Source organism: Enterobacter sp. Taxon_2, from assembly GCF_058355295.1.
In genome coordinates, this window is the sequence record NZ_CM178024.1 from 3434041 (window position 1) to 3491711 (window position 57671).

Below are 57671 nucleotides of genomic sequence, written 5' to 3' on the forward strand. Positions count from 1 at the left end.
CCGTTGGTTTAGTCACGATGTTCAGGCCAGCAGCCTGCTCGTCCATCTCTTCGATATTGATGCTTGGGGCGATAAAGCCGTTTTCCAGCATCAGCAGCGAGTAGATCGCTTCCTGAACGCCAGCCGCACCCAGAGAGTGACCGGTCATGGCTTTAGTCGCGGAGATCGCCGGGCTGTTATCGCCGAAGACTTCACGGATCGCACCCAGCTCTTTTACGTCGCCTACCGGAGTAGAAGTACCGTGGGAGTTCAGGTAGTCGATTGGGGTGTCAACGCCGTGCATCGCCATCTTCATGCAGCGCACCGCGCCTTCGCCGGATGGCGCAACCATGTCGGCGCCGTCAGACGTTGCACCGTAGCCCACGATTTCAGCGTAGATGTGCGCGCCACGCGCCAGTGCGTGCTCCAGCTCTTCAACCACAACCATACCGCCGCCGCCCGCGATAACGAAACCGTCACGGTGCGCATCATAGGTACGGGAGGCTTTGTCCGGGGTCTCATTGTACTTGGTGGACAGTGCGCCCATCGCGTCGAATTCACAGGCCATTTCCCAGCCCAGCTCTTCGCCGCCGCCAGCAAATACGATGTCCTGTTTACCCAGCTGGATCTGCTCAACAGCGTTACCGATGCAGTGCGCGGAAGTCGCACACGCGGAGCTGATGGAGTAGTTCACACCGTGGATTTTGAATGGGGTCGCCAGGCACGCGGAAACCGCAGAACCCATGGCTTTGGTGACCACGTACGGACCTACCGCTTTCAGACCACGCGGGCTACGCATTGCGTCAGCACCGAATACCTGCGCTTTAGATGAACCGCCGGAACCGGCGATCAGACCCACGCGCGGGTTGTTCTGATAAACCTCTTCGCTCAGGCCAGAATCTTTGATCGCTTCCTGCATGGAGAGATAAGCATAAATAGAGGCATCGTTCATGAAACGAACCACTTTGCGGTCAATCAAACCGGTGGTGTCCAGTTTGACGTTACCCCATACGTGGCTACGCATACCTGAATCTTTAAACTCTTCAGAGAAAGTGATCCCGGAGCGTCCTTCACGCAGAGATGCCAGGACTTCCTGCTGGTTATTACCGATGCTGGAAACAATGCCCAGGCCAGTAATCACTGCACGTTTCATTCAATACCTCTGTAAGTCGCACTATAGTAAGTTTCGAGTCGCACAATAGCGTACACTTGTACGCCGAACAAGTCCGATCAGACATTTTCTGCGGAAATTTGCACCGATGGACTCACATCGTTAAGATCGTGCCACTGCCTGTCAGACGAGTAACTTACGTGAAACAAAACGCTATACAACCCGCCAACCTCGAATTCAACGCTGAGGGTACACCTGTTTCCCGAGATTTTGATGACGTCTATTTTTCTAATGATAACGGGCTCGAAGAAACTCGCTATGTTTTCCTCGATGGAAACCAGCTCAGCACCCGCTTCCAGGAGCATCCGCGGAGCCTGTTTGTGGTCGCGGAAAGTGGGTTCGGCACCGGGCTGAATTTTTTAACCCTCTGGCAGGCGTTTAACCAGTTTCACGCTGCACACCCTGAGGCTACGCTACAAAGATTACATTTCATCAGTTTCGAAAAATTCCCGCTCACCGCGCACGATCTGCGGCTCGCTCATCAGCGCTGGCCAGAGCTTGCCACCTGGGCGGAACAGCTTCAGGCACAGTGGCCGCCTCACATCGGCGGCTGTCACCGTCTGATTCTGGACGGCGGACGCGTGACGCTGGATTTATGGCTTGGCGACATCAATGACCTGACCGATACGCTCGATGATTCGATGAATCAGACGGTGGACGCGTGGTTCCTGGACGGCTTTGCCCCCGCCAAAAACCCGGACATGTGGAGCCAGCACCTGTTTAGCGCGATGGCGCGGCTGGCGCGCCCTGGCGCAACGCTTGCCACCTTCACCTCGGCAGGCTTTGTCCGCCGCGGGCTGCAGGAGGCGGGCTTTACCATGCAGAAGACCAAAGGCTTTGGCCGCAAGCGCGACATGCTGGTCGGAAGGATGGAGCAGACGCTGGACGTTCCCGCGCAGGCGCCCTGGTTTGCACGCCGCGCCAGTACATCACGTGAGGTGGCGATAGTCGGCGGGGGGATCGCCAGCGCCCTGCTGTCTCTCGCGCTTCTCCACCGTGGCTGGCAGGTCACGCTCTACTGTGCTGACGACGCGCCCGCCAGCGGCGCGTCCGGCAACCGCCAGGGGGCGCTCTATCCGCTTTTAAGCGCGCACGACCCGGCCCTGTTCCGGTTTTTCCCGGCGGCGTTTACCTTTGCTCGTCGCCTCTACGACGCCCTGCCGGTGGCGTTCGATCATGACTGGTGCGGCGTGACGCAGCTCGGCTGGGATGAAAAGAGCCAGCAAAAAATCACGCAGATGCTGTCGCTGGGCCTGCCTGACGAGATTGCTCGCGCGGTAAGCGCGCAGGAGGTGGCAGCCACCGCTGGCGTGGAAACCGGCTGTGGGGGCATTCAGTATCCGCTCGGCGGCTGGCTGTGCCCGGCTGAACTGACCGCGGCGGTCATTTCCCTGGCGCAGTCGCGCGGGCTGACGGCGCATTATGCTCACACCGTTGAATCGCTGAGCCGAAGCGAGCGCTGGAATCTGCGTTTTGCGGATGGCAAAGCGGTAAGCCATGCCAGCGTTGTGCTGGCAAACGGGCATAACATCAATCAGTTTATCCAGACAGAAACGTTGCCGGTTTATCCGGTCGGCGGCCAGGTGAGCCATATTCCTTCCGCACCTGAACTGAGCAAACTGCGTCAGGTGCTGTGCTATGACGGCTACCTGACGCCACAAAATCCGTCTAATGGCCATCACTGCATCGGGGCCAGCTATCATCGTGGCGAAACGGATATGCGCTACAGCGATGCGGATCAGGCGCAAAACCGCCAGCGCCTGATTGACTGTTTCCCGGATGCGGCATGGGCGCAAGAGGTTGACGTCAGCGAGGGAGAAGCGCGCTGCGGCGTTCGCTGTGCCACCCGCGATCATCTGCCGATGGCGGGAAATGTGCCGGACTACGACGCGACGCTTGAGGCCTATCAGGATCTTGCAGATAACCGGGATAAAGCGGTAAGCGCGCCGGTTTATCCGGAGCTGTATATGCTGGGTGGATTAGGATCTCGCGGGTTGTGCTCTGCCCCGTTGCTGGCTGAAGTGTTAGCCGCGCAAATGAGCGACGAGCCGATTCCGCTGGACAGAGTTACGCTTGCGGGGCTGAATCCGAATCGCTTGTGGGTACGGAAACTGCTGAAGGGGAAAAAGGTTAAATAGGGTGCGGTCAGGTGCCCTCACCCGTCCCTCTCCCACTGGGAGAGGGTGGTGAAACATTTACTTCGCTTTCGCCTGCCGGAACAAATTGTCCCACATGCCCAGCACCAGTGACTGGTCGCGCGGAGAGAGCTCCCCGGCCAGAATGGCTTTTTCCAGGCTGCGGGTGACTTCAGCGTGAACGGCGTCGGCAGAGTGATCGTCACCCGCTTCCAGCTCGGCTACCGCGAGCGTCAGGTGACCACGCAGATAACCGCTGGCGAACAGCTCATCATCACTGGCGTGTTCCACCATGTCATCAATTAACGCCAGAATGCGTGATTCAAATTCTGCGATCATCTTCTTTCCTCTGTTAAAGATCTTCCGGCCAAGGGAAGCATTCCGCCGCGATCGCCGGCGTGTGGTAATAATTCTGTAAGGCCTCGATCAGGCGCGCCGGACGTTCCGGGATGCCTTTCTCAAGATATTCCATCACCTGCGCATGAACGCGGCGCTGGAAGACGATACGGTCTGGCTCGAAGTCGCCTTCAAGGTTGTCACAGCTCACGTTGAACGGGAAACCCGCCGCGACGCAGAATAGCCATTCCAGCGCCTGCGGCTTCACTTCCACATCCTCAAACTGCCCCTGGGTGGCGGCATCACGTCCGTCCGGGCAGTACCAGTAACCAAAGTCCACCAGCTCGCGCCGCGCTTTCCCCGCAATGCACCAGTGTGAAATCTCGTGCAAGCCGCTGGCGTAAAAGCCGTGGGCAAAGACGATTCGGTTATACGGAACCTCTGCATCAGCAGGAAGATAGATCGGTTCGTCGTCGCCTTTAATCAGACGGGTATTAAAATCGTCAGCAAAACAGCCGTCGAAAATCTCAATCAGCTGTTCGTAGTGATGCGTACTGTTCATTAATTCATCCCCAACCAGGTGAGGATCTCCTGTCCATGGCTGTCATAAAGAAGTTTGGCGCTCATTACGGCCGAGACGATGACAATCATCGGGCGAATCAGTTTTTGTCCTTTGCTTAAGACCAGACGCGAACCCGCGCGTGCGCCCAGGAACTGCCCTGCCATCATGACGAATCCGGTTGCCCAGATGACCTTGCCGCCAATGATAAACAGCAGCAGACCGCCGAGGTTCGAGGTCGCGTTGAGCACTTTGGCATGAGCGGTCGATTTGGCGAGGTTAAACCCGGCCAGCGTCACGAACGCCAGCGCATAAAACGAGCCTGCCCCCGGGCCGAAGAATCCGTCGTAAAAGCCGACGCAGCCCCCGGCAATCAGGGCAAACGGCAGGCCGTGCAGACGACGCTGGCGGTCTTCCTCGCCGAGCTTTGGCATCAGCAGGAAGTAGAGACCGATGCAGATGACCAGAACCGGCAGGATCTGGCGCAAAATATCCGACTGCACGTGCTGAACCAGCAGCGCGCCCGACGTGGAACCGATAAAGGTCATCAGGATATTGAGCTTCTGGTCGGCCAGGCTCACCACCTTGCGGCGGATAAAATAGAGAGACGCCGAGAGCGAGCCGCCGCAGGCCTGCAGCTTGTTCGTGGCAAGCGCCTGCGCCGGGCTCATGCCCGCCGCCAGCAGCGCGGGTACGGTTAATAACCCGCCACCGCCCGCAAGGGCATCAATAAAACCGGCCAGCATGGCCACGAAGAACAGCACCACCAGCAGCAGCGGTGACACCATAAACAGATCGACGAAATTATCCATTAAAGTACATGCTCATCCAGTAGCGCCTGGCAGGAAGGCGGCAACGGAGGCGGTGTCTTCTTCTCAGGCTTAGAGGTTCCAGGTTTTGCCGGTTCAAACCAGCTTTGCAGTTCCGCACCGCAGCCATCGCCTGGCGGCGGTAGCGGCTGATCTTCACATTCCAGGCTATTCGCCGGGCAGCGCAGACGTACGTGCATGTGCGCACGATGCTGGAACCACGGGCGCACTTTGCGCAGCCAGTCGCGATCGGTTCCGGCATCCAGGCAGAGCTGCTGCTTGATGGCCGGGTTGACGAAAATCCGCGTGACGTCGTTATCTTCCGCGGCCAGCTTGATCATGCTGGATACGTCCCGCGTCCACAGGGACGGCACAACGCGCTTGCCGTCGCTCGCCACCAGATCCAGCGCCTGCGGCTTCAGCAGTTGGGCGGAGGTCCAGCGGGTTTTCGGCAGCTGCAGGAAGATATCGACATCCAGTCCGGTCTGGTGACTGGCGTGTCCACCGTTAAAGCGACCCCCGGCAGGCATCCCCATATCGCCAATCAGCATCGTGCCCAGCCCCAGGTTATGCACCTGATTTCCCAGACGCTGGATGAACAGCACCAGATCCGGGTGGCCGAAATAACGCCGCTGATCGGTGCGCATCACCTGATAGGTATCCGATTGCAGCGGAAGTTCCTGCGCGCCCACGATACAGCCGTTGGAAAAGGCGCCAATGGACTGCGCGCTCCCCGCCACCGGATGGGTGATTTTTTGCCATGGCGTTGCGGCCAGACTGGCTCCACTGGCCAGCAGCGCTAGCAGAGCAATTGCGGTTTTTTTCATGTTTACCAGCGTGGAATGGTGGTCGTCACGTCCGCATTCTGCGCGCGCTGGCGCAGGAAGTGATCCATCAGCACGATCGCCAGCATCGCTTCTGCGATCGGCACCGCGCGGATCCCCACGCACGGATCGTGACGTCCTTTGGTGATCATCTCAACTTCTTCGCCATCGCGGTTAATCGTGTGGCCCGGCACGGTAATGCTGGAGGTTGGCTTCAGCGCGATGTTGGCAATAATCTGCTGCCCGCTGCTGATACCGCCCAGAATGCCGCCCGCGTGGTTGCTCTGGAAGCCCGCCTTCGTGATCTCGTCACGGTTCTGGCTGCCGCGCAGGGATACCACGTCAAAACCGTCGCCAATCTCAACGCCCTTCACCGCGTTGATGCTCATCAGCGCGTGCGCAATGTCGGCATCGAGACGGTCAAATACCGGCTCGCCCCAGCCTGGCGGGACGCCATCGGCCACGACGGTCACTTTCGCCCCAATGGAGTCGCCCTCTTTTTTCAGGCCGCGCATCAGTTCGTCCAGCGCGTCCAGCTTGTCGGCATCGGCACAGAAGAACGGGTTTTGCTCGACCAGATCCCAGTCTTTGATCGCCAGCGGAATGTCGCCCATCTGGGTCAGACAGCCGCGGATAACGATACCAAATTTCTGCTGCAGGTATTTTTTGGCAATGGCGCCAGCCGCCACGCGCATCGCGGTTTCACGCGCGGAAGAGCGCCCGCCGCCGCGATAGTCGCGGAAACCGTACTTTTGTTCGTAGGTATAGTCGGCATGGCCCGGACGGAACACGTCTTTGATGGCGCCGTAGTCCTGGGAGCGCTGATCGGTGTTTTCAATCAGCAGACCAATGCTGGTGCCTGTAGTGCGGCCTTCAAAGACGCCAGAGAGAATTTTGACCTGGTCCGGCTCGCGACGCTGCGTGGTGTAGCGAGAGGTGCCCGGACGACGACGGTCGAGGTCGTGCTGCAAATCGGCTTCGGTCAGTTCGATGCCTGGCGGTACGCCATCAACGATACAGCCCAGCGCCAGCCCGTGCGACTCGCCAAAGGTGGTCACGCGGAATAACTGTCCAATACTGTTTCCTGCCATCACGGCTCCGATGTTGTTGTTTGTGTTTGAGCGTTGTGAAACGGGCCGAAGCCCGCTGGATTAATCTTTATAGATGCTGAAGTGTTCGCGCGCGTCGAGCAGCTGCGCTTTGGTCAGCATAAAGACACCGTCACCGCCGTTGTCGAACTCAAGCCAGGTGAACGGCACATCCGGGTACTGCTCTATCAGATGTACCATGCTGTTGCCCACTTCACAAATCAGAACGCCGTCGTCGGTCAGATAATCCGGCGCGCAGGCCAGAATGCGGCGGGTCAGCTTCAGGCCGTCAGATCCTGACGCCAGACCCAGCTCCGGCTCGTGACGGTATTCGCTCGGCAGATCGGACATGTCTTCCGCATCGACGTACGGCGGGTTAGTGACGATCAGATCGTACTGCAACGTCGGCAGATCGCGGAACAGATCGGAGCGAATTGGCGTGACGTGATGGATCAGACCGTGCTCTTCAATGTTGTGCTCGGTCACGGCCAGCGCGTCGGTGGAGATATCGACGGCGTCCACTTCCGCTTCCGGGAAGGCGTACGCGCAGGCGATGGCGATACAGCCGCTGCCGGTACACATATCCAGAATGTGCTGCGGCTGATGGCCGATCAGACCTTCAAAGTGGTTGTTGATCAGCTCACCAATCGGCGAGCGCGGCACCAGCACGCGTTCATCGACATAGAACTCGTGGCCGCAGAACCAGGCTTTGTTGGTCAGATAGGCGACCGGAATACGTTCGTTCACGCGGCGGATCACGCGCTCAACGATGCGGTGTTTTTCGCTGGAGGTCAGGCGCGCGGTGCGCATGTCTTCCGGGATATCCAGCGGCAGGTAGAGGGACGGCAACACCAGCTGCACGGCTTCATCCCACGGGTTGTCGGTACCGTGTCCGTACCAGATATTGGCGGCGCTGAAGCGGCTAACCGACCAGCGCAACATGTCCTGTATGGTATGCAGCTCGTTTACTGCTTCATCGACAAAAATTTTATCCACTCTTTCCTCCAGGGCATGCTCGCATAATTTTCGGCGGCTAGTTTGCCATGAAGACGGCGATAAATCAGCAATGACGCGTCGCGCTTGAGGTTAAAAAATGCGTTTAGTCGGGTACACTGTCGGAAATACGAGATGAGAATGACGAATGAAAAAGAAAACATCGCTCAGCGAGGAGGAGCAGGCGCTCTTCCGGCAGCTAATGACCGGGACGCGTAAAATCACGCAGGACACGATTGTCCATTGCCCGCAGCGTAAAAAAATCAGCGAAGTACCGGTCAAACGTCTGCTGCAGGAGCAGGCGGATAACAGCCACTATTTTTCAGATGAATTTCAGCCACTGCTCAATACTCAGGGTGCGGTGAAATACGTACGCGAAGACGTCAGCCATTTTGAGCTGAAAAAGTTACGTCGCGGAGATTATTCGCCGGAGCTGTTTCTTGATCTGCACGGTTTAACGCAGATGCAGGCGAAACAGGAGCTGGGGGCATTGATTGCAGCCTGTCGTCGTGAACATGTTTTCTGCGCCTGCGTGATGCATGGCCACGGTAAACATATCCTCAAGCAACAGACGCCGCTGTGGCTGGCTCAGCATCCACACGTGATGGCGTTTCATCAGGCACCAAAAGAGTACGGCGGAGATGCCGCGTTGCTGGTGTTGATTGAAGTGGAAGAGTGGCAGCCGCCAGAGTTGCCCTGACAGAATGGCGGGAAGCACATTGCACCCCGCCATATCGCACGTCACGTCAGATGGCTTTTGCCATCTTCAGATTGCACGGACTCATTTGCCAGTTGAAGACACCTTTGCCCGTTTCGTCGAGAGAAACATTGGCAATGGCGGATGTCGTGAACATCGGCGGGGTCTCGCCCGGGCACAGCTCAGATACCAGATAGCCAACCAGTGGCAGGTGGGAAATGACCAGCGCGGAAGAGACACCTTCATTGCACAGCGCCTGAAGATAGGCGCTGACAAGGCCGACATCACCACACGGGGTGAGTTCAGGGAGAACATCCACACTGGATGGCAGGTTCATACACTCCCCTACCACGTCCAGCGTCTGTTCTGCACGCAGGAACGGACTCACCAGAACGCGTTCGATGTCCACTTTTTGACCGTTAAGCCAGTTCGCCATCAGACGAGATTCGTCGCAGCCACAGACGGTCAAAGGACGTACTGAGTCACTGGCGGCATCGAGTGCCGCGTCGCCGTGACGCATGATAAAAACTTGCATATTGCACCGCTTTTGTTAACCAGAATCACCGGCGTTAACTACCCGCGATAAATGCTGCGAGGTAGAAAACCCGATGGTCGGGCATTGTGCCTGATCCATTCGGTGAATGAAACGCTGTTTTTTACCTCAATGCCGTAAGTATAGTCAATCTCTGTTTACAAAATCGCCAGAACAGGTTCATTCACTTCAGGATTTACCCTTCTTTGACCTCAGCTTACGAGGACAGTTTCCCTTGCAGGCCAAAATGTCTGGCCCCGTTCCGCCATCTGCAATAATTCGTCACACGGTGTAAACCGTGGACCATATTGCGAAGCCAGACGTTGCAGGATAGCAACCACTTCACCCGCGCCGAGCATATCCATGTAACGGAACGGGCCGCCAAGGAACGGCGGGAAACCAATGCCAAATACCGCGCCGATGTCGCCATCGCGCGCGCTCTTGATCACCTGTTCACCAAAGCAGCGCGCCGCTTCATTGAGCATCATCATCACGCAGCGTTCAGCGCACTGAACGGCGGACAGTTTTCCCTGACCGGTGGTCGAAATAAGCCCATAAACCGAAGGGTCGACCTGTTTCTTGCTTTTACGCCCTTTCGCGCCGTAAAGATAGAAACCGCGTTCATTTTTTCTGCCTTTGCGATCGTCCTTCAAAATTGCAGAAACAATGTTTGCAGGCGGGCTAAAACGATCGCCATAAGCCGCCTCCAGTACAGGTATAATTTTAGTGCCGGTGTCTATTCCCACCTCATCCAAAAGTTGGATTGGGCCAACGGGGAAACCAAACTTTACCAGCGCCTCGTCGACATGTTCGATCTTCTCGCCTTCCGTCAGCAGCCGCATGGCTTCATTAATGTAGGGCGCCAGAATGCGGTTGACGTAGAAGCCGGCTTTATCTGCAACCACGATCGGCGTTTTACCCTGCTTCTTCGCCAGCTTGACTACCGTGGCGATAGTTTGCGGACTGGTGGTTGCGTGTGGAATAACTTCCACCAGCGGCATTTTTTCCACCGGACTAAAGAAGTGCAGCCCGATCACCTGCTCCGGACGCGTGGCTTTCGCCGCGATATCGCCAATCGGTAATGACGACGTATTGGAGGCAAAAATGGTATGCGCGGCGCAATGCTGTTCAACGTCTGCCACCATCTGCTGCTTAAGCGCAAGATCCTCAAACACGGCTTCAATCACCAGATCGCGGTGCGCAAAACCGCTGTAATCCGTTGTGCCGGAGATCATCGCCAGGGTTTTATCACGCTCGCTTGCCTTGATATGGCGGCGCTTGACCTTTTGATCAAGGTTCTGCCAGCTGTACTGCAGCGCGTGGTTGATCCCCTTAGGATTGATGTCTTTGATGCGTACAGGCAATTTGCCCTTGCTGGCGGTAACAAAAGCGATACCGCCGCCCATGAGTCCTCCACCCAGTACGCCAATGGCACGCAGCGGCGCAGGCGATGCCTCGCTGCCCGGGTCTTTTTTCACGTCCGTGCTGGCGAAGAAGATGCTGCGCAGCGCCTGTGACTGCGGCGTCATCGCCAGTTCGCCAAAGGCTTTGGCCTCCGCGGCATAGCCGCTACTGCTGCCCTGCGACAGCCCGGTTTCGATCACGTCGAGGATCCGCTTTGCCGCCGGATAATTGCCTTTGGTCTTTTGTTCGGTCTTTTTGCCCACCATGTTGAACAGGAGCGTTCTGCCCAGCGGGCCGGCCAGCACGCGCTCGCGTACCGGCAGAGGACGTCTTGCCTGACGCCCTTTCAGCGCCAGCTCAACGGCGGCCTCCAGCAAAATGGACTGCGGCACGACGTCATCGACCAGACCGGCCTTCAGCGCCTGACGGGCGCGCAGCTGTTTACCGGTTAAGATCATCTCCAGAGCCGTGCTGACGCCCACCAGGCGCGGCAGTCGTTGCGTTCCGCCGGAGCCTGGCAGCAAGCCCAGCTGCACTTCCGGCAGACCCAGAATGGTTTTCGGATCGTCGGTACATATACGGCTGTGGCACGCCAGCGCAAGCTCCAGCCCACCGCCCAGACAGGCACCGTGGATCGCGGCGATAACCGGGATCGGCAGGCCGTTTATCTCCGCCATGACCTGCTGGCCCTGACGCGCCAGCTCTTCGGCTTCCAGCGCGCTTTGCGCCCGGGCGATCATGTTGATATCGGCCCCGGCGATAAAGTTATCCGGCTTGGCAGAGATAAACACCAGGCCGCGAATGGCTTTGTTCTCGCGGATCTGCTTTAGCATCGCGCGCACCTGAACACCAAATTCGGCCTTCAGGGTATTCATCTTTTCATCCGGCACATCAATAGTGATAACGGCCACGTTATCGAGGCGAACCGTCAGATTAAATGCAGATGGCATATCCATTATTCAGCCTCCAGAACCATTGCTGCGCCAAGGCCGCCCGCCGCACAGGCGGTAACAAGGCCAAACCCGCCGCCACGGCGACGGAGTTCATGTAATGTTTGCGTGATCATTCGCGCGCCGGTGGCAGCAAACGGATGACCATAAGCGATAGAGCCGCCCAGCACGTTGAATTTGCTCTGATCCACTTCACCTGTAGCATGGGCGCGGCCCAGCACATCGCGTGCGAAACGCTCGCTTGCCAGCAGCTGGACGTTGGCCAGGGTTTGCGCGGCAAATGCTTCGTGCATATCAATCAGGGTTAAATCAGCCAGCGTTAGCCCCGCACGCTCCAGCGCCAGCGGCGTGGACCACGCCGGACCTAACAACATGTCCTGCCAGACATCAATGGCGGTGAAGGCATAGCTGCGTAAATAGCCGAGGGGAGTAATGCCCAGCTCCTTCGCACGGGATTCGGTCATCAGGATCACGGCGGCGGCCCCGTCCGTCAGCGGCGTACTGTTCGCCGCCGTCACCGTGCCGTGCTTGCGGTCAAACGCCGGGCGCAGTTTGGCGTAATCCGCCAGCGTCGAGGTGCCGCGAATATTGTTATCTTCCGCGAGCGGTTCCCGGTAGGGGGGAATATAGGCAGTCATGACCTCGTCGGTCAGCTTGCCTTCCGACCAGGCTTTTGCCGCAAGCTGATGCGAGCGATGCGCCAGCGCATCCTGCTGTTCACGGGTAATGCCGTAGGTTTTCGCCATCTGCTCGGCGGTATCGCCCATGCGCAGACCGGTGGAATATTCCGCTACGGCAGGTGGCACGGGCATCAGATCGCGCAGACGTAAACGCGAGAAGAGTTTGAGTTTCTGACCCGTCGTACGGGCTTTGTTAGCATCGACCAGGATACGCGCCAGCTTTTTACTGACCCCAATCGGCAGTACCGAAGAGGAGTCCGCCCCGCCCGCGATACCCGCGCGGATAGTCCCCGCCATCAGGCTTTCGGCGACGTTCGCCACGGCCTGGAAACTGGTCGCGCAGGCGCGGCTGACGCTGTAGGCATCGGTATGCACATTCATTCCCGTGCCGAGAACAATTTCACGTGCAATATTGGGGGCTTCAGGCATCTGCACGACCTGTCCGAAGACCAGCTGTTCGATGACCTCAGGCGGGATTTCGCTGCGAGCCAGCATCTCGCCTACGACCATTTTTCCCAGATCGACGGCCGGTATACCATGAAACGCCGTTGCCTGACGCGCAAATGGCGTGCGCAATCCACTGACTATGGCAATGCGATCGCCCTGACGGGTAATAAGCGGTAATGCCTGACTCATAACACTCCCCTGTAAAAAATTTTTGCAAACTCAAAGTGGTCTGACCTGATAATAGTCTTAACCATTTTTTTACATTCAGCCAATCGGGGAAACGAAAAAGTGCGAGCTAAAACACAGAGAAGAAAAAGAAAATGCCCCTGCATGGCAGGGGCATTTGTGCGGTATGTTGCCGGGTGCGCAAGGTAAAAGCAAAACGGTAACCCGTAGGTTACCGTTTTTAATGTTTGCGCCCTCTCCCGTGGGAGAGGGTCGGGGTGAGGGCATCAGGCCGCAGAAATTAACGCAGACCCAGCTGGAAAATCAGCGTTTCTGCTTCGCAGGCGAAGACAAAGTCGATGTCCAGCTTCACGCCACCTTCCACTTCGGTAAAGGTAGACTTGATTTCACAAGGATCGGATTCAACGTCACGCGCACGCTTGCTCAGCGCAGTCAGGGTCTCTTCCGCTTCGGCACGGTTGGTGAATACGCGGCTGTAAGAGGCGGTGCAATCGGTGTTGTCCATGATGGTCCCAACATCCATACAGCAGCAAACCGGGGTTTCATCAGCACTGCATTTACTCATAGCTCAATTTCCTCTGTATTCGCGCAGCGCGCGAGATAAACACGATGCTGCTATTTTACGCCCCGGCGCGGGCTCTCTCCAGCCGTTAATGGCGCAAAATCGGATAAGTGACCAATATCACACTAAAAAATGATCTAAAACAAAAACCACCCTTTTGGGTGAGTCTCGATGGTCACAATTTTGCCAACCAGATCTCGTTTCACGAAACATGTTTGAAAATATTAATAAACAAACTTGCAACATTCCGGCTGGTCAGACCTATACTCTGGCCACTGGTCTGATTTGTCTGTCATACCTCAGACCCTACACTTCGCGCTCCTGTTACGGTATGTAACAATTATTGAATAAAAATAACTCAATGAGGTTATGGTCATGAGCCAGAAAACCCTGTTCAACAAGACTGCGCTGGCAGTCGCAGTGGCACTCGTCTCCACTTCCGCATGGTCAGCGGGCTTTCAGTTAAACGAATTTTCTTCCTCTGGCCTTGGCCGTGCATATTCCGGGGAAGGCGCTATTGCTGATGATGCAGGTAACGCGAGTCGTAACCCTGCATTGATCATGATGTTTGATCGTCCGACCTTCTCTGCCGGTGCGGTTTATATCGATCCTGATGTAAACATTTCCGGTAAGTCACCTTATACGGGTGCGAGTCTTAAAGCGGACAATATTGCCCCAACAGCATGGATCCCTAACCTGCACTTCGTTGCGCCTATCAATGAACAGTTTGGCTGGGGTGCATCCGTAACGTCTAACTACGGCCTTGCTACCGAGTTCAATAACAACTACCCGGCAGGTGAATACGGCGGTAAAACAGACCTTACCACGCTGAACCTCAACCTGAGCGGTGCGTATCGCCTGAACGATAACTGGAGTTTTGGCCTGGGCTTTGATGCCGTCTACGCCGATGCCAAAATCGAACGTTATTCCGGGGAACAGACTGCTCGCCTGCCAAAAAACAGCAATAAAATTGCCAGCCTTGAAGGTGATGAGTGGGGCTATGGCTGGAACGCCGGTATCCTGTACGAACTGGATAAAAACAACCGCTGGGGTCTGACCTATCGTTCCGAAGTGAAAATTGACTTCGACGGCGATTACAAGAGCGGCATCCTGAAGCCTGTGAACAACCTGGTTCCAGGTGCAGGTACCACCATTCCTTGGGGAACGTCAAACCAGACCGTTCCAGGTTCACTGTCGCTGCATTTGCCAGAAATGTGGGAAGTGTCCGGTTACAACCGCGTTGCACCACAATGGGCTATTCACTATAGCCTGGCCTATACCAGCTGGAGCCAGTTCCAGGAGCTTAAAGCGACCGGAACCAATGGTCAAACGCTGTTCTATAAGGACGAAAGCTTCCACGACGCCTATCGTATTGCGCTGGGTACCACCTACTACTACGATAAAAACTGGACTTTCCGCTCCGGTATCGCATTTGACGACAGCCCGGTTCCGGCAGACAAGCGTTCCATTTCGATTCCGGATCAGGACCGCTTCTGGTTAAGTGCAGGCGCGACATATGCGTTCAACGAGAATGCATCCATCGATGCGGGCGTTTCTTATATGCACGGTCAGAAAGTGACGTTCCAGGAAGGCCCTTACGAGTTTACCTCTGAAGGTAAAGCCTGGCTGTTCGGTACGAACTTCAACTACGCGTTCTAATCGTACTGGAATCAAAAAAGGTGAGCATTGCTCACCTTTTTTATTTACTGTGAATCGATATCTTTTAGTTCGTTTTCGATAGCCTTCGCGTTTGGATTCTCTTCCGGCTTCAGCTTACCGCCGTTGGCGATAAAGTCATGATTCTGGAAGTACGCTTCACGCACCATAATGTACGGGTCAGAAGACTGGCGCAGCAGACCATCAGAGTCGAGCAGTTGCGCACGGGTTTCAATCCCTTCCACCGTCCATTTACCCACAGAAAGCGGCCAGGTCAGCCACGACAGAACCGGATACAGCGTATCGACCATATCGCCGCCGTCATCACGCACGGTGAAGCTGCCATAGAACGGCAGATGAACGTAAGGGCCGTAACCAACGCCATAATGCCCCAGCGTACTACCAAAACGGTGCGGCTGTTCACGCTGCAGTTTCGGGTTCGCCATACCTGCGACATCAATAAAGCCGCCCATCCCCAGAATGGAGTTCAGGAAGAAGCGAGTAAAGTGCACCATCCCCTGATACGGATCGCCCTGCAGGAAATAGTTCACCATTACCGCAGGCTCTTCGAGGTTGCTGGTAAAGTTACTTAATCCGTTACGCGCGGGCTGTGGAACATAATCGCGCCATGCTACTGCCACCGGGCGAACCACATACGGGTCCAGCACGTTGTAGTTGAAGCTATACATTGAGCGGTTAAATCCTTCGAGAGGATCGGAGCGTCCCGTTTGCTCACCGGAGCTGGCGCAGCCCACAAGCATCGTCGCGCCCAGCGCAAGCGCCGACAGCCGAAGTTTCATAAATATCTCCCTGTTCAGTATGGCTATCGTTGATTGCCATCCGTAACGGAGCCGTTGACGCTCCGTCTGTAAACGTGCAAGCGATTGTAACAGCACGTTTACCGATGTCTATGAGCACAATTACGGGCAGTAACCACCGTGACTCTGATCTCAGCATAGCCTGGCTTTTGGAATTCGTTTCGCTGGCAATTTTATAATGTCTTTTGAAAGAGATGTATCACCTTTGTTGCCATTGCCGCCAATTTAAGAGCATCCCCACAGGCATTCCGATAAAAGCCGCTACGCTTAACAAAAAGATCAACCTCCGGGAGCAAATATGAAAGACGTGGGCGAAGAAAAAATTGGCGAGAACAGTGAGGAACTTGAAATTGAAAGCGAGGAGAAAGCGCGGGGCGAGAAGATAGAAATTGATGAAGATCGCCTCCCCTCCCGCGCGATGGCCATCCACGAACATATCCGCCAGGACGGTGAAAAGGAGATGGAGCGCGACGCGATGGCCCTCTTCTGGTCAGCCATCGCTGCCGGACTCTCAATGGGCGCATCTCTGCTTGCGAAAGGGATATTTCATGTGCAGCTGGAGGGTGTACCCGGCGGATTTTTACTGGAGAACCTCGGCTATACCTTCGGCTTTATTATTGTCATTATGGCCCGCCAGCAGCTGTTTACCGAAAACACGGTGACCGCCGTTCTGCCTGTAATGCAAAACCCCACCCTCGGCAATTTCGGTTTATTGATGCGTCTGTGGAGCGTCGTCCTGCTGGGTAATATCATCGGCACGGGCATCGCGGCCTGGGCGTTTGAATACATGCCGATCTTTGATGAACCCACCCGGGACGCGTTTGTGAAAATTGGTATGGATGTGATGAAAAACACCCCGGTGGAGATGTTCTCGAATGCCATCATCTCCGGCTGGATCATCGCCACAATGGTCTGGATGTTTCCTTCAGCGGGGAGCGCCAAAATTGTGGTGATCATACTGATGACCTGGCTGATTGCGCTGGCTGATACCACGCATATCGTGGTCGGTACCGTTGAAATCCTCTATCTGGTCTTCAACGGTACACTTCACTGGAGCGATTTTTTCTGGCCGTTCGCCCTTCCGACGCTGGCAGGAAACATCTGCGGCGGAACGTTTATCTTCGCGCTGTTAAGCCATGCTCAAATCCGTAACGATATGTCGAACAAACGCAAAGCCGAGCTTAAGGCACGTGAAAATGATGATAAATCGACAAAAAAACCGACCTGAATGGTGACTCTTTGAGCAGTCAGGCGGCGATGCGCTTAACGCACAGTGTAAATAAGGCTATACTCGTGCCGCCTCGTCCCCTTAGTTAAATGGATATAACGAGCCCCTCCTAAGGGCTAGTTGCAGGTTCGATTCCTGCAGGGGACACTTTGACTTCCACGCGTTGTTGAACACATTCGCCTGTCCACCGCAGAATTCACTGCGAAGAAGAATCCCGTTTTATTTGAGCGTAACGCGTTGCCAGCTGTTTAAGACGCAACTCCAGCTGGGTCTTTTCGGCTTCAGGAAGCACACCTCCTGTTGGATGCTGTGACAGGCGTCTGAGTTGTTCTTCAGCCGGTATTGTTTGGTTAAATGACTGTATAGTCGAAAAAACCACCGATTTAAGCTCACTCACCGTGATATATTTTCCTTTTTGCTCATCCAGACTACTCAGCCGATGGCTCAGTTGCTGAAGCTTCATCATTCCCTGATACCAGCTGTTCATGGCATCAACAGGCAACGCTGCCGCGCTAAATTTTTGCTGCCACTGCACGGCGAGCGGCTTTGCTTCCTCCGGCCGCAATGTCTGGAGTTGCGCTAACAGCTGAAGGCTGTAGGAAATATTCCAGTCAGGAGGCAATTTATCCAGTCGGGCAAGCTGCTGCTGCGTTTCTGCAATAAACGTGGACGGTAAAGTCCCTCGCTGTGCTAACGCGTCTTGCTGAGCAGGTGTAAGCGCTTCAGGTAACGGTGCCAGCGAGGCAATAGCCTGAGCCGTTAAGGGATCGGGTCTGGACAGAAAGCCCCCTCCCCACGCCACGGCGACGCTGACCACCAGCATAGAACACATCCCGGCGACAAAGGGTTTCCATGGTCTGACAGCCCCATGCGCTGTCGCACGATCCTCTGCATTCGGCTGATTTTCCGGCTGCACAACATAAACCCATTTCACTTCGTCACTCGGTTCTGCCCTCTCCAGAGGTAATTCGCGACCGGGCATTATGCTCGCATTCAAATCTGATGCGTCATTACTGTTTTCCAGCCGTTCGGCATTTGAACGTATCAACGTTCGTAACGTATCGAACTGGCTAAGGTGTTTGAGCTCAAGGCGCTGGAGCACCGCACTCAGGCGGGTAAGCAACGCTTCAGCGCTATACAACTCACTAAGACGGTTGTTGTTGAATGGAAGCATACGCATGCACTGCTGCAGGCGCTGGCTCAGGCTGCTCAGGATTTCCATACGAGCGTGTAGCGTCTTCGGCCAGAAAACGTCCCACTGGTGGCTAATCAGGGCCTCCAGAATCGCCAGCCCTTCGTTCATGCCAGCCAGTCCAGACAGATGAGTCCGGGCAAGGGTGTACCAGGCCGCAGTCTGCAACTCCAAGCCGTTTTGTTCAAACAGAGAGAGACAGAGTCTTTCGACATATTGCCAGTTCACATCCGGGCGAGCAGGATGCGTCAGCTTGCTGAGCTCATCGCGGAGGGCGGTGTAATCTGGCAGCGTACGCGGGTCGCCGCCGGTTTTTAACGTTATATGTGTGGTCATCCTGGAGGGCCTGCATATCCGTGTGGATAATTTCGTCAGTTGATGTGAGGGGCTATTTTGCGTTTAAAAATGCAATGACTCATAAATATCGCTATGGCAGCAGCGCTATAATCAGACCGAAAAACACACCTTCATCCCATAGTTGTCCTGACCGGGATGAGGTATCAGGGGGAGTAAAGAACCAACCTTTTTCGTTCCCCACCCGCATGAACAGGCGTCCTTGAGAAATCACCTTGTCCCCGGAGCAGAAAGTTATCTCGACACAACCTGCGACGCCCAGCCCATACAGAAAGATCGGCATAAATTTGACCGCCCGGCTGTCATAGCGCAAAACGATACCTGAAATCTCAAAAACCCCGCCCTCCACTAGCAGATCCGGAACGGATACGGTCAGTGGCTCCACTTTCAGTCCCGTATCCGTCAGCCACGCGTCCATTTGATCCTGAAGCTGGGCCATTCGCTGGCGAAACTCTGCAATATCAGCCTGACTCTTGCTGATGGCAGGAACAGGTGCAGGTTGGTGTGCCTGCAACTTCTCCAGGAACTGTGATTTTACGGACATGATGTTATTGGACCTTATATGCGGGTTGTTGTGTCGAGATACTGTTGTTGCCTGAGATGCCGCAACAGAACCCGTCCTTCGGGCATAAATTCAGTCCCGTAGCGCACCAGGCCAATCCCTTTAAGTTCAGCATCAATGGCATAGCGCAGTTCACCGGGGACGTTCTGTTCCAGCAGGACAACGGTTATTTTTTTCAGGCGGGGTTCATATTTGAGCAGGACTGCAGACAATGTGCCCATAAGCTCATGGGCCGTTCCCGGCATGCCCTGCAGGATTTTGGTCATATCCGGCAGGCCGTAGTCAGGCAGATGCGCCAGCGTGCCTGCACGACAGTTGAGGATACGTTGCATGTTATCGAGTACGGACAAAATGACCTGGTTCTGCTCGCTGACCTGATGCAGGTCGAGGCCGCCGGTGAAGTTGCCATAAAGTGTTTCATACAGTGAAGGACGGGATGACTCACTCATCTTTCAGCGCCTGCAGGGTCAGCCGGTTGTTCCCCGCCTCAATCACGCGGGCTTTATCCGGATCGAGGTCGTCACGACTCAGCACCACCCGCCAGGTGTTGTTCTCCTGATCTGGTGACATAAACATCCCGGCCACTGCCACGTACTGCGCATCTTTTTCCATTGGCATATCAACCGTTACCGCCCCCCCCGGCTGCAGCCTTATATCTTTCTCCGCCACGAGGTCTGCCTTGACGGCCTGGCTGTCGTCTTTAAACAATGACGGGTAGTCCGTGCTGTCAAAGGTTTTGCGGTCTTTAAGCTGATAAATACGCACCACCGTCGACAGAGCGACACCTCCAGCATTGCTGTTCATGGCTTCACGGGCACGAATATCGAGATGCAGGATCTTCACCTGCTTATAAAAAATCGATTTAGTCACGGCGACAGTGCCGTCCGTAACACTCTGAGTAAGTCCACAGCCAGCCAGCATCAGCGTAATGCCTACAGCCAGCGTAACCAGAGGAAATTTACCAGCGGTAATCGCCATCTTCATCAGTCTCCCTGCGGTGAATGTTTTCCTGTACGCGCTCGTAGCGGCCAAGATTGATGGTTATTGTTTTTGGGTGTGATGTTGTCTTAGCCGCATTCAGCGGTCGCATCACGGCAGTGCGGCCCAGTTGCACTGCACCCGCTTTGGGTTGAGTGCTCATTGTCGCGTCCGGCAGCAGTCTACGGTCGACACACAACTGGAGGCGGACATCCAGGCGAGAGCCAAGATAGACGTGCCATAGCGCCATTAGATCCGTGTAAAGCACCCCGCCGGGCAACCAACCCGGTACTTCCACAGGGTCTGTGGTGGTCAGACGCATCAGCACCTGGCTGTTCACATCGGTGGCATAACTGCCCATCACCGGGCGACGCGTCAGTGTGACAGGCTGGCTAACGCTCATTTTCAAAGGTTTCTTCAGCGGTACCCGACGTCTGTCGTGGTGCCAGATTTTCGCCTGCGTATTGGGTGCCAGAAGACGCACCAGTGAAGCCATGCCTTCCGCAGTACGTCCTGGCAACAACATCACCGGCAGCAGCGCCAGAAAGCGTGAGGCAGGCGCCGCTATACTTTCTGTGCAGCCGTCAATCCCAAGCCCAGCCAAACCCAGCAGATACTGTGAAGTTTTGTCCTTACCGCCTTCTTCAAACGTTGCCGGATACGAATATTTACGCCAGATACGGTAGTACTGAGCAATCAGCCGGTGGTTGAAGATATCGAGGAAGTCCGCGTTAGCTTCGTACCCTTCCCGTCGCTGAGCGATGTCATCGATATAGTGCGTCGGCAGCGGAGACTCAACGCCGTAAAGCCCCATAAAGGTGGTACGGATTGTGGGTGGAAGGTGCGGATGTTCCGGTAGCTCTGCCCCTTTGATTTCAGAGGCCGGGAACCCCATCCCCGAATGGGGTCGGAAGCGAACCGGCTCATGTCGCACCTGCCAGGTGCTGCCGGTGACCGGTTTATCCTGCTGGCTCTGCTCCAGTAGCTGACAGAAACGGTAAAAATTCATGTACGGCAGCCGGTCGCCCAGTTGCGCTATCAGCCTGGCAGACGCGGACTGTGATTCTCTTTCCACCGGATGCATTTTCCTTCTGGCTGAACAATGAGGGTAAGCTGGTTGAACTGGTTCATATCGGCATACAGCGCAAAGAATCGGTTGAGCATTTCACCGAACAGGTAAATATCACCCTCACCGGTGAAGCCGTTGCTGTCGAGGGTTACTTCGATATCCAGCCCCCGCAGCAGGTAGCCCTGTTCAAAGCGTTGAAGGCGATGGTGCTCAACATGCTGAATCGCCTCCAGACGCCGGGTATTCATTTCATCTTCCTGCCAGTTATACAGGGCAAGCGTGCCGCGCAGCACTTCGGCGGTACTCATCATGTTCAGGAAACCGGATCCCAGGTGGCTCAGAACCCGCCAGTGGAAGCGGTCTTCAGAAGGCGGATAGACTGGCAGCGTTGGTTTGCAGAGGTTACGTACTGAAAGTTGCGTACTCACCACCTGCTCACAGCGGTCAAGCAGTGTGCTCTGTAATGCCCGGCGTGGTAACTGACCGTTGGTGCCGGTGATTTGCAGCGACACGGCCTCACGCTCAAACAGGCGGTCATCTTCCCACTGGTGCCCGCCAAGGATAAGCCAGGTGTCATAGAGCCCGGTCACGCTGCGCTTAACGCGGGTGTGGTAATAACGGGGGGGAGCATAACGGCGCATCATCCCGCCCTTGTGCCTGAAGCTGCTAAACGGAACATACTCCGCGTCATTGGTGCGGTTTGAGCCAGTGACTGAATCCACCGAATAAATCTCGGTATGTCCGTCCTGCAGACGTTTTGGACGCAGCAGGTATTCGTTTTCAAGCCCGGTGATGGTGAGCGGGTCAGCCTCCAGCGTAAACAGGTTAATCACCGGCACGCAGTGGAGGCGAACCGCATCATCAGTGACCGGTAGGTCAGATGACCATGGCGTACTGAACACCACTTCAACATCAAAATACTCAGCCCCCGCTGGCGGCGTGATGCCCTCAAGGCCGTTAAGGTGGACAAACATAAACTTGTCGCGGAAGGTGAAATACTCCAGCAGAAGCTGGTAGCCGCTGAACGCGGTATCGCCTTTCGGCCACAGGCAGTCTTCGTCACGAAAGCCGCCCGGTGAGAAATATCCGTCAAGCCGGATACGGTCAGTTTGACCAGGCAGGCGCATATAGAGTGCGGCCTGCCGTTTGGTCAGCATAAGGTGTAGCTGGCTGCTGACCGGTGCATCCGCCCCTAGATAGAGGCTCAGGTCACTGAGGTCCGCATGGGACCAGTCCGCCTGTGTGCTGCAGGCAAAGCGCATTCGCAGTAACGAGCGCCCGTCCGGCTCAGTGGTCATGGTCACCCGAGAGATATTCAGCGGGTTGAGCATCACATCGCGAGTTGTGCGGTAACGGCAGACCGTGTTTTTCGGCCCCACCGGGCGGGAGTACACTTCCAGCCCCGCGGGCATCACCTCTGCCATCTTAACGGTCTGAAGCGCAGGCGTGAACGCGACCACCGAGAGTGACGGAATGGTCCGCAGGTAATGTGGCCAGAGCATACTGACCAGTCCTTCAGTCAGCTCCGGCAGGTCGTCGTCAATCTTTTCGCGAAGCCGCCCCATAGAGAAAGCAAAGCCTTCAAACAGGCGCTCTACATACGGATCGGGTGTGCCGGCTTTATCCAGGTCCAGCATGGCTGCCCGGTCCGGATGGGTCTGGGCAAATTCTTTAGCCGCTTCACGGAGGTAGCGCATTTCCGCGTCGTAATAACGCAGTGTCAAATCTTCCATTTATTTCTGTTCCTGTGCATTTAACCGCAAAGCACGGCGGCACGGGCAGGATCGACGGCGATCAGCCCAGCAAGTAACTGGTCCATTATCGGCGTAAGTCGTGCCTTATCAGCCTCACTGCGGCCGGCTTTCAGGCGCAGGAGTTTCAGATGACGGGCCTGAACCTCAAACAGCAGCTCAGGCTCCCAGTCACTGAGGGTCACTGTACGGGCACGCTCACCCAGTTCGGCAAACAGGTGCACCGCCAGGTCATTTTTACCGTACTGCTCAGCAATGCGCCCCATCAGCAGACGTAACAGCCACTTCTGACGATCGGTGGTCACACCCGGGCGCTTCTGTAGCCAGGCCAGCGCAGTATCAGGGCCCTCACTGTCCGCCAGCACCACGGCTTCTGGCTCCAGCGCCAGAATGTCATCATTGCCAGCAGACATCGGTGTGGATGGGGTGTCATTGCCCCACCCGCCAGTTGTGTCCATCACGCTTTGCTGGATCCAGTTCAGCGTTACTTCATCCGCAAATGGCGTTCCGTCACTGAACGTGAGCGTTTCCAGACCGGACAGGCGGGTCAGCAGCCCTTTCAGGTCAGCGGCAATAATGCCAGCCAGAGTGTCCTGACCTGATTTCGTCAGGGCCTGGTGGATGTACCACTGCAAATCCAGCCAAAGATGATTAGCACCGCGAGAAAAAGTGCTATCTGCCGTTTCAAGCATCTCTACCCAGTTCTGCTGCAGATAGAGACGTTTAAGTAACGCGCGCTGGTCTGCTCTTGGCGGTTCGATGCGGGTACGGCCCTGCGCATCCGGGGCCGGAATTGCCCGCAGGGTATCGTGACGCAGGCTCTTCATCATATGGTGTGCTGACAGCCAGCCGTCCGGCTGTTCACGCAGATATTCGGCGAGCGCGCGGGCCTGTGCCAGCAAATCCTGACCGGAGGTGATACGTCCGATGACCGGGGCATCGTAGTGGCTAGCAGTCGCAGGGGTTTCGCAGGCACTGGCGTTCTGCGGCACAACCGCATCCACACCACCCGCTTTCTGCAAGCGGCTTTCAAGTGCACCATACAGCGTATTGAGTTCCGGTCGGATTTCATCCGGCTCATTTTCCATCAGTTGCTCTATCAACAGCAGTGCCCCGGTGGTACGTATCGCATCGTTCCTGACCACTTCGGGGTACAGGGAAAGAGAATCAGTCATTCGCGATCCCGCAAGCCATTCCAGTGCCGCCTTACGGCTGCGCTCACGCTGTGGATGCAGTTGTGTACCAAAGCGCTCCAGCAAGCCGCACAGCAGTTCAAGTCCTTCAGCGAGCCCCTGCTCACCTTCGCCGTGCAGCTTTGCCCAGCAGTAGTAGGTGGCCACACGGATATCTTTGGCGGTCGTGGTCAGAAGCTTCTCTGCAAGCTGGCAGATAAGTTCGGTATCTGCACCTGAGAGTTTGTTGACCTCCTCACGCATCTGCTGAAAGTCATCGTCATAACCCGGGTCGTCACCCTGAGGTGATGGACCGGACAGCGGCTGCAGCCAGCTATCCCAGAGCCTAACCCGCTCACGGCTGGCCGCAAGGAGCGGTTCCTGCTCAGTCTGGCAGGCGCGGAGTAAAGCGTTGAGCGTGCTCATCAATATACGTCCTCTGTATCATTGCTTGCGCTGGCGACCTGGTCTGATGCTGCCACGCCTGTCGTGCTGAAGATGGTCTCTGGCAGGCGGAAATTACGCAGCTTCAGCAGCGCCAGCGGGCCCTCTCCCGCTTCGGTACGCAGGGTGTAATTGAGTTTGCGACCGTCCTGTGCCATCCAGCTCAGGCTGTAGCTGCTACCCACGCCCGGATAAGCACTGATGGCGGCTTTGTCGAGCAGTCGGATCCAGCCCCAGGCGCCGGGAATATCCGCATACTGACGGGTGCCTGCCTGGGTGCTTATCCAGCTCAGGTTCGCACCAGGAGCCTCAGTATCCGCAGGCCAGGTGAAGCGCTTCCAGGCTGGCATCTGGTTAACGTATATCAGCTTCTGGCTGTCGATAATCATGGTGGTCTGCATCACGCCATCGGCAGTACCTGGACGTAGTTCGAAGTTCATCCCGGCATTGCCTTCGGTGAAGGCCACATCCGAGATATGACTCAGGGTGTTAATGGCATTGAGGAACTCTGGGTTAAAGGCCAGCCCCTGCGAGTTGATGCTGTCCGGCACCCAGTGGTTTCCTTCTTTGTGCAGCACGCCTTTGAGACGGGTCTGCAGGAACTGAGCGATACGCCCGGAATCCGCGTTGAGGTATTTGGCCAGCAGCGGCAACGAGACATCACTGCTTGAGTTGTTAAACGGATAGCGGCTACCAAAGGCACTGTTCCACTCAGCCACTACCGCCTGCTGCCACTGGGCATTGAGGCTGTCGGCCGCAGGGGTCAGCACCTGCTGCCAGGCCTGCTCCATTGGATTCACAAACACCGTTCGGCCAAAGCCGCTCCACTCCTGCCCCAGACCGGCGGCAGTAAGGCTGCCGTAGTCGCGGGTTTCGGTCAGGTCCACAGCTTTACCCTGAAATACGGTCTGGGCAATGGTCTGGGTCATCGCCTGCGGGTCGGCGGCATTGGTCACCTGCTGCAGACGCAGACGTACCTGCGTCACGCGGGTCAGATATGACTGCAGGCTCAGTTCCTGTGCTCCCGTGCGATTTTTGTCCATCAGCGCCAGTACCGGACCAAAGGTTGCATCCAGTGGACCGTGAACGCCGGTACTCTGGTCAATGGCATCCTTATTGTCACCGCCCAGCAGATTTTTGGCTGATTTCACCAGTGAATCTGATATCGCTTCGCCTGTCTGTCCGGTACGCCCCTGAACATTCAGAGTGTTCATCAGCGCCACCAGAGGCGACTGACGCACGTCGGCCATCAGGGTCAACTGGTCAATGGAGTCCGACATCGTGGTGGCCTGGTTCCAGCGCAGGCTGTTGAGGAATTCCAGCCAGGCGCCGCCAAAATCGGCAAAATAACGCTCCGTCAGGCGATTTTTAAGTGCTTCCGGGGAGATTTCATCCCGCTTATTGACCGGACGTTTGCTGTCCGTCAACACCCAGTCGAGCTCGTCCCGGCGCGCCTTCACCACCTTCTCTATGGCAGGCTGGACGGCCTGCTCCCAGGCCTGACGGGTAAACATGCCTGGCACGATCTCAGTGGTGCTGAACAGGCGGGCAGCATCGGTATCGCCGGTCATGTCTTCGAGACGCATATCGACATACAGATGCGCCACCTGTGATAGCATTTTCTGGTACAGGGTCGATTCGCTATTACGCACGCCCATCAGGCGAACCAGCAGGGAACGCGCCTGGCTGACCATGTTTTCATCAGCTCGCAGTTTCCACTCAGGATGTGTGACCAGTTGTGCACCATAAAACGACAGCAGCGACGGGGCCACGCCTAGCCAGATACCGTCCTTCACACCGTCACGCTTCGGCCAGTCCCGCAACAGCGCAGAGCTGAACCAGGCGGCATCCATATGCTCAGGACGCGACAGCATCAGGTAAAGTTTCAGCTGGTCATAGGTCGCTTTTGCCCTCTGCTCGCGCAGAGGGCTATCCGGAGGCAGCGCGTTAAAGACACTGACCTGCTTCTGCAGATGGTCTGCAGCCACATTCCGTAACAGCGGCAACGCGCTGTCCTGATAGCGTGGCCAGAGTGCGGCCAGCAGGGCGTTATTTTGGCTCAGCCCGGCCTTTTCGTACCACGGCACACCATGCTCAGAACGGTACTGCAGACGGGCCAGCGTTTTCTGAAGTTCAGACAGCGCGTGCAGACGCTGCTCCAGGGGCTGATTCTGTCGAGCGGCAAGTTCGGCCCGAGCATTCGCACCGTCTATCTGGATGCGGTTGGTGACATACGCGATGCTCATCCACATAGCCCAGCTCACCATCGTGAGCGCAGCAGCAGATGCCATTACCTTGCGCCATGGAATACCGGGCTTGCGAGGACGCAGCCCGGCAGGAAGCGTCCGGACTGATTCAGGCAGAACATCCCAGCGCTTATCCATGCCCCAGTGGTGCGGCACGGCACGTTCGGCACCGGCAGAGGGCTGACTGAACACCACACCGACCAGCGGCAGCGGGCGGTACGGGTTGAGCATTACCGACAGCGGTGCGGTCACACTCTCCGGCTCACGAATCAGCTGGTCGGCAAGCGTCAGCAGGAAGTTATGTTTCACTTCACCGCAGGTCTGCTGCAGACCCTGTGATATCAAATCTGGCGTCAGGGCGGAGAGTTGTTCTGCCAGCCCTTCGGTACGACAACCGGCAGGCAACAGACAGCCGGTCGCCTGCGTAATGCGCCCTTCCGGCTTACCGGCGCGCGGGTGCAGGGACCAGACGTAGAGAGGAAGTTTCCAGCCAAGCGTTTCCATACGCGCGCTGATGGCGTGAGACAGGGAATCCATGGTGCTTTCAGACGGAACCGGTAGCGGCTGTTCCAGACCAGGTGCTGAGAGCTGGTCAAAGGCCGAGGTGACCCACACCAGACCATCCACCGGACGGCGGCGCAGTTTACGCAGCGCGGTCAGCCAGGCACTGTCGGCTGGAGTATTGAGGTCACCGCCCCATAGTAACAGCGTGCCGCGATCTTCCTGCCAGAGCTGAGCTGTAAGACCGGGGGTCAGTTGTTCCACCTCAGAGACGGTACCAGTGAGCAGCAGGATGCGTGTTTTACGTCCCCAGCGCCGACCGTAGAGGTTACGCATGGCGTCACGGATTGTGTCGACGGTGACGTTACGGGGGGCAGTCTGCTCAACACGCCCCTCATCGACGGGCAGAACATTTTTGCGTTTTGCCTGAAAGCGATGCCAGCCCTGTTTAATGGCAAGCGTAATGGTTTTGCCATGGCGCAACAGCATCAATAAAATCAGGGCACCGGCAATGACTAATCCTTTATGTAACGGAGTATGCAGCCCCATTTGATCGCCAAAGTGCCAGATACCCCAGGCAATTCCGCCTGCTAAAAGCGCTGAGAAGCCCAGCCTTCCCCAGCCTCCGCGCCATGCTGAATCACCCGTGATCATCGTTTCGGCTCCCTGTTTGCACTGTATTAATAAATTTCTGCTCACCATCTGTAGAAAGCATCAGACAGTCTGCTTTTTGTATGTTCACGATATCGCTGGCGACTGCTGCCATTATCCATGGAGAAAAGGGGCCGCTGAGCCCGGCATATTTTTCCAGCCAGTGGAGTTGTTCAGGTTTCCAGTGACCGCCATAATCCTGTGTCGCTGCGAGCAAATCAGAAAATGCCTTACCCCATTCCACTCTGTCGCCGACAATACTGGCGGTGGCACAGGCCTGAGTTTGTGTTGAGAAAAATGTATCCAGCGATTTTTCTGAAATCGCCATATCAAAAGCCATTGGCCGCAAAAGACGGGCATTAAGCGAAAGATTATATTTTGTAGCGACATCATCGGAGGTCAACAACAGGGTTGCGAGTGCATCACTGTACGCGTCCCGTCCCCGTGTCTGGTGAATAAGGATTAAATCCACTTCCAGCGTTGGTGATTTAATTCGCTCATCCAGTGAGAGGAAGGTCTTTGAAGTAAGAATCGTCAACTGTGGAACAGGGAGATCCAGAATAGCTGCCTGCCAAGCCTGCGTAAAAGCATCCTGAAATACCTGTATGTCATCGTGGAAATCTGTCAGTAGCGTGACAGCGGGTACCAAATCTAAAGGCAACTTTGCCAGCACAGGACTTAACCCGGTCAACAGAACTGAAAAATGTGTCTCATGATCTTGCAGACAAATTCGTCGGGTCAGAGATGTGCTCTGCTCCAGCGTGGGCGGGGCTGCAATAAAATTTTGCGGTGTCAGATTTGCAGGGAGCATTACACCGCTGTGTAACACTGCGATATTGCGTCCAGACCACGCCATCCACTGTTGTTGCGCAAACTCTGCCTCGTTGGTTTCAAATTCGTGTCTGTCAAAAGCATTGTTATAGATCCAGCCACGTAGACACAAAAAGAAAAACCAGACAACTGCAGGGCCTGAGGTGACAGCCCAAAGATTAAATGTTTGAAGTGGCCCTGCCAGTTTATTGGCATGCAGGACAAACAGCAGTACACAACCGACCAGCGCGAAAACCCCCAACATCATCCACAGGATGAATGAAGGTTCTTCAGGCTTAGTCGATATTATTGATTTCTGACGCTCCCAGCTCATTACTTATCCTATTACACAATCCGGTGCACTGGAGATCACCTGACAACCGCACTCACAGTGGCAACCATCCACAACCACGGCTTTACCGTCAGAGATCCATTCAGGCGATCCTTCAATAATGGCATTAATGCCATGCCCCACTATTGGGCAACTGACCTTATCACCCACGAGGGCAACAATTTTTCCATTTACTACCATTGTTGATGAGGCAGAAATAACCTGGCCGCCATGCGTGGTTTTATCACCAATCAATACAAAGCCTTTAGACATAAGAGACCTATTAAATAATTTTAATGCAATGCATGCATCTCACCCAATAAATCAAAGCCAAATAACGCGCATCCATATCCGATAGCACATTTATTTTACAAGTTCCCAAGTTTCCCCTTCCGGTTTCTTATACCATTTTTCTTCTCTCTTATTTACGCTTGGAATGTATCCTGGATTAACAAAATTATAGACAAGCTTTTTGCAAATGCTGTAATCAACATACTGCTTATAGTCGGTTATAACTGGTTTCAAGCCTGTCATTTTTTCATGCTCTGCAATATAGGCAGACAGCATTTCATCATGCAATTCATTAGTATAATACTTTGATTGCCAACATTGATTTATAAAGGCCCCAACATTAAATGTTAAGGGGTGTATTATATACCCAGTATCATCGCTACTTGATGGAGGGTTATACCCATTCGCATACATCGGAGGAAGACAAGATGTGAGCCCGAACACAATCAATAGAGCGTAAAATGCCTTAAATATATTACATTTCATATTTCACCTTATTTTAGAACAACATGATCAAACCTCGTGCAAGCCAAGATAAATAGCATTGGCAACTATGGATTAACTGCATGGGCACTCAGCAGGCAGAGTTCGTAATAATGGGGTTATTTTAGTGAGTGATCACCAAGACCCATAAGGATATTTTTTCCCATTTATAAATTTCATTATACCCTCGCTATATTTATATCCATTAGGAAAGTTCGTTTCACCTTTGCACATGTCAAGGTCTTTACCTGAAACAGTCGTTATTTTTGTATCATTCAATGAGATGTCCGAATGGCCATATTGTCTTAGCCAGACTCGTACTTTCCCCTCCGGGGCCAACCCTATCAGCATCGTCTGTCGGTATGCATTTTTCCCAGGTTCTAAGACATCAGGGTAAGGGCTAATCATTTTAGCCCATGTATCATGCGTAAAAATAAAGTTGACTGATATGTTTTTTATCGATAATTGAATCCCAGCAGAATATCATTATCTGTGTCAACCTGTTGGCTTTATTAAATTGTGTATTGCCCGCAGAGTTACGTTCACTCCATTTACCTACACTGCTCCCTTGTGGCTGATCGATAGTCCGATACGTCAATGCATAACCATCAACATCCAACAGTTTTAACAATGTAACATGTGCTGGTAAATCTTTAGGGGTAGTAAAAGCGAAATACCATTTATCCCATGGTGTTTTTAGACTTTTAGGTTGTTCACTGGCACAGGCGTTAGCAAAACCCACAAGAAATAAAACCGGAGTTATTCTGCTAATTGTTTTCATGATTTTCCTCCCTGCACGCCCCAGGCTACACGAATACAATATATTGAAAAACTAAATATTATTGTGCATTTACCAGTTCCCATAAGGATACTTTTTATCTTTAATAAAATCAGGGGTTTCTCCATAGTAAATATATCCATCAGGATGCCCTGTAACCCCTTTGCACATATCAAGGTCTTTACCTGAAACAGTCGTTATTTTGATATCATTTAATGGGATATCCGAATGGCCATATTGCCTTAACCAAACCCGTACTTTTCCTTCCGGCGCTAATCCTATTAAAATCGTTTGCCGATATGCACTTTTCCCAGGTTCTAAAACATCAGGATAAGGAGCGATCATTTTATCCCATGCATTTTGGGAGAAAAATAGAGTTGATTGATATGTTTTTTTATCAATAATTGAGTCCCAGCAAAACATCATTATTTGCGGCAACCTGTCGGCTTTATTAAACTGCGTACTCCCCGCTGAATTCCGCTCGCTCCATTTTCCGACACTGATGCCACGCGGCTGATCAATAGTCCGATATGTAGACGCATACCCATCAACATCCAACAACTTCAATAGCGTAACCTGTGCCGGTAAAGCTTTTGGAGTAGTAAAAGCAAAGAACCACTTGTCCCAGGGAGTTTTGAGACTGTTAGTTTTCTCACTGGCACAGGCACTGGCAGAATTCGCAAGTAATAAAAGCGAAATAATTCTGGCGATAATTTTCATGATTTTCTTCCTTGCATATTCCAGACAGCACGAATCCAACCGGGGTTAGGACGATTGATAAAACAAAGTAAATCAGACGATTTGACTGCCCCATAAATAGTTTTCACTTTATCTCCATCCAGCCAGACCTCTTTAACAACTACAGGGTTCCAGTGAGCGGAGCAGTGAATATATTTGCCAATCAACTTTAATTCCGGTGAGATAAAAGGCGTCGGTACACCACCACCTCTTACAGTCTTTCCCTGGTCAATTGCTTTTTGACACAACGGCTCAAGCTCAGGAGGAAGTTTCATATCTGGTGATAAAGGGTCGTAAGCCTCAAAAATCCCTCCAGCTTCTTGAGCCGCATCCAGCATCACCCGTAAACTAACTTTGCTCCAGTCATTAGTAACTACCCTCTCAATAGTAACTGCCGCCCCAACACGCTTTTGTGTGATGCCGCCGCGTTTTTTATCCTCGTTAACAAGATAGTCGTACCAGGTTTCTGTCTTTACTTCACCACTTGGAATGATCGCACTTAATGCTGGCAGGCTCTCTAAGTCAGGTATTTCAGCCGCTGAAAGCCGGTAGATATCAGTCACTTCAGAAGGAATACTTTCACTGACAGTTTCATTTTGGGGCTGGGTCAGAAAAAGATATTCCTTTTCCTTCGGATTATAGCCACCGCCGATATCGGAATGTGCTCCCGGCAGAGCCAGTTCCGGCCACGATTCCTTAATGCTGTTAAGGCTAAAGTTGTAGCGGCACTCATGCATTGCCGTGATCTGAAAGACTTTCTGTGCAATATCTGGAGGCAGATCCAGCTCAACGCCGGGGTTCACACCACTATGAACATCAAAGAGATTACTTACTGTACCTACTGCGCACACGGTATCAAATAACCCCAGAAAGCGGGTCTCACCTGCAGGTTTCCCATGCTGATTTCGACCACCAAGCCCTTTCGTTATGGCCTGCTGTATGGCTTTATCATTGTTTCTTACACGATTAACAAAGTGGCGAGCCGCCGCCGCACCGCGACTAAAACCAAAAACATCAAACTGGATTTTCTCAATTGCAAAATTTTGCCCTTGGTTAAGAACCAGGAATTTCGAAATTTGTTCAGCAATAAGACCAACACCTTCATCAGATTTATCAACGACGCCATAAAACCAACCGCCTGTCCCCATACTTATCGAGCTATCGCTATTACCTTTATCGGTACCGATTCCCTGTACATAGACTGCTCGTTGATAAACTGTTTGTCCCTCAATCACTTCGTCATTTGTGGCGTAAAGTGTATTAAGCCAGTGGATGTTAGAATAATAGCCAATATAACTCCCCGCATTATCAAGATTTTTCCCTAGTTTTTTGGCGCAGGCTTCAGCGTCTTCTGGCTTCATTCCAACGTCAAGATGAGAACAGGACTCCAGGATGCGATTCTGGGTATTAAACGCATTATTCCCTGTACCATCAAAAAACATCCCGATCGTGATAGTTATCCCCGGAACGGGTTTTCGTTTGCAGACAACTATTTTCTCGGAAATATTAACATCAGTGAAATGATCGCACTCACTGGCTTCCCATGCATGGTAATCACTCATGCTTCTTCACTCCCTGTAGCTGAATTGCCGGTTCCAATGATCTCAATTTTTAATTTACCGGGCATTGAGGTAAAAACTGGCAGTGTTTTGCCATTAGCATCTGAAATTCCATGGAATACCTGCCCGTCAGCTGTCGTTACTTTATATTCAGTCTGAGGGATGATTTTCCCTTCTTCGTCAGCCAGAGAGTAAACTCCACCATACCCTTTTGGAAATTCAGGAGCAGGTGTGTTCAGCGAGGCTGCTCCCATTTTCTGAACATTGGCACATTTCAGTAAGATATTCCCTGGGCAACCTAACTCAATATTTCCGCCACTTAACTTGATATAGGCCCCACCACAGTTAACTACCAGTTCTGTTGCTGCTGTAATTTCAATTTTGCCTTCGGCACTCGTTACCGTAACGTCTTTCTTGGCGATAGCGTCCAGTGCATCATCCTGCGCCTGGATTTCGACTTTGCCCTTCGCCGCAAACAGCTTCATACCCGCCTGACGGGCCAGCATACTGATAGCTTCACCTGCCGCCACCGTGAAGCGCTTCATCGCACTGATATCTGCATTGTTTTGCGCGACGATCCCCACGCTGGCACTTCCCGAGGAAACCCGTACACCTTCCGGGCTGCTGATGCTAACTCCTTGCGGTGCATTCAATACCATTCCCGGCTGTGCCAGTTCCGTCAGTGCATCCGTCAGCATTTTCTGACTCTGTATATCCGCCGGATACGCCTGAGCGCTTTCTGCCGCACCTGAAAGGCTTCTGGCAATACTTAACGCATTTTCAAGCTGCGCTACAGCCTCTTTCATGGAAAGCATTTTGTCACTGGCAGATGGTTGTTTGTCCGCACTAATAAATACACCAGCTCCGCCACGAACGGCCACCCATTTATCGGTGCGTAACTCAGCACCTTCGCCACGAAGAATGCGGGAAGCATCTACATTGTGGCCTAAGTTGAGTTGGGTCTTTCCACCATACTCTGTACTGAGCTTGACATGCTCTTCGCCGCGCTTGTCCTCCATCCGCAGCTTGTTCAGGCCAGCTGTGCGGATAACATTGCGCGTGCTGTTGGCCTCAGTGACGTGGTCGACGTGTCGGGAGTCGTGAAGGGCATGGGCTATATACGGCCTGTCCGGGTCACCTTCGTGGAAAGCAATGGCGACTTCAGTACCATGGATCAGCGGGAAGTGGAATCCGTATTTGTCCCCACCATAAGGCTTGGCAAAGCGCACCGGCATGCTTTCCATACCCTGCTTTTTATCATCAAGGTCGGCATCAAACTTCACCCGGTACATGCCGGATGCATCCTGCCAGGCGTAGATGTCGTTATCTTTGGCACTGGTCACACGCGCCATCAGAGTGCCGCTGACCACCGGACGCTTTTTCGCGGCTGGACGCCAGCATCTGTTCTCGTAGTACGGCATCGCTACCCATGTCACTTTCAAGGCATTCTTACGGCTGCCGTAGTAGCCAGTGCGGATAATAACAACACCATTCTCCGTTTCACGGGGGAGTGTCGGCGAGATAGCGGTTTCGGTAATGGTAAGAACCTGCGCCGGGCCCAGGGTATGGTCCGTACTGCTGCCAGTCACTGTAGTCTGGGCGGACAAAAAACGTTCATGCTCCAGACGAGCCCAGAAGTTACCGGTTTCGGTTGCAGGGGTAATTTTGTCACCCCGTTCGAGATGACGCGGACGATAGTGATACACATCACCATAAGTGATACCGTCACCGTCGCCCCGGGTCATGTCTGCCGGGACGGACGTCAGAATATTCTGCGCTTCACGATGGTTATAGTCGCTGGCGGTGACCGAACGTTCCACCACGTTGTGCCAGACCTGGATATCCCACACCGAGTCAACGGCATTGTCATTGGTGCCTGAAGGGCTGTTAAGTGGCAGTTTTTTATCGAATGTCCAGGCGCTCTGCTTATCCGCAAAGTGCACCACTTCAGTCTGGGTATCCGGTTGCAGGGTGAAGAAGTAAAAAATCCCCACCTCAGCCAGCAGACGTTCGATAAACGCGAGGTCACTTTCCTGGTACTGATTTATCTGTTCCCGTTTTGGGTAGGTTTGTTTAAGCTTGAATTCATATTCCCACCTCTTCAAACCATGCTCGCCAAGAATTTGCTCTACCACTTCCGGCACTGATTTGTTGACGAAGAAACGGTGAGTACGAAACTGCTTATCCAGTAAGGATATAAAAGGTTCCAGAATAATTTCATACGTAACCTGATCGCGTGAACCGGCCAAGCGTCGGAAATTTGTCACCACACCATGAACAATTTTACCGACAACAGAATCTAATAATTTCCCCACCCCCATGCTCAGCGTAGCGGTTTTACTTAACATCATTTCAGCCGTAAGATCCGGATGTGAACTGGTAAAACGAATGGTGTAATGATAGAGAGCACTCATTTGTTCTAAACCATCAAAACGTTCCACATCCAATGGATAAGGGCAGGAAGGAATATCCAGTTTATAGCGATTAAGGATACCCTCTGTCATTTTAAATATATTTTCCATTTCTATAATTCCTGTCCTGGGTTAGAATGATATTAAATAGAACCAAACTCAACAAATATGATGAATACTATCTATAATGTTCCCATTCATCATAAATGTATTTCAAGGCGAATTTATAAAGTCCATAACCTATGAGAAAGGCTACTATACTTACCCCACCTAGAATAAAGCGGTAAGGATTGGCTGAAAAAAAGAAACAATAGAAAGAGTAAATCATACTGATAGTTCCTAGCGTCATTCCGATACTGGCTACGATCCGTGAAACAATGATAAGTATAAAATCTTTTATATTCATAAACCTCCAAAGAAGTATTCGCAGACATTATTAAACTCTTCAGGATTTATCTTTTCAATTTCACAAGCCGTCTCATAAGGCCTAACAATGTCCTCAACAAGATAATAAAAAAGATCAAAATCACCCATACTGTTTAATTTCTCATACATTACGGGGTTTCTTTCACGCAAGTACCGTGATGTATAAATAGATCTTGATGCTTCAGCACCAACTCCCAATACACCACCAGCAACAGAACCAGAAAAAAAGGCACCAACTCCTTGAGATATAATCGCCCTTCCGAGGTTAAGCCCCGTAAACTGCGAGAACATCATTTTACCCATAACACTTCCAGATATATTTCTTGAAAAATGCGAAATTTTATGTATGTCTACATGAGAAACAAAATCATCTATAAATGGTTTAATAACCTTATAAATAACCTCATCGTTAAAAGTTACTTTTTTAACCAGTGCTACTAACCGAAATTTATCATCCTGATTCTCTCTGCGGTGTTCCGTATCTATAAAATCATAGCCAAGATAGGCAAGGCTGACGGGTAAGGAAATAACACCTTTCGCCACAGCACCGATAAACCCAGACCCATCGATATGAATGGCCTCAAGCATATCTCTGGCAATCTCTTTTGCGCTGTCCATAATTGCTACCCTTTAGATAAACTAGTTAATCAAACGCCAGCACAATCCCTTCTTCGTCATCCCAGCCCAGCGTCAGGCTGTGTGGCTTCTGCTTCGCGGGCATGTGCGTGAGCAGCTGCTGGCTCAGCACCGGCAGGATTTGCTGGTTCAGCAGGCTGTCAACGTTGCGTGCGCCGGTGTCCGGCAGCAGACAGGCGGCAGTCAGGGCGTCATACAGGCTCTCATCAATGTGCGTGGACAGGCCGTAGTGTCGATGCAGGCGCTTGCTAACCTGTAACAGCTTCATTTCCACGATGGTACGCATGGCCGCTTCCGCCAGTGGACGGTAAATGACGGTCTGGAAGCGGGCCAGCAACGCGGGCTGGAAGTGGTCACGCAGGATCGGACGCAGCAGCTCGTGGAGATCGCCTTCGCTGGCCTCCGGCTGTTCGTCGATCAACTGCATCAGGCGATCGCTGCCGAGGTTAGAGGTCATCAGAATAACCGTGTTACGGAAGTCGATTTCACGCCCTTCGCCGTCGCGCATAAAGCCGCGATCAAAGACCTGGTAGAACAGGTTCATCACGTCGCGGTGGGCTTTTTCGACTTCATCGAGCAAAACCACACTGTACGGTCGCTTGCGCACGGCTTCGGTCAGGATCCCCCCCTGACCATAACCGACGTAACCCGGAGGCGAGCCCTTTAGCTGGGAAACCGTATGCGGCTCCTGGTATTCTGAGAGGTTAATCGTAATAAGTGACTTCTCGCCGCCGTACATGACATCGGCCAGCGCAAGCGCGGTTTCGGTTTTCCCCACCCCGCTCGGTCCCACCAGCAGGAATACGCCCTGCGGGCCATTCTCGGAGGTGAGACCCGTTTTTGCCGCACGCAAACGCTGGGCGATGGCCTCGAGTGCTACATCCTGCCCGACCACACGTTTACCCATTTCATTTTCCAGGGTCAGCAGTTCGATCTGCTCATCTTTCATCAGCGATGACAGCGGAACGCCTGTCCAGTCAGCAATCACGTTGGCAACGGTGCGCACGTCCACATCCAGCGAGAGCAGCGGGTTGCTGTGCTGCATGCCGTTCAGTTCCTGCTGCAGCACGTGCGTCTCGCTCTGACGGGAGATGTCCTGGCGGCTTTCCAGCAGTTGTTCGGTGAGTTTCAGTTCCTGCCCGTATTGAGTTTCAAGCTCGTCGAGAGCAACGATAAGATCGTTCTCTTCCTGCTCAATGACGGTCAGGCGTTCACCATGGCTCTGATTGCCGACAGCAATATCTTCCAGCAGTGCCTGCTTCTCCATTTCAAGAGAGGTAATCTGCGAGCGAATGCAGGTCAGCTGTTCCGGCACCGTGTCGAGGCTCATCCGGACGCGCGCTGCGGCGGTGTCGAGCAGATCAACCGCCTTGTCCGGCAGCTGGCGGCCCGTCAGATAGCGGCGGGAAAGCGTAACAGCAGCGCGCACCGCATCGTCGGTAATGTGCACGTGATGGTGCTCGGCGTAACGAGATTTCAGACCACGGAGCATCAGACAGGCTGTGTCGTCGTCAGGCTCATCGACTTTTACCATCTGGAAACGACGCTCCAGGGCCGCGTCGCGTTCGAAGTACTGCTTGTACTCGCTCCAGGTAGTGGCCGCAATAGTACGCAGTTCGCCACGCGCCAGCGCCGGTTTCAGCAGGTTCGCTGCATCGGCGCCCCCCGCCTGGTTGCCCGCGCCGATGATGGTATGCGCTTCATCAATAAATAGCAGGACCGGGGACGGGGATTGCTGCACCGCATCGATGACGTTTTTCAGCCGCTGTTCGAACTCGCCTTTCACGCCTGCACCGGCCTGCAGCAGGCCCAGGTCAAGGGTACGCAGAGTGACCGTTTTCAGTGATTCAGGCACATTACCCTCAGCAATACGCAATGCCAGACCTTCAACCAGTGCGGTTTTCCCCACGCCCGGCTCGCCGACCAGAATCGGGTTGTTTTTGCGGCGACGAGAGAGGATATCCACCATCTGACGGATTTCTGTGTCACGGCCAAACACAGGGTCGATCTTCCCTTCCTTCGCTTTGGCGGTGACATCGAGGGTGAATTTATCCAGCGTGTTCTGCAGCGCAGGGCTCAGTTCCCCCTCTTTCATTTCCACACCAGCCGGACGCCCGACAAACTCCACCTCACCACCGTGGTTCTGTGCCAGCTCGGCTTCGCGCTGCATTTCCGGACGCTCATCCGATTGCGCATCCAGCAAAGGTCGCAGGCGCTCCAGCTGGCTTTGAGCAAGCGTTAATAACGGCCAAAGGCCGTCACAACGTGCCAGTTTTGGTTTTTCCACCAGGGCCATCAGCAGATGGACGCTGCGAATGTGCTCTTCGCCATTGAGTGAGGCAAGTAGCCAGGCTTGCTGCATCAGAGTCTGGATGTCATCAGAGAGCTGGGGCCGATGGCGCACGGATCGAGGTTGTCTGTCGAGCCAGCCAAGTAAATCCTGCCAGATGCCATCCATATCCCATTCATAGCGACGCGCCAACACCGTCAGGTCACCTTCCCCTTGCTCCAGCAGCTTCAGCAGCCAGTGCTCCGGCAGAATTTCGGCATGGGCACGGGTCTGACAGAGCGAAGCTGCGCCTTCCATCGCTCGGGCACAGTAAGGGTTCAGACGACGTAACAGGATGGCTGGATTTTCCATGAGATTCTCTCTTTGTCGGTTCCTGGACACGCTACCGCCCCTCGCTGTTCACCAAAGCGCATAAGGTCAGGCAGGCAGATTGTTTTTTCTTTGCTGAGTGTCCGCATCTCAGGCACTCAGCAAAAACTGCGGACAGGAAACCTGCCCGCATCAGGATTACGCCGTGGCGCGTTCGTTCCAGGAATCGGAATGAATGATGTTGCCGTCTTTGTAGGTCCAGGTGATTTTTTCGTAACGCAGTTCAACGCGTTCAAGGTGGTTGTGCTTCTCTTTAGAAGGATCCTTGATGTCATACATTTCAGGATTCACTTTCACTACCTTCACGTTTTCCAGTTTGGTGTTGAAGTACTCCACTTCCTGGCCCGCGTCGTTGATTTTGTACCACTTGAATTCAGCAGATTTCAGGGTCTGACCGGTGGTCACCGCCTTGTACAGATACGGGCTGGAAGAATCGATTTCCTTCGTGAACAGGAACGGCGTGTGGATGCGGGTGCCGGTCAGCTTGCCGGTGTTGTTGTCGGTTGGGATGTACAGGTTATGCTCCTGTGCAACCACTTCGATGCTGCCTTCACGATCCTGAACGTCAACAGACCCTTTGATGTCCGCGCCGCCGTCGTCCTTCAGCCAAAGATAAACAGGAATTGCCATGGAATTACTCTCCATTGTGTAGTGAAGCGCCATCATCCTGCGATGGCGCCGGGTGTTTGCCGGGTATCTGACAGGCATTCGCCTGCGGTACCAGACTGATTTCGACACGGCGGTTGAGCGCACGCCCTTCCAGGGTGTCGTTGGTTGCGACAGGACGGCTTTCGCCATAGCCCTGCACCGCAAAACAGCTTTCGGGCACGTCGCCCGTGTCCCTCATCCAGTTGCGCACCGCTTCGGCGCGTTTCAGAGACAGCGTCTGGTTCAGCTGCGGATTGCCGGTGTTATCGGTATGCCCAGACACGACAATCAGCCAGCCCGGTTTCGCTTTGATGCCAACCAGTGAATTCACCAGCATCCTGGTGGAACCCGCATTCAGCACGGACTTGCCGGAATCAAACAGCGACATGCTGTCGAGGCGAATGGTTTTCGGTCCCTGGATGATTTTCTTAATGACCGGTGGAGGCGGTGGCGGAGGTGCCCAGTCGCTGAGAGCGGCCTCAACGTGCGGAACCAGGCGCAGCCCCTGATATAGTCCCAGGCGATAACGTAGTGGTTCCCCACGACGCAGCCAGTCGTCGAGCAACGCACTATCAGCCCGCAGGCGCTGCTGCGCATGCAGTTTCGGTTCAACAGGCTTACCGCTCAGTTGGTGATACAGTGCAAGATGATCGCCAACGTTACGGATGAGGCGCTGGTTGTTCATCCAGGACGCCAGCATCGCCAACGCAAGGAAAATGCCCCCGAGTAGCCCGGCATAACCCCAGAATACCTTCCGACGGCTAATACCATGTCGGCGTGGTAACGCTGGCAGAAGCAGTTCAGGTAGCGGCAGTGGCTCTGTGGTCACGGCCGCATCCGGTGGCAGAGCCGTCAAAGAGGTAACGTGCTGTTGCCAGAGATTGCCCGCGATACCGTTCACTCGCACCATGCACATGCCCTGCACACAGGGCTTCATCACGGGTAACTCACCCCGCTGTACCGACAACAAGTCATTCACCGCGCTTTTCTGCCAGGCAAGCAGACTGTCCAGCCACAGTGCCTGACTCAGACGGGAAAAACGTCCGTCTGACCCAGTATCCCGGGCCCACTCCGTCAGTGACACATTGCCCTGACCAGGCTGATAGACCTGAATACCGCTCCGCTGGCTTACCGTGGTAAACCAGACAGGCTCGGCTTCCGCATACGCCGCCGGTGGTGAAACCCAGGTTACGGTCCACAATGGAGGGAGCGTGTCGAATGCCGCACGACACTGGACGACAGCACGCTGCCAGCCCCGAAGAGACTGGGTAAAATCATCGCTGGATATGTGCTGCTCAGGCACAACCGCCAGCATGACCGAGATTTGCGACACCAGAGCCGGGCGCACCAAACTCAGGTGCTGCGCAAAGAGCGGTAGTTGCTCTGCATCCTTTACCCACAGATACCAGCCCTGCCGGGTTTCCCGGTGACGGGTTCCGGACACAAAGAGTGGAGCGTTATCACCACAGACAAAGATAACTGCCCCCTGAAAATCTTCCGGCGGCAGGCTTTCATCCACGATCTCACGAACAGCGGTTGCCCTCGCCAGAGAACCCCGACGCTGGCACCAGAAAATAACTCCGGCCGCCAGAGCAACCAGAAGACCGAGTGCTACACGGCTGCCCGTGGACAGTGGCCAGAATCCCAGAACGAGCCACAGCGCCAGAATGGCACCCAGGGCAGTTAACAGACTTCGGTACATATCCCGCATCGCTTACCCCGGCCTGACGATCTGGCTTACCAGTTCGGTAAGCGAAGACGAAAGGAAGAACCAGAGCGCTGCCAGGGCGACAGCGGCCACAACCCAGCTCAGCCAGTACCAGCGACGGCCGCTGCGCAGACGCGATGCGCGGGCAACAATGGGGGCATCTTGTGCCAATGTGAAGGCGGGCACCCGCTCTGCGAGAACGCGAATAATATCTTCCCTACGCTCATCATCCTGAGCGCGATACTGTCCCACGAACCCCAGTTGCAGAGCCCGGTACATACAGGTCAGGACGGCGGTATCAGGGGCTGTTTCTTTCAGCAGGTTACGGATCCTTTCCCACAGCTCTTCACCTGCGTTGAGGGTACCAAAGAAGTGTGCCTGCAGCGGGTCACGGCGCCAGGTCAGGTAGCCAGCATCGGTGGTTCCCCGGTTCATCACGCTCTCATCAAGCAGTGCACACAGGGTATACACCATATGGTCACGGCTGATGTCGCTGTAACCAGCCTCAGTGAGCGCCGCTTTCGCCTCTTGCACCAGACGGCAGGCCCTCCGGTATAGCCCTTCCCCGTCACGGACTTCCTGACCGCCCCGTATCTGGCTGGCCATCAGCCAGCCCGGATAGAAAATACGTTCTATCTGGCTGAGTTCAGATTTATTCATGTACGCAGCACCGCAAAGAGTTCGAGATCAACATCCCCCAGCGAGCGCGGGGTATAGAAGGTGCAACAGCCCATCTCAAGCATGGCGCGAGCCGCCTCACTGCTCAGATCCAGCGAGAAATACTGATTCTCAAGGCGCAACGGGATAGCGGCCGGAACATGCGTCAAAGGCTTAATCAGCATCCCACTCAGCGCTACATTCACCACATCCGAAACATCATCAAAGCTGCCCGCTTTACACAACTGCGGGAATTTTGTCTGAAGCTCATGGTTCGGCATGGAAGAACGTACTGAGAGGTAGAAGTCCGCCCCTTCGCGCAGACGCGCGTCGTGCAGGGCACCTTTCCAGATCTGGTCCTGATGCTCGAGGTGGATTCTTACGACCCGCGACGGCAGGCTCGCTTCAAGGAGCTTGTCCAGCAATGCCAGCAAAGGCGGGAATACCCGTTCCGGTACATCGTGCTGATAAGCAGGAATGTCCCCGGCGTCATGTTCCAGTGAGAATGTCAGCAGGCTGCCGGCAAGACGAGTCAGTTCGCGGTACAGGAGTTCCGGGTGACGATCGGGCGTCTGCAGAAGTTCCGTTAACACCGGCTCGGCGCTGTTCAGCGCATTCAGCAGCCAGAACAGGGAGACATCCGCGACAGCAAAGTCTGCCATCCGCTCATTGCTTTCACGGCGCATAGCCATCAGGCGACGGCGGCGGGCCTGCAGACGAACCAGCAGGCCACCCAGTTCGGTGGCCAGCGACGGGCTTGCAGAAAGGGAAAGCATCGGCGGAATGAAAGCCGGGTCCCGGCTCCACTGCCCCTGAGTATTACGCACCAGGCGGGTCACCGGACAGGTCAGGTATGCTGTATTTTCCTGGCTGGACAAACGCAGGGTCAGCGCATGACGCAAAATGGCCAACTCTCCGCTTTCATACCCAGCCAGTTCCTGCACCACCACACGTTCGGCTTTCCAGCGACGCGGGCGTTCACTGTCCTGTCCGTTATCGAGGTTGCCACCACTGGCGCTCAGCAGCGGCAATGCGGCAACCACCTCAACAACCTCTGAGCCGTTTGCGGCAGACAAATCACAGACCGGCGGAATATTATCCGCCAGATCCGTATCAACAATCGTGCCATCCTGGAAACTTACGACCAGACGGATGGCATTCAGACGCGAGAGCGCAAGTGCAGCATCATCAAATTCTGCCGCAACCACGCCCCAGGGATGAGAAATACCCATCCGGGCGACCATGCCGGCAACGTGCTCACTCCAGCGGACCTGCTGCTGGAACTGTTGCGGGGCCAGAGTGGCCCCATCCTCCCAAAGTGGGCGGTAAATTTTCATCCCTGATCACCCCTCGCCTTACGATTTCGCTTTCGGCATCTGGGAAACCAGCGACAGGTTTACGTCCATCCCTTCCACCTGGAAGTGCGGAATCGCATACAACTTCACGCGGAAGAAGCCCGGGTTATCCTCAATATCTTCCACCACCACTTTTGCATCACGCAGCGGATGAGATGCCTGCAGTTCGTCTCCCGGATCGGTCATTTCGGTCACCAGACTGCGGACCCAGGTGTTCAGCTCCAGCTCCAGAAGTCGGCGATCCTTGGTGGTACCGATGTTCTCGCGCTGAATCAGCTTCAGGTAGTGGGCAATACGCGACAGCAGGAAGATGTACGGCAGGCGGGCATTGATGCGGCTGTTAGCCGTTGCATCTGCGGTATCATACAGCGCCGGTTTCTGGGCGGAGTTGGCTGAGAAGAAGCAGGCGTAGTCGCGGTTTTTATAGTAGGACAACGGAATAAAGCCCAGATTCGCGAACTCGAACTCACGCGTTTCAGGGATCATGACCTCAGACGGGATTTTTACCTGATTGCCGGTACCCAGGTCATAAAGATGGATAGGCAGATCCTGAACCGCACCGCCGGCCTGTGGGCCACGGATTTGTACGCACCAGCCATTATTGATAAAGCTACGCACCATGTTGGACGCGAAGGCAAACGACGCATTCGTCCACAGGTATTTGTCGTGATCCGGACCTTTGACTTCTTCAACATAGTTAAAGCTGCGAACCGGAACGGTATCCGGGCCGTACGGTAAACGTCCCAATACGCGCGGCATCACCAGACCGATGTAGCGAGCGTCGTCCGTATCGCGGAACGATTTCCACTTGATGTACTCTGCGCGGTCAAAATAGTTACCAATATCTTTAATCGCCGCGACGTCTTCCATTGACTCCTTGAGGAAGAATTTTGGGCCTGCCGAGCCGATAAACGGCATATGTGCAGCTGCGGATACTTTAGAGATGTTGCGCAGCAGAGCGACATCCTGAGCTGAAGCATCGAACTCATAAGCGGAAATCAGCGCCGCAATCGGCTCGCCGCCCGGGGTATCATATTCATCAATATAGGCGTGTTTATACAGACCACTCTGGATGATTTCCGGGCTGTCTTCAAAGTCCTGGCGCAGGTCTTCTTTAGACATGCTCAGAAGCTCAATTTTCACGTTCTGGCGAAAATCTGTTTTATCAACCAGCGACTTCACGCCGCGCCACAGGCTCTCAACCGCCTGAAACTCTTCATGGTGCATAACGGCGTCGAGCTGGCGGCTTATCTGGTAATCGAGCTCAGCGATGTGGTGATCGATCAGGCTTTTATCCAGTTTTTCGACTTTCGAGCCTGCCTTGGTCAGGCATTCCAGAAAGACCTGCATACCTGCGGTCAGACGCTCGTCAGCGGTCGCATCCGACATCGCCTGCGCATCTTGCCAGATATCCAGCGCGCTCAGCTCGGAGACAGGGTTCAGATTGATTTTCTCAAACAGTGAGGCGTATACCCCACCCGCACCAGGGCGTTCCAGCACCACGCTTTCCCCGCCAGCAGTATTATTTTGTACAGACATGAGCATTCCTTGATTAATCCGTTAAAACAGCATGATGGTTAAGGTTTTTTTGAAGCCAGTGCGGATAGTTCATTTCGCAACTCAGCACTAAGTGACTGGTCAAGAACGATTTTCTCCAGCTCTTTTCGGAAAGTCTGGTTATCCAGCAGGTTGGCTTTCAGATCGCGGAGCAAGTTGCGCATCGCCAGCATCGCCTTCAGCTGTGGAATTTGGGCTGCCACCTGCTCTGGCGTGAAATCTTTCATGCTCTGGAAAGTCAGCTGAATGTTGTCCTCACCACCATCGTCAGACAGCGTATTTTTAACGGCCAGATTAACTTTTGGGGAATATTCGGAAAGAACGCTATCAAAATTATTTTTCGTGATGTTAACTTTTTCACGCTCAGATATTGAAGAAGACTCCCGCCCATTACTGAAATCACCTGTAACCAGTAATTTCAATGGCAATTCCATTTTCTTGCTTGCCCCGCCAGTATGCAGATCAAGCTTCAGGTTAATACGTGCCTTAGGCACCTCATTCTGAAAACTGTCAGCCATCTCATCACCCCTTTTTGTTTTGCTATACCAACTTCACGGTATCGTTCTTGATGCGCAATAATAGAATAATGATCGAATCAAAATCAAATACACAGATCTTTTATCTGAGATAAGAAATTTCTTAAGAATTTTCCACTAAAACATTATGGCGAATTACTCTGCAATCTCAGAAAAAGACACTGCTTTTGGTATGCAAACCGAATATTTGTATCGAAAAAATGATCGCATACAGATAGGCACCAGGAAAAATACGTTATATTGATTTGCATCAAAATGTTGAGGCCAAAAATCATGAATTGAGGGCAATATATTATTGCAGCACGATAAAAACAGAATGCTTTTCAATAATGGATACAAACTGAATTATTGGTTGCATAAATAATACATGAGAATTTTCACATGGAATTTTCCTATTCGCGAATGTGGAAGCGACAAATAAACTTCACAAGTGCGTAATCGGTCACGAATAAGTACGCTGCTCTTTTATCCACACACCCTCATCAGAAGATGCTCTCTCTTCCCGGATAGGGCAGACGGCATACTCTTGCATGCGAGTGATTATAAAATCTGTAAAATCAAGCACCTTCCAAACTGCCGCTTTTTTAATCAAAAACGAGTAATAGCACATATCGTATAACGGTGCTACATTACGCCGCCCGCCCAAATCAGCAGTGGCCAGGCAACGCCGTAAAGTTCGGTAAAGCCTGCAACCATCACCTTGAAGAACGGTCTTATCGGCACGTCGTATCGCAAACTCTGCGCTACCTTTACAGGCTTCACATAGGTTTTACTATTTTGTCTCAATCCAAATTTCAACGCGCGTTTTTACACCCGCGTTACTGGTTTACATGGTTTGGTCTTGGCGTACTCTGGCTGCTGGTTCAACTTCCGTACCCTGTTCTGCGTTTACTGGGATCGAAACTGGGCAGCGCTTCCCGCGTTTTCCTGAAACGTCGCGAATCCATCGCGCGTAAAAATCTTGAGCTTTGTTTTCCGCAGTACAATGCTGATGAGCGCGAGAAACTCATCGCTGAAAACTTCAAATCCATCGGCATGGCGCTGCTTGAAACCGGCATGGCCTGGTTCTGGCCGGATGAGCGTGTCCGCAAGTGGTTTGACGTGGAAGGCCTGGATAATCTTAAGCGCGCGCAGATGCAAAAACGCGGCGTGATGGTCGTTGGCGTTCACTTTATGTCGCTGGAGCTGGGCGGCCGCGTGATGGGGCTTTGTCAGCCAATGATGGCAACCTACAGACCGCACAACAGTGCGCTGATGGAGTGGGTACAGACGCGAGGCCGCATGCGTTCCAATAAGGCGATGATCAGCCGTAATAACCTGCGCGGTATGGTCGGTGCTCTGAAGAAAGGTGAAGCCGTCTGGTTTGCACCCGATCAGGATTATGGACGTAAAGGCAGCAGCTTTGCGCCATTCTTTGCCGTTAAAGACGTTGCGACGACTAACGGCACCTTTGTTATTTCGCGTCTGTCGGGCGCCTCCATGCTGACCGTAACGATGGTGAGAAAAGCAGATAAGTCAGGCTATCGTCTGCACATCTCCCCTGAAATGGCTAACTATCCGGAAAACGAGTGCGAAGCCGCAGCGTTTATCAATAAAGTCATCGAAACTGAAATCATGCGTGCGCCAGAGCAGTATCTGTGGATGCATCGCCGTTTCAAAACCCGCCCTCTTGGCGAAGCCTCGCTCTATATTTAAGTCTTTCAGGAAGGTTAGTTTCGCTAAGAAACTAACCTTTTCAATCACCTGTCATCCCGTTGAGAAGCCCTCTTTCATTGCTTCGCCCAAAGTGAATTTATTACGATGCGAAATTAAACTGTCGCCGTTCCACGACACTCGTAAGTGACGGAAATTATTTAAAAAAATGCCTCTTGTCACCCCTCATTTTTAGGCGTACATTAGCGCCGTCTGGCAACAGGAAAGCACAGAATTCTGAACTGGAGTTAACGGCGTAACGGGAAAATTCTCATTTCCGTTTTGACCGGATTTCAGTTCTCTATAATCAGGTGGACTCTGTTTTTAAATGCGTACCACAAGATACGCGGAGCGATGAAACGTGAAATATTTCTTTATGGGCATTTCGGTGATTGTTTTAGTCTGGGCCGGAACCTTTGCCCTGATGATCTAGTGAAGAACATGCAGTCAAAAAAACAGGAGCCATCGGCTCCTGTTTTTTTATGTCATGACGACGCGGGATGTTCAGCGACGCTCTTTGAAGTGAGAAGACCGTCGGCCCGGAACATACTCTTGATGCCCCTCACCGCCTGACGGATACGATCGCTGTTTTCAATCAGGGCAAATCGCACATGGGTGTCGCCGTAATCACCAAAGCCAATGCCCGGTGACACACACACCTTCGCATCCTGCAGCAGCTTTTTGGCAAACTCCAGCGATCCCATCGCCGCGTACGGCTCCGGAATTTTCGCCCAGACGTACATGGACGCCTTCGGCATTTCCACCATCCAGCCCGCTTCATGCAAGCCCTTTACCAGCACGTCACGGCGGCGCTTATACTGGGCGGCAATCTCGTGAACGCACTGCTGGTCGCCTTCCAGGGCAGCGATAGCCGCGACCTGTAGCGGCGTGAAGGTACCGTAGTCGTGGTAACTCTTAATGCGCGCCAGGGCACTCACCAGCGTTTTGTTACCCACCATAAAGCCAATACGCCAGCCCGCCATGTTGTAGCTTTTTGACAGCGTAAAGAACTCTACCGCCACGTCACGCGCCCCCGAGACCTGCATAATGGAAGGGGCTTTCCAGCCGTCATAGACGATGTCAGCGTAGGCTAAATCATGAACCACCAGCACGTCATAACGTTTAGCCAGGGCGACGACTTTCTCGAAGAAATCGAGCTCCACGCACTGGGCCGTTGGGTTCGACGGGAAACCGAGGATCATCATCTTCGGTTTCGGATAACTTTCGCGAATCGCACGCTCAAGTTCGTTAAAGAAATCGACACCTTCCACCAGCGGAACGGAACGGACCTGCGCCCCGGCAATCACCGCGCCGTAGATGTGGATCGGATAGCTTGGATTAGGCACCAGCACCGTATCGCCATGATCCAGCGTGGCCAGCATCAGGTGTGCCAGCCCCTCTTTCGAGCCGATGGTGACAATCGCTTCACTTTCCGGATCGATATCAACCTGATAGCGATCCTGATACCAGCGCGAGATCGCGCGACGCAATCTGGGAATACCGCGAGAGGTCGAGTAGCCGTGCGTATCCGGACGCTGGGCAACCGTGCAGAGCTTTTCAACGATATGCGGCGGCGTTGGGCCGTCAGGGTTACCCATGCTGAAATCAATGATATCTTCGCCGCGCCGACGCGCAGCCATTTTCAGTTCAGCAGTGATATTGAAAACATAAGGGGGGAGACGATCGATACGCGTAAAACGGCGTTCAGGACTGAATTCAGCCATAGATTCCTCAGATTAACGTTAGCGCCCGGACCGTCCGAGCGACGCTGCCACCGATGTGGCATGCTTAGAAAATAACCTGAAAAAAATCATGCTGTCGAGAGGGAAATGAAAAAAAAGCGATCGCCTGAAAACCGGAACCCGGCAGTGCCAAAAGCGGAAGCCCCTGTTTCAGGGTTGGCTTTCTGATAGCCGTTATTTAACAGGATGATATCAAAACAGTTACCTGACGATGCGCTGGCTATAAAAAATCAGGCCGTGTCCGTTACCGCCGGACAATCCCCTTTAAGAATTATGGTTTTTCCTCATTTGATAAACCTGACGGATAGCTGGTCAATACGCGCCAGGTTTTTTATCATGGTTCTTTCCCGTTTTCCCAGGTCTACTCGTGCACGAAATATTCACTATGCTGCTGGCGGTTTTTGACCGTGCGGCATTAATGCTGATTTGCCTGTTCTTCCTCATCCGCATTCGCCTGTTTCGCGAGCTGTTGCACAAATCCGCCCACTCGCCAAAAGAGCTGCTGGCCGTTACCGCCATCTTTTCGCTGTTCGCCCTGTTCAGCACCTGGTCAGGCGTGCCGGTAGAGGGCTCGCTGGTTAACGTGCGCATTATCGCCGTGATGTCCGGCGGAATTTTGTTTGGCCCGTGGGTGGGCGTTATCACCGGCGTGATTGCCGGAACCCATCGCTACCTGATTGATATCGGCGGCGTAACGGCGGTGCCGTGCTTTATTACCAGCATTATCGCCGGGGTGCTCTCCGGCTGGATCAGCCGCAAAATCCCGAAAAAACAGCGCTGGCGCGCCGGGATCGTCGCAGGCATGGTGTGCGAAACGCTGACTATGATCCTGGTCGTCGTCTGGGCCCCCACCACCGCGCTGGGGCTGGATATCGTCTCGAAAATCGGGATTCCGATGATCCTGGGCAGCGTGTGCATCGGTTTTATCGTGCTGCTGGTGCAAAGCGTTGAAGGGGAAAAAGAGGCCAGCGCCGCCCGTCAGGCCAAGCTGGCGCTGGATATCGCCAACAAAACGCTGCCGCTTTTCCGCCACGTTAACGCGGAATCGTTGCGTCAGGTCTGCGAGATTATCCGCCACGACATCCACGCAGACGCCGTCGCCATCACCAATATTGACCACGTGCTGGCCTACGTTGGCGTCGGGGAACACAACTATCGCGATAATGATGACACCATCAGCCCGACCACCAGACAGGCGATCAATTACGGTAAAATCATTATTAAAAACAATGACGAAGCCCACAGAACGCCGGAAATCCACTCCATGCTGGTGATCCCGCTGTGGGAGAAAGGCGTCGTGACGGGCACGCTGAAAATTTATTACTGTCACGCGCATCAGATCACCTCCTCCCTGCAGGAGATGGCGATTGGCCTGTCGCAGATTATCTCCACTCAGCTGGAAGTCTCCCGTGCAGAACAGCTGCGTGAGATGGCAAATAAGGCAGAGCTGCGCGCGCTGCAGAGCAAAATCAATCCCCATTTCCTGTTTAACGCGCTGAACGCGATCTCCTCGTCCATTCGTCTTAATCCGGACACCGCGCGCCAGCTGATTTTTAACCTGTCCCGCTATCTGCGCTACAACATCGAGCTGAAAGATGACGAGCAGATCGACATCAAAAAAGAGCTGTATCAGATCAAGGATTACATCGCCATTGAACAGGCGCGCTTTGGTGACAAGCTCACGGTCATTTACGATATTGATGAAGAGGTCAACTGCGTGATCCCGAGCCTGCTTATCCAGCCGCTGGTCGAAAACGCGATTGTTCACGGCATTCAGCCCTGTAAAGGCAAAGGAGTGGTCACCATCAGCATCACCGAAAGCGGTAACCGGGTACGCATTGCCGTGCGCGATACCGGCCACGGGATTGACCCAAAAGTCATTGAGCGCGTGGAGTCTAACGAGATGCCCGGGAATAAAATCGGCCTGCTGAACGTGCACCACCGGGTCAAGCTGCTTTACGGCGACGGACTGCATATTCAGCGTCTTGAGCCGGGCACCGAAATTGCTTTTTACGTCCCGAATGAGCGTTCTACCGTTCATTCGACAACATCACTGTTGCCCCAGGTGGAGTAACCCATGAAAGTTATCATCGTAGAAGATGAATTCCTGGCTCAACAGGAACTCACCTGGCTTATCAACACCCACAGCCAGATGGAGATTGTGGGTACGTTTGATGATGGTCTGGACGTGCTGAAGTTTTTGCAGCATAACCGGGTCGACGCCATCTTCCTGGATATCAACATTCCGTCGCTGGATGGCGTATTGCTGGCGCAAAACATCAATCAGTTTGCCCATAAGCCGTTTATTGTTTTCGTTACCGCATGGAAAGAGCACGCCGTAGAGGCCTTCGAGCTGGAGGCGTTTGACTATATCCTTAAGCCTTACCAGGAGTCGCGGATTGTCAGCATGCTGCAAAAGCTGGAGGCCGCATGGCAGCAGCAGACCGCCCCCGCTAGCGCCACCCCAACGGTACGGGAAAACGACACCATTAATCTGGTCAAAGATGAGCGCATCATCGTGACGCCGGTCAATGATATCTACTATGCCGAAGCCCATGAAAAGATGACGTTTGTCTATACGCGGCGGGAATCTTACGTGGTGGCGATGAACATCACCGAGTTTTGCAGCAAGCTGCCTGCGTCGCACTTTTTCCGCTGCCACCGGTCGTTCTGCGTGAATTTAAACAAGATCCGCGAAATCGAACCCTGGTTTAACAACACCTACATTTTGCGTCTGAAGGATCTGGATTTTCAGGTGCCGGTGAGCCGCAGCAAGGTGAAAGAGTTCCGACAGCTGATGCACCTGTAAAGAAAAAGCCCTCTCCCGTAGGAGAGGGCCATGCATCAGAGAATTTGACCGAGAACCTGACGCAGGTGGGCACCCGACCCCAGCAGGCCAGGGTTATCATGCACGATCAGATAAACCGGAATGTCCTGCACGTAGCTTCTGAAACGCCCTTTATCTTCAAACCCGCCGCGGAAGCCCGAGGCTTTGAAGAAGTCGAGGAAGCGCGGCACAATTCCGCCTGCGATATAAACGCCCCCGAAGGTGCCCAGCGTCAGCGCCAGGTTGCCGCCGAAGCGTCCCATAATCACGCAAAACAGCGACAGGGCACGACGGCAATCAATGCAACTGTCCGCCAGCGCGCGTTCGGTGACGTCTTTCGGCTGCAGGTTTTCCGGCAGACGACCGTCAGATTTCACAATCGCACGGTACAGGTTCACCAGCCCCGGACCCGAAAGGACACGCTCGGCGGAGACGTGGCCGATCTCAGCGCGTAATTCTTCAAGGATAATGCCCTCTTCTTCGCTGTTTGGCGCAAAGTCTACGTGGCCGCCTTCACCCGGCAGGCTCACCCAGCGCTGAGCAACGTGCACCAGATGTGAAACGCCCAGGCCGGTACCGGCCCCGTAAACCGCAATCGGCTTACCTTCGACAGGTTCAGTGCCGCCAAACTGGATCAGATGCTCCGGCTTCAGCATCGGGATCGCCATGGACACCGCGGTGAAGTCATTGATGATTTCAAGATGCGCAAAGCCGAGGTTTTTTTTCATCTCGGCGATGGAGAATGCCCAGGTATGGTTGGTCATTGCGACCCAGTCGCCGGTTATCGGGCAGGCAATGGCGATGCAGCCATCTTCAACGCTAACCTGATGCTCGTCCAGATAGACGCGGACAACGGCCTCAAGGCTTGGATAATCCAGCCCTGAGTAGGTTTTCGCCCGGGAAATTTCACCGCTACTTACATCGCATAATGCGAGGCGCGCGTTTGTGCCGCCCACATCACCTACCAAAGCATACTTTGTCATTCTTCTACTGCTCCGCTAAAGTCAGAATAAATCTTTGGGACACTGTAAATTCAAGGCGTGATAACAACAACGGCCGTAAGGTGAATGCCCATGGATTATCGATCTTCGTCACAGAATAACTTTACCGTTTCAGCACCTTTTGCACTATTGCCATAAAGCTTAATGTGCAAAGTAACGTAATACCGTTTTGTACAAGGAAATCATCATGCTCCACCCGCGAGCCAGAACCATGCTGTTGCTGGCCATTCCGGCGCTAATCATTGGCGTGGTTTCAAGCCTGGTGCTCATTGTCGTGATGAAAGTCGCGTCGGTGCTGCAAACACTATTATGGAACGCACTTCCTGCAGGACTGGGCGTCACCGCTGACTCCCCTGCCTGGATCGTTGTGATGCTAACGTTGACCGGTATTGCGGTGGGCCTGGTGATCCGTTTCAGTCCTGGCCATGCTGGACCAGACCCGGCACAGGAACCGCTGATTGGTGCCCCGGTTTCTCCTTCAGCACTGCCGGGGCTGATTATCGCGTTGATTCTCGGTCTGGCCGGTGGCGTCAGCCTGGGACCAGAGCATCCGATTATGGCGGTCAACATTAGCCTGGCGGTTTTCCTCGGTTCACGCATTTTGCCCCGCGTCGGCGCGCTGGACTGGACCATTCTCGCCTCCGCAGGCACCATCGGGGCGCTTTTCGGTACACCCGTCGCTGCCGCACTGATCTTTTCGCAGACGCTCAGCAGCAATAACGACGTCCCCCTTTGGGATAAACTCTTTGCGCCGCTGATGGCCGCCGCCGCCGGGGCGTTGACCACCAGCCTGTTTTTCCATCCCCATTTTTCACTCTCACTCCCCCACTACGGCCAGATGCAAATCGCCGATATCTTCAGCGGCGCCATCGTCGTCGCTATCGCCATTGCGCTGGGGATGGTGGCGGTATGGTGCCTTCCACGTCTGCACCGGCTAATGCATAAACTCAAACACCCGGTGTTAATTCTGGGGGCCGGCGGTTTGATCCTCGGTATTTTAGGGGCAATCGGTGGGCCGGTGACGCTGTTTAAAGGTCTGGACGAGATGCAGCAGCTGGCCTTCAGCCAGGTATTTAGCGTCTCCGACTATCTGCTGTTTGCCGTAATCAAGCTGGCAGCGCTGGTGGTGGCGGCCGCCTGCGGTTTCCGCGGTGGACGCATCTTCCCGGCGGTCTTTGTCGGCGTCGCGCTGGGGCTGATGCTGCACGAACATGTCGATGCGGTGCCGGCGGCGATTACCGTCTCCTGCTCTATTCTGGGACTGGTTCTGGTAGTCACGCGCGACGCGTGGCTCAGCCTGTTCATGGCGGCGGTAGTCGTACCGGATTCGACGCTTTTCCCTCTGCTTTGTATCGTGATGTTGCCCGCCTGGCTCCTGCTGGCGGGCAAACCGATGATGATGGTCTGGCGAAACGACAAGTAGTCAGGCGTTATTGCGCGCTTCCAGCGCTTTGGTAAGCGCCCCCAGCAGCGGTGGGATATCTGCTTTCGGCAGCATCACCTCAATCAGCGAGAGCCGCTCGTGGTGCGCCACTTTTTCAAGGACGTCCGCCAGCTGCTCCGCTTCACTGACCCGCCAGCACTCGGCCTGAGGCTCAAGGCTCAGTGCCTGCGGGATTTGCGTCCAGTTCCATAGCGCAATGTCGTTATACCGCTGCTCAGGCCCGTGGATCGCCCTTTCTACCGTGTACCCTTCGTTGTTCAGAACCAGAATGATGGGGTGCTGTTTATCCCGCAGCATCGAGCCTAGCTCCTGAATAGTGAGCTGCGCCGCGCCATCCCCCGTCAGCACAATCACGCGCCGGTTCGGGCAGGCCGTTTGCGCGCCAAATGCCGCCGCCAGCGTATAGCCGATCGATCCCCACAGCGGCTGGACGATAAAATTCACGTCAGCCGGCAGACGAAGGTCGATCGCGCCGAAGGCCGAGGTGCCCTGATCCGCAAGAATGATGTCTCCCGGGCGGATAAACGTCTGCAACGTTTTCCAGAAATTCTCCTGCGTCAGCGAGCCATCCGGCTGCGGGTAGGCCATCGCGCTTTGAGAGGCCGGTACCGGCGTATCGTGCACGTGCTGTTTACACAGCTCCACCAGCGTTTCGATTGCCTGAAGCATGGGGATGCCGGTAAACCAGATATCACCGACGCGTGAGGCGTGAGGCTGAACTTCTATCGTTTGAGCCGGGGTAAGCTGATGCGTGAAGCCGGCGGTCAGGGTATCGGTAAATCGCGTGCCGATGCACAGCACGGTATCCGCCCCTTCAATCGCCTCTTTTACCGCGCCTGCGCTCGCCGAACCGCTGTACGTGCCGTAAAAACCGGCGTGACGCTCGTCAAATATGCCTTTACCCATCAGCATGGTGGCGTGCGCCATCGGCACGTCCTTGACCCATTTCTGTAGCGCATGCTTCAGGCCATGGCGCAGGACAAGGAAATCGGCCAGCAGCGCAGTACGCTTGCTCCTGGCAAGCCTGTTCTCTGCGGCATCCCGGAACGCTTTCAGGCAGGCGTTATCGGCATGCGAGTGCCGGAGCGTGAGAGCGTTTACAGGCGGTGTGGCGGCCTTTTTAGCCACGTCGGCGGGCAGCATCAGATAGCCGGGACGACGTTCCCGGAGCATGGTCGTTAATACCCGGTCGATTTCATAACAGGCGTTTTGTTCGGTCAGGATCGCCTGTGCAGCGGTGATCGGTTCGCTCATATGGTAAAAATGACGAAACTCACCGTCGCCCAGCGTATGGTGCAGCAGCTCACCTCTTTGCTGTGACGCCGTACCCGGCGCACCCACAATATGCAAGACCGGAACGTGCTCGGCGTAGCTGCCCGCAATGCCGTTCATGGCGCTTAACTCTCCTACGCCAAATGTCGTCAGCAGCGCGGCGAAGCCCTTACATCGGGCATATCCGTCAGCGGCGTAAGAGGCGTTTAATTCGTTGGCACAGCCCACCCAACAGATATCCGGGCTGTCTATCACATGGTCGAGAAACTGCAGGTTATAGTCGCCCGGCACGCCAAACAGATGATCGGCTCCACAATCTGTAAGACGGTCCAGCAGGTAATCGGCGACGCAGTATGGGGTACGCATAAACAGGTATCCTTCTAATGTTTTGACCTCACCTTGAGTATTAAATAAGCGTGATGGCTGTCCAGAATTGGCGATAAGAAGACCATGGAAAGAATGCTTTACAAAAAAGGCTGCGCTATGCTGCTTTTTTTCACGTAAATGTAAACGCATACACTGATTTTTTACTTCAGCGCCAGAGGTTACGAAAATGGGTTATCAGCCGGATAAAAATCGTTACGGGACAATGGAGTATCGCCGCTGCGGGCAAAGCGGGCTCAGGTTGCCCGCCATCTCGCTTGGGCTGTGGCATAATTTTGGTGACACCACCCTTATCGAAAACAGCCGTCAACTTTTACAGCGTGCGTTCGATCTGGGCATTACGCATTTCGACCTTGCCAACAACTATGGCCCGCCTCCCGGATCGGCCGAACGTAATTTCGGCCGTATTTTGCAGGAGGATTTCCTGCCCTGGCGCGATGAGCTGATCGTCTCTACCAAAGCGGGTTATACCATGTGGGAGGGGCCTTACGGCGACTGGGGATCACGCAAATATCTGCTGGCAAGCCTCGATCAAAGCCTGAAGCGCATGGGGCTGGAGTATGTGGATATCTTCTATCATCACCGGCCAGATCCGGAAACGCCGCTGCAGGAAACCATGAAAGCGCTTGACCATGTGGTGCGCCAGGGAAAAGCTCTGTATGTCGGGTTATCCAACTACCCGGCTGTTCTGGCTCGCCAGGCGATTGATATTCTTAATGACCTCGGTACGCCCTGCCTGATCCACCAACCGAAATACTCCCTCTTTGAACGTGCGCCGGAAGCGGGACTGCTGAACGTGCTGCAGGAAAAAGGGGTTGGCTGTATTCCCTTCTCGCCGCTGGCCGGCGGGCAACTGACCAACCGCTATCTGAACGGCATTCCGGCAGACTCACGCGCGGCAAGCGGCAGTAAGTTCCTTAACCCTGACCAGATAACCGAAGAGAAGCTGGAGAAGGTTAGAAAGCTGAATGCCATTGCGGAAGAGCGCGGCCAGAAGCTGTCCCAGATGGCGCTGGCCTGGGTATTACGCCATGAGAATGTGACGTCAGTACTGATTGGGGCAAGTAAAGCGTCGCAGATTGATGACGCCGTGGGCATGCTGGCAAACCGCCATTTCTCTGCGGAAGAACTGTCCCGTATAGAAGGCATTCTGAACAGCTCAAAATAGAACCACTTTTAGCAAAAAGTGCTCTCCCTCAGGAATTCGGAGTTGAGGCGATGAAACGAGGCTTTACCAACTCGTAAAATTGCGTTAACAGGCCCCACAAAGGCCCCGATCGTGAAGGAGAAAGAGTATGTTCAGGTCACTGATTCTTGCAGCGGTATTACTGGCTTCAGCCCCGCTGATCGCCACTGCGGGCGAAATCACCCTGTTGCCATCAGTAAAATTACAAATTGGCGATCGTGATGACTACGGCAGATACTGGGACGGTGGCTACTGGCGCGACCGTGACTACTGGAACCGTCACTATGAGTGGCGCGGAGACCGCTGGTGGAAACATGATAACGGCAGACACCGCGGCTGGTATAAAGACAGCGCCTACGAGCGCGGCTACCGTGAAGGGTGGAACGATCGTGATGACCGTCGCGGCGGCTGGGGTCGCGGCAAAGGTCACGGACATGGCCACCACGGTCATGACGACTAACAGCAAAAAGGAGCCTCACGGCTCCTTTTTCTTTTAGAGTCCCAACGCTGTACCAATCAGCAGCCACAGGTTCAGCGCCACCACCACCACGACGATGGCCCACCCG

52 protein-coding genes and 1 tRNA gene (2 of these 53 only partly in view) are annotated in these 57671 nt (G+C 54.1%); 12 read left to right on the forward strand and 41 right to left on the reverse strand.

What is annotated here, in order from left to right; genetic code table 11:
• Positions 1–1132, reverse strand: partial view of a beta-ketoacyl-ACP synthase I gene (gene fabB, locus AC4IC4_RS16285; protein ID WP_014832795.1) — the 5' portion only. The gene continues 86 nt to the left of window position 1, outside the view; 1132 of the gene's 1218 nt are visible here — the first part of the coding sequence; the start codon lies at positions 1130–1132; the stop codon falls past the left edge of the window.
• A 158-nt stretch (positions 1133–1290) separates the two neighbouring features.
• Between fabB and mnmC the strand changes: the two genes are divergently transcribed.
• Positions 1291–3288: a bifunctional tRNA (5-methylaminomethyl-2-thiouridine)(34)-methyltransferase MnmC2/FAD-dependent 5-carboxymethylaminomethyl-2-thiouridine(34) oxidoreductase MnmC1 gene (gene mnmC, locus AC4IC4_RS16290; RefSeq protein WP_491471511.1), complete on the forward strand. Its 1998-nt coding sequence runs from the start codon at positions 1291–1293 to the stop codon at positions 3286–3288.
• A 57-nt stretch (positions 3289–3345) separates the two neighbouring features.
• Here mnmC and AC4IC4_RS16295 read toward each other — a convergent pair whose 3' ends face one another.
• Genes AC4IC4_RS16295 through prmB form a run of 6 tightly spaced genes read right to left on the reverse strand, consistent with a single transcriptional unit; the run spans position 3346 to position 7897 of the window.
• Positions 3346–3624, reverse strand: coding sequence for a YfcL family protein (locus tag AC4IC4_RS16295; protein ID WP_032646635.1), 279 nt, complete (start codon positions 3622–3624; stop codon positions 3346–3348).
• A 13-nt stretch (positions 3625–3637) separates the two neighbouring features.
• Positions 3638–4183 (reverse strand): elongation factor P hydroxylase, encoded by a 546-nt coding sequence (locus tag AC4IC4_RS16300; RefSeq protein ID WP_024908937.1) that lies wholly within the window; start codon positions 4181–4183, stop codon positions 3638–3640.
• A complete protein-coding gene (locus AC4IC4_RS16305) occupies positions 4183–4992 on the reverse strand; it encodes a sulfite exporter TauE/SafE family protein (protein ID WP_024908936.1) in 810 nt (269 codons plus the stop codon). The genes AC4IC4_RS16300 and AC4IC4_RS16305 overlap by 1 nt, the downstream gene beginning before the upstream one ends.
• Complete coding sequence (mepA, locus tag AC4IC4_RS16310) at positions 4992–5816, reverse strand: penicillin-insensitive murein endopeptidase (RefSeq protein WP_024908935.1); 825 nt, start codon at positions 5814–5816, stop codon at positions 4992–4994. Before mepA ends, AC4IC4_RS16305 begins: the two co-directional genes overlap by 1 nt.
• Before the next feature lie 2 nt (positions 5817–5818).
• Positions 5819–6904, reverse strand: a complete 1086-nt coding sequence (gene aroC / locus AC4IC4_RS16315) for a chorismate synthase (protein ID WP_024908934.1) — start codon at positions 6902–6904, stop codon at positions 5819–5821.
• 60 nt (positions 6905–6964) lie between these two features.
• Positions 6965–7897, reverse strand: a complete 933-nt coding sequence (gene prmB / locus AC4IC4_RS16320; RefSeq protein ID WP_025757143.1) for a 50S ribosomal protein L3 N(5)-glutamine methyltransferase — start codon at positions 7895–7897, stop codon at positions 6965–6967.
• Between the two features lie 145 nt (positions 7898–8042).
• Between prmB and smrB the strand changes: the two genes are divergently transcribed.
• On the forward strand, positions 8043–8594 hold the full coding sequence (smrB, locus tag AC4IC4_RS16325) for an endonuclease SmrB (protein WP_491471512.1): 552 nt from the start codon (positions 8043–8045) through the stop codon (positions 8592–8594).
• A gap of 46 nt (positions 8595–8640) precedes the next feature.
• On the opposite strand, the gene sixA is transcribed toward smrB, so the two are convergent.
• From sixA to AC4IC4_RS16345, 4 genes are all read right to left on the reverse strand, one after another.
• A complete protein-coding gene (sixA, locus tag AC4IC4_RS16330; RefSeq protein ID WP_491471513.1) occupies positions 8641–9126 on the reverse strand; it encodes a phosphohistidine phosphatase SixA in 486 nt (161 codons plus the stop codon).
• A gap of 209 nt (positions 9127–9335) precedes the next feature.
• A complete protein-coding gene (gene fadJ, locus AC4IC4_RS16335) occupies positions 9336–11483 on the reverse strand; it encodes a fatty acid oxidation complex subunit alpha FadJ (RefSeq protein WP_491471514.1) in 2148 nt (715 codons plus the stop codon).
• Positions 11483–12793, reverse strand: a complete 1311-nt coding sequence (gene fadI, locus AC4IC4_RS16340) for an acetyl-CoA C-acyltransferase FadI (protein WP_032666638.1) — start codon at positions 12791–12793, stop codon at positions 11483–11485. The genes fadJ and fadI overlap by 1 nt, the downstream gene beginning before the upstream one ends.
• A gap of 277 nt (positions 12794–13070) precedes the next feature.
• Entirely contained in the window at positions 13071–13355 is a 285-nt protein-coding gene (locus AC4IC4_RS16345; protein WP_024907659.1) for a YfcZ/YiiS family protein, read from the reverse strand.
• A 372-nt stretch (positions 13356–13727) separates the two neighbouring features.
• Between AC4IC4_RS16345 and fadL the strand changes: the two genes are divergently transcribed.
• A complete protein-coding gene (gene fadL, locus AC4IC4_RS16350; protein ID WP_024907658.1) occupies positions 13728–15011 on the forward strand; it encodes a long-chain fatty acid transporter FadL in 1284 nt (427 codons plus the stop codon).
• A 44-nt stretch (positions 15012–15055) separates the two neighbouring features.
• Here fadL and mlaA read toward each other — a convergent pair whose 3' ends face one another.
• Positions 15056–15808, reverse strand: coding sequence for a phospholipid-binding lipoprotein MlaA (gene mlaA, locus AC4IC4_RS16355; RefSeq protein WP_024907657.1), 753 nt, complete (start codon positions 15806–15808; stop codon positions 15056–15058).
• Between the two features lie 316 nt (positions 15809–16124).
• On the opposite strand from mlaA, the gene AC4IC4_RS16360 reads away from it, so the two are divergent.
• Both AC4IC4_RS16360 and AC4IC4_RS16365 read left to right on the forward strand, forming a co-directional pair.
• The gene (locus AC4IC4_RS16360; RefSeq protein WP_048992644.1) at positions 16125–17054 is read left to right on the forward strand and encodes a formate/nitrite transporter family protein; all 930 of its coding nucleotides are present in this window, start codon (positions 16125–16127) and stop codon (positions 17052–17054) included.
• Between the two features lie 75 nt (positions 17055–17129).
• Positions 17130–17201: transfer RNA gene (locus AC4IC4_RS16365), tRNA-Arg, on the forward strand.
• 49 nt (positions 17202–17250) lie between these two features.
• Here AC4IC4_RS16365 and AC4IC4_RS16370 read toward each other — a convergent pair.
• The 25 genes from AC4IC4_RS16370 to AC4IC4_RS16490 form a co-directional block, all read right to left on the reverse strand.
• Entirely contained in the window at positions 17251–18582 is a 1332-nt protein-coding gene (locus AC4IC4_RS16370) for a VasL domain-containing protein (RefSeq protein ID WP_491471515.1), read from the reverse strand.
• A gap of 91 nt (positions 18583–18673) precedes the next feature.
• Entirely contained in the window at positions 18674–19144 is a 471-nt protein-coding gene (locus AC4IC4_RS16375) for a hypothetical protein (RefSeq protein WP_491471516.1), read from the reverse strand.
• Between the two features lie 14 nt (positions 19145–19158).
• Positions 19159–19611, reverse strand: a complete 453-nt coding sequence (gene tssE / locus AC4IC4_RS16380; protein ID WP_491471517.1) for a type VI secretion system baseplate subunit TssE — start codon at positions 19609–19611, stop codon at positions 19159–19161.
• Positions 19604–20140: a type VI secretion system lipoprotein TssJ gene (gene tssJ, locus AC4IC4_RS16385; protein ID WP_491471518.1), complete on the reverse strand. Its 537-nt coding sequence runs from the start codon at positions 20138–20140 to the stop codon at positions 19604–19606. The genes tssE and tssJ overlap by 8 nt, the downstream gene beginning before the upstream one ends.
• Positions 20121–21224: a type VI secretion system baseplate subunit TssG gene (gene tssG, locus AC4IC4_RS16390; RefSeq protein WP_491471519.1), complete on the reverse strand. Its 1104-nt coding sequence runs from the start codon at positions 21222–21224 to the stop codon at positions 20121–20123. Before tssG ends, tssJ begins: the two co-directional genes overlap by 20 nt.
• Entirely contained in the window at positions 21179–22942 is a 1764-nt protein-coding gene (gene tssF, locus AC4IC4_RS16395) for a type VI secretion system baseplate subunit TssF (protein ID WP_491471520.1), read from the reverse strand. The genes tssG and tssF overlap by 46 nt, the downstream gene beginning before the upstream one ends.
• A 20-nt stretch (positions 22943–22962) precedes the next feature.
• Positions 22963–24558, reverse strand: a complete 1596-nt coding sequence (gene tssA, locus AC4IC4_RS16400) for a type VI secretion system protein TssA (protein WP_491471521.1) — start codon at positions 24556–24558, stop codon at positions 22963–22965.
• On the reverse strand, positions 24558–27977 hold the full coding sequence (locus AC4IC4_RS16405; protein WP_491471522.1) for an ImcF-related family protein: 3420 nt from the start codon (positions 27975–27977) through the stop codon (positions 24558–24560). Before AC4IC4_RS16405 ends, tssA begins: the two co-directional genes overlap by 1 nt.
• On the reverse strand, positions 27964–29118 hold the full coding sequence (locus AC4IC4_RS16410; protein ID WP_491471523.1) for a hypothetical protein: 1155 nt from the start codon (positions 29116–29118) through the stop codon (positions 27964–27966). Before AC4IC4_RS16410 ends, AC4IC4_RS16405 begins: the two co-directional genes overlap by 14 nt.
• 3 nt (positions 29119–29121) lie before the next feature.
• A complete protein-coding gene (locus AC4IC4_RS16415) occupies positions 29122–29388 on the reverse strand; it encodes a PAAR domain-containing protein (RefSeq protein WP_491471524.1) in 267 nt (88 codons plus the stop codon).
• Between the two features lie 90 nt (positions 29389–29478).
• Positions 29479–29892 carry a hypothetical protein gene (locus AC4IC4_RS16420; protein ID WP_491471525.1) on the reverse strand — a complete coding sequence of 138 codons (414 nt, stop codon included), beginning with the start codon at positions 29890–29892 and terminating at the stop codon, positions 29479–29481.
• A gap of 132 nt (positions 29893–30024) precedes the next feature.
• Positions 30025–30297 carry a DUF2931 family protein gene (locus tag AC4IC4_RS16425; protein WP_275042136.1) on the reverse strand — a complete coding sequence of 91 codons (273 nt, stop codon included), beginning with the start codon at positions 30295–30297 and terminating at the stop codon, positions 30025–30027.
• Between the two features lie 13 nt (positions 30298–30310).
• Positions 30311–30670 carry a DUF2931 family protein gene (locus AC4IC4_RS16430; RefSeq protein WP_275042135.1) on the reverse strand — a complete coding sequence of 120 codons (360 nt, stop codon included), beginning with the start codon at positions 30668–30670 and terminating at the stop codon, positions 30311–30313.
• A 69-nt stretch (positions 30671–30739) separates the two neighbouring features.
• Positions 30740–31387: a DUF2931 family protein gene (locus AC4IC4_RS16435; protein WP_048990081.1), complete on the reverse strand. Its 648-nt coding sequence runs from the start codon at positions 31385–31387 to the stop codon at positions 30740–30742.
• A complete protein-coding gene (locus tag AC4IC4_RS16440; RefSeq protein ID WP_491471526.1) occupies positions 31384–32967 on the reverse strand; it encodes a T6SS phospholipase effector Tle1-like catalytic domain-containing protein in 1584 nt (527 codons plus the stop codon). Before AC4IC4_RS16440 ends, AC4IC4_RS16435 begins: the two co-directional genes overlap by 4 nt.
• Positions 32964–35486, reverse strand: coding sequence for a DUF2345 domain-containing protein (locus AC4IC4_RS16445; RefSeq protein ID WP_491471527.1), 2523 nt, complete (start codon positions 35484–35486; stop codon positions 32964–32966). The genes AC4IC4_RS16440 and AC4IC4_RS16445 overlap by 4 nt, the downstream gene beginning before the upstream one ends.
• 291 nt (positions 35487–35777) lie before the next feature.
• Positions 35778–36419, reverse strand: coding sequence for a hypothetical protein (locus tag AC4IC4_RS16450; RefSeq protein ID WP_491471528.1), 642 nt, complete (start codon positions 36417–36419; stop codon positions 35778–35780).
• 25 nt (positions 36420–36444) lie between these two features.
• Positions 36445–39078, reverse strand: a complete 2634-nt coding sequence (gene tssH / locus AC4IC4_RS16455; RefSeq protein ID WP_491471529.1) for a type VI secretion system ATPase TssH — start codon at positions 39076–39078, stop codon at positions 36445–36447.
• Positions 39079–39234: 156 nt separating this feature from the next.
• Positions 39235–39726 (reverse strand): type VI secretion system effector Hcp, encoded by a 492-nt coding sequence (gene hcp / locus AC4IC4_RS16460; protein WP_023325816.1) that lies wholly within the window; start codon positions 39724–39726, stop codon positions 39235–39237.
• Positions 39727–39730: 4 nt separating this feature from the next.
• Positions 39731–41455: an OmpA family protein gene (locus tag AC4IC4_RS16465; RefSeq protein ID WP_491471530.1), complete on the reverse strand. Its 1725-nt coding sequence runs from the start codon at positions 41453–41455 to the stop codon at positions 39731–39733.
• A 3-nt stretch (positions 41456–41458) separates the two neighbouring features.
• Positions 41459–42112 (reverse strand): type VI secretion system protein TssL, short form, encoded by a 654-nt coding sequence (gene tssL, locus AC4IC4_RS16470; RefSeq protein WP_491471531.1) that lies wholly within the window; start codon positions 42110–42112, stop codon positions 41459–41461.
• Positions 42109–43446: a type VI secretion system baseplate subunit TssK gene (tssK, locus tag AC4IC4_RS16475; protein ID WP_491471532.1), complete on the reverse strand. Its 1338-nt coding sequence runs from the start codon at positions 43444–43446 to the stop codon at positions 42109–42111. The genes tssL and tssK overlap by 4 nt, the downstream gene beginning before the upstream one ends.
• 18 nt (positions 43447–43464) lie before the next feature.
• Positions 43465–45009 (reverse strand): type VI secretion system contractile sheath large subunit, encoded by a 1545-nt coding sequence (tssC, locus tag AC4IC4_RS16480; protein WP_491471533.1) that lies wholly within the window; start codon positions 45007–45009, stop codon positions 43465–43467.
• Positions 45010–45041: 32 nt separating this feature from the next.
• The gene (tssB, locus tag AC4IC4_RS16485; RefSeq protein WP_090420038.1) at positions 45042–45539 is read right to left on the reverse strand and encodes a type VI secretion system contractile sheath small subunit; all 498 of its coding nucleotides are present in this window, start codon (positions 45537–45539) and stop codon (positions 45042–45044) included.
• Positions 45540–46181: 642 nt separating this feature from the next.
• Entirely contained in the window at positions 46182–46319 is a 138-nt protein-coding gene (locus tag AC4IC4_RS16490) for a hypothetical protein (protein ID WP_159427010.1), read from the reverse strand.
• Between the two features lie 12 nt (positions 46320–46331).
• On the opposite strand from AC4IC4_RS16490, the gene lpxP reads away from it, so the two are divergent.
• On the forward strand, positions 46332–47252 hold the full coding sequence (gene lpxP / locus AC4IC4_RS16495) for a kdo(2)-lipid IV(A) palmitoleoyltransferase (RefSeq protein WP_148770492.1): 921 nt from the start codon (positions 46332–46334) through the stop codon (positions 47250–47252).
• Between the two features lie 358 nt (positions 47253–47610).
• Positions 47611–47682 carry a membrane protein YpdK gene (gene ypdK / locus AC4IC4_RS16500; RefSeq protein WP_099458937.1) on the forward strand — a complete coding sequence of 24 codons (72 nt, stop codon included), beginning with the start codon at positions 47611–47613 and terminating at the stop codon, positions 47680–47682.
• 52 nt (positions 47683–47734) lie between these two features.
• Here the strand turns inward: ypdK and alaC are convergent, their stop codons facing one another.
• Positions 47735–48973, reverse strand: a complete 1239-nt coding sequence (gene alaC, locus AC4IC4_RS16505) for an alanine transaminase (protein WP_491471534.1) — start codon at positions 48971–48973, stop codon at positions 47735–47737.
• A 385-nt stretch (positions 48974–49358) separates the two neighbouring features.
• Here alaC and AC4IC4_RS16510 point away from each other — a divergent pair, with 385 nt between their 5' ends.
• On the forward strand, positions 49359–51065 hold the full coding sequence (locus AC4IC4_RS16510; protein WP_491471535.1) for a LytS/YhcK type 5TM receptor domain-containing protein: 1707 nt from the start codon (positions 49359–49361) through the stop codon (positions 51063–51065).
• A 3-nt stretch (positions 51066–51068) separates the two neighbouring features.
• Positions 51069–51800 carry a LytR/AlgR family response regulator transcription factor gene (locus tag AC4IC4_RS16515; RefSeq protein WP_491471536.1) on the forward strand — a complete coding sequence of 244 codons (732 nt, stop codon included), beginning with the start codon at positions 51069–51071 and terminating at the stop codon, positions 51798–51800.
• 35 nt (positions 51801–51835) lie between these two features.
• Here AC4IC4_RS16515 and glk read toward each other — a convergent pair whose 3' ends face one another.
• Positions 51836–52801 (reverse strand): glucokinase, encoded by a 966-nt coding sequence (glk, locus tag AC4IC4_RS16520; protein WP_491471537.1) that lies wholly within the window; start codon positions 52799–52801, stop codon positions 51836–51838.
• A gap of 205 nt (positions 52802–53006) precedes the next feature.
• Between glk and AC4IC4_RS16525 the strand changes: the two genes are divergently transcribed.
• Entirely contained in the window at positions 53007–54242 is a 1236-nt protein-coding gene (locus AC4IC4_RS16525; protein ID WP_491471538.1) for an ion channel protein, read from the forward strand.
• On the opposite strand, the gene ipdC is transcribed toward AC4IC4_RS16525, so the two are convergent.
• The gene (ipdC, locus tag AC4IC4_RS16530; RefSeq protein WP_491471539.1) at positions 54243–55901 is read right to left on the reverse strand and encodes an indolepyruvate decarboxylase; all 1659 of its coding nucleotides are present in this window, start codon (positions 55899–55901) and stop codon (positions 54243–54245) included.
• Positions 55902–56088: 187 nt separating this feature from the next.
• On the opposite strand from ipdC, the gene mgrA reads away from it, so the two are divergent.
• Positions 56089–57087 (forward strand): L-glyceraldehyde 3-phosphate reductase, encoded by a 999-nt coding sequence (mgrA, locus tag AC4IC4_RS16535; protein WP_248272506.1) that lies wholly within the window; start codon positions 56089–56091, stop codon positions 57085–57087.
• A gap of 127 nt (positions 57088–57214) precedes the next feature.
• Positions 57215–57565 (forward strand): DUF2502 domain-containing protein, encoded by a 351-nt coding sequence (locus tag AC4IC4_RS16540; protein ID WP_024907627.1) that lies wholly within the window; start codon positions 57215–57217, stop codon positions 57563–57565.
• 33 nt (positions 57566–57598) lie between these two features.
• Here the strand turns inward: AC4IC4_RS16540 and AC4IC4_RS16545 are convergent, their stop codons facing one another.
• On the reverse strand, positions 57599–57671 hold the end of the coding sequence (locus AC4IC4_RS16545; RefSeq protein ID WP_491471540.1) for an Nramp family divalent metal transporter. Its footprint extends 1166 nt past the window's final position; 73 of the gene's 1239 nt are visible here — the last part of the coding sequence; the start codon falls outside the window, past its right edge — the gene reads right to left on this strand; it ends in the stop codon at positions 57599–57601.

What these genes read in the sequence shown, in the direction of transcription:
- AC4IC4_RS16465 (WP_491471530.1), bottom strand. Translation starts at nt 41,455, where the DNA reads ATGCGGGATATGTACCGAAGTCTGTTAACTGCCCTGGGTGCCATTCTG.
- AC4IC4_RS16420 (WP_491471525.1), bottom strand. Translation starts at nt 29,892, where the DNA reads ATGAAATGTAATATATTTAAGGCATTTTACGCTCTATTGATTGTGTTC.
- AC4IC4_RS16375 (WP_491471516.1), bottom strand. Translation starts at nt 19,144, where the DNA reads ATGTCCGTAAAATCACAGTTCCTGGAGAAGTTGCAGGCACACCAACCT.
- AC4IC4_RS16440 (WP_491471526.1), bottom strand. Translation starts at nt 32,967, where the DNA reads ATGAGTGATTACCATGCATGGGAAGCCAGTGAGTGCGATCATTTCACT.
- ipdC (WP_491471539.1), bottom strand. Translation starts at nt 55,901, where the DNA reads ATGCGTACCCCATACTGCGTCGCCGATTACCTGCTGGACCGTCTTACA.
- tssG (WP_491471519.1), bottom strand. Translation starts at nt 21,224, where the DNA reads ATGCATCCGGTGGAAAGAGAATCACAGTCCGCGTCTGCCAGGCTGATA.
- smrB (WP_491471512.1), top strand. Translation starts at nt 8,043, where the DNA reads ATGAAAAAGAAAACATCGCTCAGCGAGGAGGAGCAGGCGCTCTTCCGG.
- AC4IC4_RS16525 (WP_491471538.1), top strand. Translation starts at nt 53,007, where the DNA reads ATGCTCCACCCGCGAGCCAGAACCATGCTGTTGCTGGCCATTCCGGCG.
- AC4IC4_RS16415 (WP_491471524.1), bottom strand. Translation starts at nt 29,388, where the DNA reads ATGTCTAAAGGCTTTGTATTGATTGGTGATAAAACCACGCATGGCGGC.
- sixA (WP_491471513.1), bottom strand. Translation starts at nt 9,126, where the DNA reads ATGCAAGTTTTTATCATGCGTCACGGCGACGCGGCACTCGATGCCGCC.
- AC4IC4_RS16430 (WP_275042135.1), bottom strand. Translation starts at nt 30,670, where the DNA reads ATGAAAACAATTAGCAGAATAACTCCGGTTTTATTTCTTGTGGGTTTT.
- AC4IC4_RS16410 (WP_491471523.1), bottom strand. Translation starts at nt 29,118, where the DNA reads ATGAGCTGGGAGCGTCAGAAATCAATAATATCGACTAAGCCTGAAGAA.
- hcp (WP_023325816.1), bottom strand. Translation starts at nt 39,726, where the DNA reads ATGGCAATTCCTGTTTATCTTTGGCTGAAGGACGACGGCGGCGCGGAC.
- tssL (WP_491471531.1), bottom strand. Translation starts at nt 42,112, where the DNA reads ATGAATAAATCTGAACTCAGCCAGATAGAACGTATTTTCTATCCGGGC.
- mgrA (WP_248272506.1), top strand. Translation starts at nt 56,089, where the DNA reads ATGGGTTATCAGCCGGATAAAAATCGTTACGGGACAATGGAGTATCGC.
- tssE (WP_491471517.1), bottom strand. Translation starts at nt 19,611, where the DNA reads ATGAGTGAGTCATCCCGTCCTTCACTGTATGAAACACTTTATGGCAAC.
- AC4IC4_RS16305 (WP_024908936.1), bottom strand. Translation starts at nt 4,992, where the DNA reads ATGGATAATTTCGTCGATCTGTTTATGGTGTCACCGCTGCTGCTGGTG.
- fadL (WP_024907658.1), top strand. Translation starts at nt 13,728, where the DNA reads ATGAGCCAGAAAACCCTGTTCAACAAGACTGCGCTGGCAGTCGCAGTG.
- AC4IC4_RS16405 (WP_491471522.1), bottom strand. Translation starts at nt 27,977, where the DNA reads ATGATCACGGGTGATTCAGCATGGCGCGGAGGCTGGGGAAGGCTGGGC.
- AC4IC4_RS16450 (WP_491471528.1), bottom strand. Translation starts at nt 36,419, where the DNA reads ATGGACAGCGCAAAAGAGATTGCCAGAGATATGCTTGAGGCCATTCAT.
- AC4IC4_RS16345 (WP_024907659.1), bottom strand. Translation starts at nt 13,355, where the DNA reads ATGAGTAAATGCAGTGCTGATGAAACCCCGGTTTGCTGCTGTATGGAT.
- AC4IC4_RS16540 (WP_024907627.1), top strand. Translation starts at nt 57,215, where the DNA reads ATGTTCAGGTCACTGATTCTTGCAGCGGTATTACTGGCTTCAGCCCCG.
- tssJ (WP_491471518.1), bottom strand. Translation starts at nt 20,140, where the DNA reads ATGGCGATTACCGCTGGTAAATTTCCTCTGGTTACGCTGGCTGTAGGC.
- AC4IC4_RS16300 (WP_024908937.1), bottom strand. Translation starts at nt 4,183, where the DNA reads ATGAACAGTACGCATCACTACGAACAGCTGATTGAGATTTTCGACGGC.
- tssH (WP_491471529.1), bottom strand. Translation starts at nt 39,078, where the DNA reads ATGGAAAATCCAGCCATCCTGTTACGTCGTCTGAACCCTTACTGTGCC.
- tssK (WP_491471532.1), bottom strand. Translation starts at nt 43,446, where the DNA reads ATGAAAATTTACCGCCCACTTTGGGAGGATGGGGCCACTCTGGCCCCG.
- AC4IC4_RS16515 (WP_491471536.1), top strand. Translation starts at nt 51,069, where the DNA reads ATGAAAGTTATCATCGTAGAAGATGAATTCCTGGCTCAACAGGAACTC.
- tssA (WP_491471521.1), bottom strand. Translation starts at nt 24,558, where the DNA reads ATGAGCACGCTCAACGCTTTACTCCGCGCCTGCCAGACTGAGCAGGAA.
- AC4IC4_RS16370 (WP_491471515.1), bottom strand. Translation starts at nt 18,582, where the DNA reads ATGACCACACATATAACGTTAAAAACCGGCGGCGACCCGCGTACGCTG.
- tssF (WP_491471520.1), bottom strand. Translation starts at nt 22,942, where the DNA reads ATGGAAGATTTGACACTGCGTTATTACGACGCGGAAATGCGCTACCTC.
- AC4IC4_RS16295 (WP_032646635.1), bottom strand. Translation starts at nt 3,624, where the DNA reads ATGATCGCAGAATTTGAATCACGCATTCTGGCGTTAATTGATGACATG.
- tssC (WP_491471533.1), bottom strand. Translation starts at nt 45,009, where the DNA reads ATGCTCATGTCTGTACAAAATAATACTGCTGGCGGGGAAAGCGTGGTG.
- glk (WP_491471537.1), bottom strand. Translation starts at nt 52,801, where the DNA reads ATGACAAAGTATGCTTTGGTAGGTGATGTGGGCGGCACAAACGCGCGC.
- fadJ (WP_491471514.1), bottom strand. Translation starts at nt 11,483, where the DNA reads ATGGATATGCCATCTGCATTTAATCTGACGGTTCGCCTCGATAACGTG.
- fadI (WP_032666638.1), bottom strand. Translation starts at nt 12,793, where the DNA reads ATGAGTCAGGCATTACCGCTTATTACCCGTCAGGGCGATCGCATTGCC.
- AC4IC4_RS16360 (WP_048992644.1), top strand. Translation starts at nt 16,125, where the DNA reads ATGAAAGACGTGGGCGAAGAAAAAATTGGCGAGAACAGTGAGGAACTT.
- mlaA (WP_024907657.1), bottom strand. Translation starts at nt 15,808, where the DNA reads ATGAAACTTCGGCTGTCGGCGCTTGCGCTGGGCGCGACGATGCTTGTG.
- AC4IC4_RS16425 (WP_275042136.1), bottom strand. Translation starts at nt 30,297, where the DNA reads ATGATTAGCCCTTACCCTGATGTCTTAGAACCTGGGAAAAATGCATAC.
- alaC (WP_491471534.1), bottom strand. Translation starts at nt 48,973, where the DNA reads ATGGCTGAATTCAGTCCTGAACGCCGTTTTACGCGTATCGATCGTCTC.
- tssB (WP_090420038.1), bottom strand. Translation starts at nt 45,539, where the DNA reads ATGGCTGACAGTTTTCAGAATGAGGTGCCTAAGGCACGTATTAACCTG.
- mepA (WP_024908935.1), bottom strand. Translation starts at nt 5,816, where the DNA reads ATGAAAAAAACCGCAATTGCTCTGCTAGCGCTGCTGGCCAGTGGAGCC.
- AC4IC4_RS16445 (WP_491471527.1), bottom strand. Translation starts at nt 35,486, where the DNA reads ATGGAAAATATATTTAAAATGACAGAGGGTATCCTTAATCGCTATAAA.
- aroC (WP_024908934.1), bottom strand. Translation starts at nt 6,904, where the DNA reads ATGGCAGGAAACAGTATTGGACAGTTATTCCGCGTGACCACCTTTGGC.
- AC4IC4_RS16435 (WP_048990081.1), bottom strand. Translation starts at nt 31,387, where the DNA reads ATGAAAATTATCGCCAGAATTATTTCGCTTTTATTACTTGCGAATTCT.